48 protein-coding genes and 3 pseudogenes (1 of these 51 only partly in view) are annotated in these 57,119 nt (G+C 66.8%); 24 read left to right on the top strand and 27 right to left on the bottom strand.

Going from position 1 to position 57,119, the window contains the following annotated elements; genetic code table 11:
* Positions 1-47: 47 nt before the first annotated feature.
* Positions 48-977 carry a LysR family transcriptional regulator gene (locus ACSQ89_RS35925; RefSeq protein WP_436295080.1) on the top strand — a complete coding sequence of 310 codons (930 nt, stop codon included), beginning with the start codon at positions 48-50 and terminating at the stop codon, positions 975-977.
* A 4-nt stretch (positions 978-981) separates the two neighbouring features.
* On the opposite strand, the gene ACSQ89_RS35930 is transcribed toward ACSQ89_RS35925, so the two are convergent.
* From ACSQ89_RS35930 to ACSQ89_RS35945, 4 genes are read right to left on the bottom strand one after another with little or no spacing between them, the layout of a single operon-like run.
* On the bottom strand, positions 982-2,328 hold the full coding sequence (locus ACSQ89_RS35930; RefSeq protein WP_436295081.1) for a class-II fumarase/aspartase family protein: 1,347 nt from the start codon (positions 2,326-2,328) through the stop codon (positions 982-984).
* 38 nt (positions 2,329-2,366) lie between these two features.
* A complete protein-coding gene (locus ACSQ89_RS35935; protein ID WP_436295151.1) occupies positions 2,367-3,194 on the bottom strand; it encodes an HpcH/HpaI aldolase/citrate lyase family protein in 828 nt (275 codons plus the stop codon).
* A 10-nt stretch (positions 3,195-3,204) separates the two neighbouring features.
* Entirely contained in the window at positions 3,205-4,395 is a 1,191-nt protein-coding gene (locus tag ACSQ89_RS35940) for a CaiB/BaiF CoA transferase family protein (RefSeq protein WP_436295082.1), read from the bottom strand.
* A gap of 37 nt (positions 4,396-4,432) precedes the next feature.
* A complete protein-coding gene (locus ACSQ89_RS35945) occupies positions 4,433-5,293 on the bottom strand; it encodes an FAS1-like dehydratase domain-containing protein (protein WP_436296952.1) in 861 nt (286 codons plus the stop codon).
* A gap of 59 nt (positions 5,294-5,352) precedes the next feature.
* Here ACSQ89_RS35945 and ACSQ89_RS35950 point away from each other — a divergent pair, with 59 nt between their 5' ends.
* Positions 5,353-5,700 (top strand): TonB-dependent receptor domain-containing protein, encoded by a 348-nt coding sequence (locus tag ACSQ89_RS35950; protein WP_436295084.1) that lies wholly within the window; start codon positions 5,353-5,355, stop codon positions 5,698-5,700.
* Between the two features lie 134 nt (positions 5,701-5,834).
* Here the strand turns inward: ACSQ89_RS35950 and ACSQ89_RS35955 are convergent, their stop codons facing one another.
* From ACSQ89_RS35955 to ACSQ89_RS36015, 13 genes are all read right to left on the bottom strand, one after another.
* Positions 5,835-6,512: a response regulator gene (locus ACSQ89_RS35955; protein WP_436295085.1), complete on the bottom strand. Its 678-nt coding sequence runs from the start codon at positions 6,510-6,512 to the stop codon at positions 5,835-5,837.
* Between the two features lie 97 nt (positions 6,513-6,609).
* A complete protein-coding gene (locus ACSQ89_RS35960; RefSeq protein ID WP_436295086.1) occupies positions 6,610-7,944 on the bottom strand; it encodes an NAD(P)/FAD-dependent oxidoreductase in 1,335 nt (444 codons plus the stop codon).
* Between the two features lie 123 nt (positions 7,945-8,067).
* A complete protein-coding gene (locus ACSQ89_RS35965; protein ID WP_436295087.1) occupies positions 8,068-9,546 on the bottom strand; it encodes an NAD-dependent succinate-semialdehyde dehydrogenase in 1,479 nt (492 codons plus the stop codon).
* A 19-nt stretch (positions 9,547-9,565) separates the two neighbouring features.
* Positions 9,566-10,654 (bottom strand): tartrate dehydrogenase, encoded by a 1,089-nt coding sequence (locus ACSQ89_RS35970; RefSeq protein WP_436295088.1) that lies wholly within the window; start codon positions 10,652-10,654, stop codon positions 9,566-9,568.
* 11 nt (positions 10,655-10,665) lie between these two features.
* Complete coding sequence (locus tag ACSQ89_RS35975) at positions 10,666-12,294, bottom strand: ABC transporter ATP-binding protein (protein ID WP_436295089.1); 1,629 nt, start codon at positions 12,292-12,294, stop codon at positions 10,666-10,668.
* Between the two features lie 117 nt (positions 12,295-12,411).
* The gene (locus ACSQ89_RS35980; protein WP_436296953.1) at positions 12,412-13,317 is read right to left on the bottom strand and encodes an ABC transporter permease; all 906 of its coding nucleotides are present in this window, start codon (positions 13,315-13,317) and stop codon (positions 12,412-12,414) included.
* Positions 13,318-13,327: 10 nt separating this feature from the next.
* Positions 13,328-14,284 (bottom strand): ABC transporter permease, encoded by a 957-nt coding sequence (locus ACSQ89_RS35985; protein WP_436296954.1) that lies wholly within the window; start codon positions 14,282-14,284, stop codon positions 13,328-13,330.
* Between the two features lie 40 nt (positions 14,285-14,324).
* On the bottom strand, positions 14,325-15,950 hold the full coding sequence (locus ACSQ89_RS35990; RefSeq protein WP_436296955.1) for an ABC transporter substrate-binding protein: 1,626 nt from the start codon (positions 15,948-15,950) through the stop codon (positions 14,325-14,327).
* A gap of 39 nt (positions 15,951-15,989) precedes the next feature.
* Entirely contained in the window at positions 15,990-17,282 is a 1,293-nt protein-coding gene (locus ACSQ89_RS35995) for an NAD(P)/FAD-dependent oxidoreductase (protein WP_436295092.1), read from the bottom strand.
* 22 nt (positions 17,283-17,304) lie between these two features.
* Positions 17,305-17,970: a haloacid dehalogenase type II gene (locus ACSQ89_RS36000; RefSeq protein ID WP_436295093.1), complete on the bottom strand. Its 666-nt coding sequence runs from the start codon at positions 17,968-17,970 to the stop codon at positions 17,305-17,307.
* A gap of 238 nt (positions 17,971-18,208) precedes the next feature.
* A complete protein-coding gene (locus ACSQ89_RS36005) occupies positions 18,209-18,565 on the bottom strand; it encodes a cupin domain-containing protein (RefSeq protein WP_436295094.1) in 357 nt (118 codons plus the stop codon).
* Positions 18,566-18,725: 160 nt separating this feature from the next.
* Positions 18,726-18,857, bottom strand: a complete 132-nt coding sequence (locus ACSQ89_RS36010) for an aldehyde dehydrogenase family protein (protein WP_436295095.1) — start codon at positions 18,855-18,857, stop codon at positions 18,726-18,728.
* 51 nt (positions 18,858-18,908) lie between these two features.
* Positions 18,909-19,112 (bottom strand): hypothetical protein, encoded by a 204-nt coding sequence (locus ACSQ89_RS36015; RefSeq protein ID WP_436295096.1) that lies wholly within the window; start codon positions 19,110-19,112, stop codon positions 18,909-18,911.
* A 190-nt stretch (positions 19,113-19,302) separates the two neighbouring features.
* Here ACSQ89_RS36015 and ACSQ89_RS36020 point away from each other — a divergent pair, with 190 nt between their 5' ends.
* From ACSQ89_RS36020 to ACSQ89_RS36115, 20 genes and pseudogenes are all read left to right on the top strand, one after another.
* Entirely contained in the window at positions 19,303-20,181 is an 879-nt protein-coding gene (locus tag ACSQ89_RS36020; RefSeq protein WP_436295097.1) for a GNAT family N-acetyltransferase, read from the top strand.
* Between the two features lie 5 nt (positions 20,182-20,186).
* On the top strand, positions 20,187-21,122 hold the full coding sequence (locus tag ACSQ89_RS36025; RefSeq protein ID WP_436295098.1) for a 2-hydroxyacid dehydrogenase: 936 nt from the start codon (positions 20,187-20,189) through the stop codon (positions 21,120-21,122).
* A 4-nt stretch (positions 21,123-21,126) separates the two neighbouring features.
* Entirely contained in the window at positions 21,127-22,290 is a 1,164-nt protein-coding gene (locus tag ACSQ89_RS36030; RefSeq protein WP_436295099.1) for an aminotransferase class V-fold PLP-dependent enzyme, read from the top strand.
* A gap of 80 nt (positions 22,291-22,370) precedes the next feature.
* Positions 22,371-22,730: a DUF2946 family protein gene (locus ACSQ89_RS36035; protein WP_436295100.1), complete on the top strand. Its 360-nt coding sequence runs from the start codon at positions 22,371-22,373 to the stop codon at positions 22,728-22,730.
* Between the two features lie 139 nt (positions 22,731-22,869).
* Positions 22,870-25,026 (top strand): TonB-dependent siderophore receptor, encoded by a 2,157-nt coding sequence (locus ACSQ89_RS36040; RefSeq protein WP_436295101.1) that lies wholly within the window; start codon positions 22,870-22,872, stop codon positions 25,024-25,026.
* 19 nt (positions 25,027-25,045) lie between these two features.
* The gene (locus tag ACSQ89_RS36045) at positions 25,046-25,810 is read left to right on the top strand and encodes an ABC transporter ATP-binding protein (protein ID WP_436295102.1); all 765 of its coding nucleotides are present in this window, start codon (positions 25,046-25,048) and stop codon (positions 25,808-25,810) included.
* Complete coding sequence (locus ACSQ89_RS36050; protein WP_436295103.1) at positions 25,807-27,234, top strand: ABC transporter permease; 1,428 nt, start codon at positions 25,807-25,809, stop codon at positions 27,232-27,234. Before ACSQ89_RS36045 ends, ACSQ89_RS36050 begins: the two co-directional genes overlap by 4 nt.
* The gene (locus tag ACSQ89_RS36055; RefSeq protein ID WP_436295104.1) at positions 27,231-28,589 is read left to right on the top strand and encodes a DUF3526 domain-containing protein; all 1,359 of its coding nucleotides are present in this window, start codon (positions 27,231-27,233) and stop codon (positions 28,587-28,589) included. Before ACSQ89_RS36050 ends, ACSQ89_RS36055 begins: the two co-directional genes overlap by 4 nt.
* Before the next feature lie 149 nt (positions 28,590-28,738).
* Positions 28,739-30,142, top strand: coding sequence for an aspartate aminotransferase family protein (locus ACSQ89_RS36060; protein ID WP_436295105.1), 1,404 nt, complete (start codon positions 28,739-28,741; stop codon positions 30,140-30,142).
* A 76-nt stretch (positions 30,143-30,218) separates the two neighbouring features.
* A complete protein-coding gene (locus tag ACSQ89_RS36065) occupies positions 30,219-30,713 on the top strand; it encodes an Lrp/AsnC family transcriptional regulator (protein ID WP_436295106.1) in 495 nt (164 codons plus the stop codon).
* A gap of 496 nt (positions 30,714-31,209) precedes the next feature.
* Complete coding sequence (locus tag ACSQ89_RS36070) at positions 31,210-32,691, top strand: aldehyde dehydrogenase family protein (RefSeq protein WP_436297278.1); 1,482 nt, start codon at positions 31,210-31,212, stop codon at positions 32,689-32,691.
* Between the two features lie 42 nt (positions 32,692-32,733).
* On the top strand, positions 32,734-33,267 hold the full coding sequence (locus ACSQ89_RS36075) for a cupin domain-containing protein (protein ID WP_436296956.1): 534 nt from the start codon (positions 32,734-32,736) through the stop codon (positions 33,265-33,267).
* Positions 33,268-33,287: 20 nt separating this feature from the next.
* The gene (locus tag ACSQ89_RS36080; RefSeq protein ID WP_436295108.1) at positions 33,288-34,613 is read left to right on the top strand and encodes an NAD(P)/FAD-dependent oxidoreductase; all 1,326 of its coding nucleotides are present in this window, start codon (positions 33,288-33,290) and stop codon (positions 34,611-34,613) included.
* 40 nt (positions 34,614-34,653) lie between these two features.
* Positions 34,654-35,796, top strand: coding sequence for an NAD(P)/FAD-dependent oxidoreductase (locus tag ACSQ89_RS36085; RefSeq protein ID WP_436295109.1), 1,143 nt, complete (start codon positions 34,654-34,656; stop codon positions 35,794-35,796).
* Positions 35,786-36,093: pseudogene (locus tag ACSQ89_RS36090) on the top strand ((2Fe-2S)-binding protein). The gene ACSQ89_RS36085 and the pseudogene ACSQ89_RS36090 overlap by 11 nt, the downstream one beginning before the upstream one ends.
* Entirely contained in the window at positions 36,083-37,459 is a 1,377-nt protein-coding gene (locus tag ACSQ89_RS36095; RefSeq protein ID WP_436295110.1) for an NAD(P)/FAD-dependent oxidoreductase, read from the top strand. The pseudogene ACSQ89_RS36090 and the gene ACSQ89_RS36095 overlap by 11 nt, the downstream one beginning before the upstream one ends.
* A gap of 33 nt (positions 37,460-37,492) precedes the next feature.
* Positions 37,493-37,846 (top strand): RidA family protein, encoded by a 354-nt coding sequence (locus ACSQ89_RS36100; protein ID WP_436295111.1) that lies wholly within the window; start codon positions 37,493-37,495, stop codon positions 37,844-37,846.
* Between the two features lie 25 nt (positions 37,847-37,871).
* Positions 37,872-38,534 carry an aspartate/glutamate racemase family protein gene (locus ACSQ89_RS36105; RefSeq protein WP_436296957.1) on the top strand — a complete coding sequence of 221 codons (663 nt, stop codon included), beginning with the start codon at positions 37,872-37,874 and terminating at the stop codon, positions 38,532-38,534.
* A gap of 349 nt (positions 38,535-38,883) precedes the next feature.
* Positions 38,884-40,152 carry a 3-oxo-tetronate kinase gene (otnK, locus tag ACSQ89_RS36110; protein WP_436296958.1) on the top strand — a complete coding sequence of 423 codons (1,269 nt, stop codon included), beginning with the start codon at positions 38,884-38,886 and terminating at the stop codon, positions 40,150-40,152.
* Positions 40,149-40,439: pseudogene (locus ACSQ89_RS36115) on the top strand (class II aldolase/adducin family protein); the annotation flags it as partial. The gene otnK and the pseudogene ACSQ89_RS36115, both read left to right, overlap by 4 nt.
* 542 nt (positions 40,440-40,981) lie before the next feature.
* On the opposite strand, the gene ACSQ89_RS36120 reads toward ACSQ89_RS36115, so the two are convergent.
* From ACSQ89_RS36120 to ACSQ89_RS36160, 9 genes are all read right to left on the bottom strand, one after another.
* Positions 40,982-42,334 (bottom strand): hypothetical protein, encoded by a 1,353-nt coding sequence (locus ACSQ89_RS36120; RefSeq protein WP_436296959.1) that lies wholly within the window; start codon positions 42,332-42,334, stop codon positions 40,982-40,984.
* Between the two features lie 2 nt (positions 42,335-42,336).
* Positions 42,337-44,418 (bottom strand): LamG-like jellyroll fold domain-containing protein, encoded by a 2,082-nt coding sequence (locus tag ACSQ89_RS36125; protein WP_436296960.1) that lies wholly within the window; start codon positions 44,416-44,418, stop codon positions 42,337-42,339.
* A 571-nt stretch (positions 44,419-44,989) separates the two neighbouring features.
* Positions 44,990-46,543: a carboxylesterase family protein gene (locus ACSQ89_RS36130; RefSeq protein WP_436297279.1), complete on the bottom strand. Its 1,554-nt coding sequence runs from the start codon at positions 46,541-46,543 to the stop codon at positions 44,990-44,992.
* Positions 46,544-46,812: 269 nt separating this feature from the next.
* Entirely contained in the window at positions 46,813-47,736 is a 924-nt protein-coding gene (locus ACSQ89_RS36135; protein ID WP_436296961.1) for a LysR substrate-binding domain-containing protein, read from the bottom strand.
* 365 nt (positions 47,737-48,101) lie between these two features.
* Positions 48,102-48,347: a hypothetical protein gene (locus ACSQ89_RS36140; protein ID WP_436296962.1), complete on the bottom strand. Its 246-nt coding sequence runs from the start codon at positions 48,345-48,347 to the stop codon at positions 48,102-48,104.
* A gap of 317 nt (positions 48,348-48,664) precedes the next feature.
* Positions 48,665-49,996, bottom strand: coding sequence for an MmgE/PrpD family protein (locus tag ACSQ89_RS36145; RefSeq protein WP_436297280.1), 1,332 nt, complete (start codon positions 49,994-49,996; stop codon positions 48,665-48,667).
* Between the two features lie 13 nt (positions 49,997-50,009).
* The gene (locus ACSQ89_RS36150; RefSeq protein ID WP_436296963.1) at positions 50,010-52,103 is read right to left on the bottom strand and encodes an acetate--CoA ligase family protein; all 2,094 of its coding nucleotides are present in this window, start codon (positions 52,101-52,103) and stop codon (positions 50,010-50,012) included.
* A complete protein-coding gene (locus tag ACSQ89_RS36155) occupies positions 52,100-52,903 on the bottom strand; it encodes an enoyl-CoA hydratase/isomerase family protein (protein WP_436296964.1) in 804 nt (267 codons plus the stop codon). Before ACSQ89_RS36155 ends, ACSQ89_RS36150 begins: the two co-directional genes overlap by 4 nt.
* A 13-nt stretch (positions 52,904-52,916) precedes the next feature.
* Positions 52,917-53,915, bottom strand: coding sequence for a tripartite tricarboxylate transporter substrate binding protein (locus tag ACSQ89_RS36160; RefSeq protein ID WP_436297281.1), 999 nt, complete (start codon positions 53,913-53,915; stop codon positions 52,917-52,919).
* 169 nt (positions 53,916-54,084) lie between these two features.
* Here ACSQ89_RS36160 and ACSQ89_RS36165 point away from each other — a divergent pair, with 169 nt between their 5' ends.
* Positions 54,085-54,876, top strand: a complete 792-nt coding sequence (locus ACSQ89_RS36165) for an IclR family transcriptional regulator (protein ID WP_436296965.1) — start codon at positions 54,085-54,087, stop codon at positions 54,874-54,876.
* Positions 54,877-55,041: 165 nt separating this feature from the next.
* Here the strand turns inward: ACSQ89_RS36165 and ACSQ89_RS36170 are convergent.
* Positions 55,042-55,404: pseudogene (locus ACSQ89_RS36170) on the bottom strand (transposase); the annotation flags it as partial.
* A gap of 987 nt (positions 55,405-56,391) precedes the next feature.
* On the opposite strand from ACSQ89_RS36170, the gene istA reads away from it, so the two are divergent.
* A protein-coding gene (istA, locus tag ACSQ89_RS36175) for an IS21 family transposase (protein ID WP_436296159.1) crosses the window boundary here: on the top strand, positions 56,392-57,119 show its start. 778 nt of this gene lie beyond the right edge of the window; 728 of the gene's 1,506 nt are visible here — the first part of the coding sequence; the start codon lies at positions 56,392-56,394; the stop codon falls past the right edge of the window.

The raw sequence follows: 57,119 nt of genomic DNA on the forward strand, positions 1-57,119 counted from the left end.
ATTGATGCACACTGTCGATCAGTCAAACATGTTTGCGGTACGAGACGATGGCGATCAACTTCAACCTCAACGACCTGCAGGCGTTCCGCGCCGTCGCCGAACTGAGCAGCTTTCGCAAGGCGGCCGAAGCGCTGCACGTATCGCAGCCCGCGTTCAGCAGGCGCATCGAGAAGCTGGAAGAAGCGCTCGGGGTACGGCTGCTGGAGCGGACCACGCGGCGGGTGAGCTTGACCGCGGTCGGGCGCGACTTCGACCGGAAGGTGCAGCAGCTGCTTGACGATCTGGACCTCACGCTGCTGGGCATCCGCGGCGTGGCGGCAACGCGCATGGGCGAGGTCACCATCGCTTGCGTGCCATCGACGGTCTACTACTTCGTGTCGCAGGTGATCTCGCGCTATCACGAGCGCTATCCGAAGGTTCGGGTCAAGGTCTTCGATGCGAGCGCCAACGAGGTGCTGGCCGCCGTGTCGCGCGGCGAGGCGGATTTCGGGCTGAACTTCATTGGGGGCCAGGAACCCGACATTGAGTTCAAGCCGCTGATGGAGGAGCGCTTCGTCGCCGCATGCCGGCGCGACCATGCTCTCGCGGGCAAGCGGAAGGTGAGCTGGACGGAACTGGCGCAGTACGACTACATCTCGGTGAGCAAGGCATCCGGAAACCGGCTGTTGCTGGACCAAGCGCTATCAGGTCTGCCAGGGCGCCCGCAGGCGATCTACGAGGCGCAGCACGTCACGACGATGCTGGGCCTGGTCGAAGCCGGGCTCGGAGTCGCAGCAGTTCCGTCGATCGCCATGCCCGGCCCCGATCATCCGCTGCTGGTCAGCGTGCCGTTGGTCGAGCCGGTCGTCAGTCGCAGGGTGGGCCTGATCCGGCGCAAGGGCCGCACCCTCTCTCCGGCCGCCCTGCAGTTCTTCGAGTTTTTCTCTGAAATGAAGGGCAGGCGCGTCCAGGCCGGGAGAAAGCGCACCTCGGCTTGAAGGCTCAGCGACGCGCCGTCAGTACCCGATCGACCATCACGCCGGCCTGGCCAAGGTTGTTGACGGGGTCGCACATCGCGTCGAGCTGGGCGCGCGTGACATGCTTGCTGATCTCCGGGTGATCTGACAGGATCTCGATGAGCGGGCGATTCTTGCTAATCGCTTCGCGGCACAGGTCATACACAAGATCGTGAGCGTACTCGCGGCCGATGTACGGCCCCAGTCCCATCATCACGGCTTCAGACATCACCAAGCCGTTTGTGAGGTCGATGTTGGCGCGCATGCGGGTGGCGTCGACTTCGAGGCCCTTGAGGATGAATTTGGTCTGCTTCAGCGCCCCGGACATCAGGCAGAAGATTTCCGGCAAGGACACCCACTCGATTTCCCAAGGTCCGGTGGAGCGCTCGTGGTCGGCCACCATCGCATCCATGAGCGCAGCGACATGCTGGCGCGCCACGGAAATGTTGGCATGGATGTAGAGGCACGAGATCGGGTTGCGCTTTTGCGGCATGGTCGACGACGAACCGCGGCCAGGTGCAAATGGCTCGAACACCTCGGCGACTTCGGTCTGCATCATCAGCTTGACGTCCATCGCGATCTTGCCGAGCGAGCCGCCCACCAGTCCAAGGAAGGCGCCCACCTCCGCGATGGTGTCGCGCACGGTGTGCCAGGAGATCAGCGGCTGGGCAAGGCCAAGTTCCTTCATCAGTCCGGCCTGTGTTTCCATCGCGCCCTTCTCCAGCGACGACAGCGTGCCCGACGCGCCGCCGAACTCCCCCATCAGCACCCGCGGCTTGAGCTGCTGCAGACGCTCGCGGTGACGGTCGATACCGGCCAGGATGCTTGCCATCTTGTAGCCAAAGGTGATCGGTGTGGCCTGCTGCAGATTGGAGCGGCCGATCACCGGCGTATCGCGGTACCTTTTTGCCAGCGAGGCCAGCGCGTCGCCTATCTCGTCCAGGTCCTGCTCGACCAATGCGAGGCCTTCACGCATCTGCAGCACCGCTGCCGTATCGGTGATGTCCTGAGTGGTAGCGCCCCAGTGGCAATACTCGCCCAGCTTGTCGCGGCAGTTGGCGTTGATCTGGTTGACGACCGCAATGATTGGATAGCCGATCTGCTCGGTCTTGGCCTTGAGCTTCACCCAGTCGATCTGGGATAGCTCGCAGTTGCGGACGATCTCGTCTGCCGCATCCTTGGGGATGATACCGAGCTCGCCCTGCACCTTGGCCAGCGCGCGTTCGATGTCGAGGTACTTGGCGGTCCGGTTCTCGTCAGACCACACGTCGCGCATGCGCGCGTCGCTGAACATGTCGCCAAAGATGCGCGAGTCGATGATGGTGGAGGCCATGGTGTGGGATCTTTCTGGGCTGGATGTTGAGGGTAGGTTTATTCGCGGGCCAGGGCCAGCGTGCGTTGTGCCTGCAGCACCACAGGTCGATCGACCATGCGGCCATCGAGCCGCGCAGCGCCCGGGGACGCGGCATCGGCTGCCAGCACTCGCTGTGCCCACTCCAGTGCTTCTGCGGGGGGTCTTAGCGCGGTGTGAATGGGCTCCACCTGGCTCGGATGAATGCACAGTTTGGCGCCAAAGCCCACAGCACGCGCCGAAGCCAGGTCGGCCAGAAGGCGCTTGCGATCGTCCAGCCGGGGCGTGACCCCGGCAACCGGCGCCGGCAGGCCTGCCACGCGCGAGGCAATCGCGATGCGGCTGGCCGCGTAGGCGAGACCCGAGGCGTCGTTGTCAATCTCGATGTCCAGGTCCAATGCGAAGTCCAACGTGCCGAACACCAGGCGCGACACGCCCGCGGCGGCGACGGAGTCGACTCCGGCCACTCCGCGCGCACTTTCGATCAGCGCGAGAACGCTGGCTCCGGGCAGCGCGGCGAGCGTGGCCGCGACCTGCTGTGCAGACTCGGCCTTGGGCAGCAGAACGCTGCAGGCCCCGACCTTGCGCAGCGCCGTCAGGTCGTCATCGAACCACGGCGACGCGGCATCGTTGATGCGCACCACCGTGCGCGACCGGTCGCCCGCGGATGCGGAACGGAACCAGTCTGCGATCGCCTGGCGGGCAAGCGCCTTGTCGTCGGCTGCGACCGCGTCTTCAAGGTCCAGGATGACGGCATCCGCGCCGCTTGCCAGTGCCTTGCCGAAGCGTTCCGGCCGCGTGCCCGGAACGAAGAGGTAGGTGCGAGGAATATTGGAAGCAACGGACATGATGCCCACCTCAGACAGCCTTGGACGCGCGCAGCGCCTCGATCTCGGCCGCGCCGTAGCCCAGCTCGGCAAGGATTGCGTCGGTGTGCTGGCCGAGTGCCGGCACGGGGTCCATGCGCGGCCCCACGTCCCAGGTGCCGGGCGGCAGCATGGCGGGGAGCGGGCCGTTCGGCGAGCCGACTTCGGTCCAGCGCCCGCGCGCCTTCAGTTGCGGGTGGGCCCAGACATCATTCATGGTGTTGACCTGGGCATTGGCGATTTGCGCGAGTTCGAGCCGTTCGACCACCTGTGCCCTGGTCAGGGATGAGAAGGCTTCCACAATGATTCTGCGCAGCGCGTCGCGCTCGGCCACCCTCTTGAAGTTGGCTGTGAAGCGAGGATCGGCAGTCAGCGCCGGTCGCTGCAGCACCGTCTCGCAGAAACTGGCCCACTCGCGTTCATTCTGAAGGCCCAGCATCACCATGTTGCCGTCACCCGTGGGGAACGGGCCATAGGGGTAGATCGTTGCATGACTGGCGCCGGTTCGCGGTGGTGGTGCGGCGCCTTCGAAGGCGTAGTAGAGCGGATAGCTGGTCCATTCGGCGAGCGACTCCAGCATGGAGATGTCGATGCGCTGCCCCTTGCCGGTCTGGCCGCGTTGCAACAGCGCCGCGAGAATGCTGCTGTACGCGTACATGCCCGCGGCGATGTCGGCGATCGATGGACCGGCCTTGCACGGCTCATCGGGCGTGCCAGTGACCGAGACGAACCCCGCTTCGCTCTGAATAAGAAGATCGTAGGCCTTCTTGTCACGGTACGGACCGGGGTTGATCGGGTCGTCGCCATAGCCTGAGATGTCGCACACGATCAACCCCGGCTTTGCGGCGGACAGCATTTCATACCCGAGGCCGAGGCGCGCAGCGGCACCGGGCGCGAGGTTCTGTACGACGACATCTGCCTTCTCCAGCACCAGGCGTTCCAGAATCGTGGCCGCCTCGGGATGCTTGACGTCGAGCGTCAGGCTCTCCTTGGAGCGGTTGGTCCAGACAAAGTGCGACGCCAGTCCGTGCACGCGCTCGTCATAGCCTCGGGCGAAATCGCCCGATCCCGGCCGTTCGATCTTGATGACGCGTGCGCCGAGGTCAGCGAGTTGGCGCGTGGCGAAAGGCGCCGCGATCGCGTGCTCCAGCGTGACGACCGTGAGGCCCTTGAGTGGCTGCATGTGTTGCTCTATCCGAAGGTAGGTGGGTTGATGGAGATCAGCGCAGGACCGCAGTCGCGTCCATCGTGAGCCAGCCTTCGTGATCGGAGGCCCAGAGCCGGATGGTCTTTCCGTCGGCTTCAGGTTGTCCCTGGAGATGGAACGGATGCAGGTCGAATGTCGGGCGCACCGCCTTGAATCGAAAGCTGGCCACATCGGCTTGCGGCATCTGGCGCCGAAGGAGATCCATAAGCAGCGTTGCAATCAGCGGTCCATGCACGATCAGGCCGGGATAGCCCTCGACGTTGGTGACGTACTGCCTGTCATAGTGAATGCGATGGCCGTTGAAGGTGAGTGCCGAGTAGCGAAACAGCAGCACGTCATCCGGCACGATGGAGCGCCTCCATTGGGCTTCCGCAGGCGCGGCTTGTGGCGGTGGGGCGACGTCGTTCGGACCCTGAGCCTCGCGGTAGACGATGTCGTGGAATTCGACGAGCGCTGGTTCGCTGCTGTCGTTGCAGCGCACCTCGTGCCTGACCTTGACGAAGACAAGCGTGCCGGTGCGGCCCTCTTTGACGGTCACGTCGTCGATGGTCGAGGTTCGCGCGACCCGGTCACCGACTCGTATGGGCGAGCGAAACTCGAACTGGCTGCCGGCCCACATGCGGCGAGGCAGTGGCACCGGAGGAAGGAAGCCGCCGCGCTTGGCGTGCCCATCGGCGCCGATTTCCGACTGTCGATGCATCGGCAGGAAATACAACCAATGCCAAAGGTACGGCAAAGTGGTGCCGGTCTCGACGGGCACCGAAGGGTGATCCAGCGTGGCGGTCAGCGCGATGACGGGCGTCGGGTTAACAGCGTCCTGAATGGTCTCGCTGCGTCCGATCCAGGCACGAAGTTCTTCAGCTTGAAGAGTCACTCACTTGTCTCCAGTTGCGGCTCCTGTATCTGAGGAACCTTGCGAACGAGTCTCGCGCCTTGGCAGGACAAAGTGAATTGCAAGATTCAGAACGATTGATGCATCGGGCGCATAAACGATATGCTCGCGCAGGATCGGCCCGCGGCAATATCGGCATTGACAAGAACGGCCAGGCATTCGATCCGCAGTACTCCACTGCGCTCGAGGCCGGCTTGAAGCTGCAAACGCGGGATCAGCGCCTGGGCGCCAATCTGGCGGTGTTCGACATCAAGAAGACGAACGTACTGACAGCAAGCGACACACCGGGATTCTCCGTTGCGGCAGGCGAAGTCATGGAACAAGCGATTTCGTTCAAGCGTCGGCCTATTCCCCCCGCGGCGAGTTCCTTGAACGGACACATCAATTGAGCCTCGATCGACATCAAGGCCGCCGGCATCAAGCTCGATTGAAGCTGACGTACCAATCTGGAAGTGAGGTATTACCCTCGCACTCGGTTTTCGGGCGCAACCGATGCGATGAACTCCGACCTGCGCCGGGCAACTCAGACCGAAATCTTCTCCAGGTAATAGCAGCCGAGCCCGCGAACCGTTGCGACGCGCACCGGCCCCTTCTCTATCTTCTTGCGCAGGCGATGGATGTACACCTCGATCGCATTGAGGCTCACCTCCTCGCCCCATTCGCACAGGCGCTCCACCAACTGGTCCTTGCTGACCGGCCGCCCTGCGCGCTGCAGGAGCACCTCGAGCAGGCTCAGCTCCCGGCCCGACAAGTCCACCATCTTGCCGTCGAGCGTTGTCAATCGGCTGGCCTGATCGTAGACCAGCGGGCCATGCCTGATCGCGTTGCCGGAGATGCCCATGCCGCGTCGCGAGAGCGCGCGTACGCGCGCCTTGAGCTCCTCCAAGCTAAAGGGCTTGGCCATGCAGTCGTCGGCGCCGTTGTCCAGGCTCCTGACGCGCTCCTCCACGCTGTCTGCCCCGGTGAGTACAAGCACCGGTAGGTGCGACCCGCGGGCACGCAGGCGCCTGAGGATCTCGAGGCCGTCCATGGCGGGAAGGCCGAGATCGAGGATCAGCAGGTCGAACTCGCCATGGGTGATGAGGCTCGTATCTGCCTCCGAGCCGTTGGTCACGTGATCAACCACGGCGCCCGACGCACGCAGGGTGCGCAGGATCGAGTCGGCCAGCACCTGATCGCCGTCCGCGACAAGAATTTTCATGGTGATCTCTTACGTTGATCCCCTGACCACCGCTCACGGAGTCGCACGAGCCGCCAACGATTGACAGGCTGCGTCTTCGGTTCTCTCATGCAACGCCTCAATGCAGCTTGACGTGCGGCTCGGTGCGCCGCGTGATGAGCCGGGCCAGCGTGTCGAGCGAGACCTTGACCACGCCGTGCAGCGCGAGTTCGTGCATCTTGTAGAGCGACACGTACATCAGCCGTGCGAAGGCGCCTTCGATCATCAGGCTGCCGCCGATCAGGCCGCCCATCATGTTGCCCACAGTGCTGAACTCGCCGAGTGACACGAGCGAGCCGAAGTCGCGGTAGCGGTAGGGCTTGAGCGCCTTTCCGCCCAGGCGCCGGCGGATCTGCGCCGCGACGTGCGAGGCCTGCTGGTGCGCCGCCTGCGCGCGCGGCGGCACCAGGCCGCCCTTGCCGCCGTTGGCCTCGGGCCACTCGCAGGCCGCGCAGTCGCCGATGGCGAAGATGTCGCCATCGCGCGTGGTCTGCAGGGTCGGCAGCACCGCGAGCTGGTTGCTGCGGTTGGTCTCCAGCCCCGCGATGTCCTTCATCAAGTCGGCCGCCTTCACGCCCGCGGCCCACACCACCAGCTCGGCCGGCAGCGTGCGGCCGTCGGCCAGGCGCACGCCCTCGGGCAGCACCTCGGCCACCTTGGCCGAGGTGTGGACGTCCACGCCCAGCTTGCGCAGCAGCGCCTCGGTGGCGGCCGACATGCGCGGCGGCAGTGCGGGCAGGACGCGGTCGGCAGCCTCGATCACGCTGACCTGGATGTCCTTCTCGGCGTCCACGCGATCGAGCCCGTAGGCCACGACCTCGCGCGTGGTGCGATGCAGCTCGGCTGCCAGCTCCACGCCGGTGGCGCCCGCGCCGATGATCGCCACGTGCAGCTGCTCGGGCCGCAGCGGCGCGGCCTGCGCGTGCGCACGGATGCAGGCGTTGACCATGCGCTGGTGAAAGCGCTGCGCATCCGCCTTCGACTCGAGCCGCAGCGCATGCTCGCGCACGCCGGGCGTGCCGAAGTCGTTGCTGAGGCTGCCGATGGCGACCACCAGTGTGTCGTAGCCGAAGGCGCGCGCGGGCGTGACCAGCCGGCCCTCGTCGTCCAGGTAGGGTGCGACATGCACCTCGCGCCGCTCGCGGTCGATGCCGGTCAGCTCGCCGAGCCGGAAGCGGAAACGATGCCAGTGCGCCTGCGCAAGGTAGTCGACCTCGTGTGCGCTCAGGTCCATGCTGCCCGCGGCGATCTCGTGCAGCTTGGGCTTCCACACGTGGGTGCGGTGCTTGTCGACGAGCGTGATGTCCGCCATGCCGCGCTTGCCCAGCGTATCGCCGAGACGCGTGGCCAGCTCCAGACCGCCGGCACCGCCGCCCACGATGACGACTCGGTGCTTGGACAAGGGGCTGTTCATGGTTGACTGCTCGTACAGGCGCGGGGGCACTTCAATGCGGCCGGGCCACGATGACCGATCGGTTCGCCGGGCACGGCCACCTTGTGGAGGCGCGCCAGCATTCCAGGCCGAGGCCCAGCGCTGCTACAGCTGCCCCTGGCACACGTACTTGATGTGCAGGTAGTCGTCGAGCCCGTGCACTGAGCCTTCGCGTCCGTAACCTGAGGCCTTGACGCCGCCGAAAGGGGCGGCCTCCGCGGCGAGCGCGCCTTCGTTGATACCGACGATGCCTGTCTCCAGCGCCTCGGCCACGCGCCAGATGCGGCGCACGTCGGTCGAGTAGAAGTAGGCCGCGAGCCCGAAGGGCGTGTCGTTGGCCGCCGCGATCACCTCGGCTTCGCTGTCGAAGCGCGTGATCGGCACCACCGGCCCAAAGGTCTCCTCGCAGCTGCATTCCATGGTCGCGTCGGCGTTCACCAGCACGGTGGGCGCAAAGTAGTTGGGTCCGTCGCAGCGCGCGGAGCGCAGCCGCTTGCCGCCGACCACGACGCGCGCGCCTCTCTCGACGGCATCGCGCACATGGCGTTCGATCTTGTCGACCGCACGCGCATTGATCATCGGACCGATCTGCGAGCCCGTGTCGCTCGCCGGGCCGACCTGGAGTGCGCCGACGCGCCCAGCCAGTTTATCGACGAAGGCGTCGTGCACCCTCGCCTGCACGAACACGCGGTTCGGGGAGACGCAGGTCTGGCCGCCGTTGCGGAACTTGGCCGCCATCAGGCCTTCGACCGCGGCATCGATGTCGGCATCTTCGAAGACGATGAAGGGCGCGTTGCCGCCGAGCTCGAGCGAGAGCTTCTTCAGCGTGTCGGCCGAGGCGCGCGCCAGATGCTTGCCCACGGGCGTCGAGCCGGTGAAGCTGATCTTGCGCACGCGCGCATCGGCCAGCCACACGTCCACCACCTCGGGCGTGCGCTCGCGCGAGGCGGTGACGATGTTGAGCACCCCCGCCGGCACCCCGGCCTCCTGGGCCAGCTTGACCAGGGCCAGCGATGTCAGCGGCGTGTCCTCGGCCGGCTTGCACACCACGGTGCAACCGGCGGCGAGCGCGGGGGCGATCTTGCGCGCGATCATGGCGGCCGGGAAGTTCCACGGCGTGATGGTGGCGACCACGCCGACCGGTTCCTTCAGCGCGAACATGCGCCGGCCTGGCACCGGCGCAGGGATCACCTCGCCGTTGGCGCGCGTGGCTTCCTCGGCAAACCACTCGATGTAGCTTGCGGCGTAGGCCACCTCGCCGCGGCCCTCGGCCAGCGGCTTGCCCTGTTCGCGCGAGATCAGCCGGCCCAGGTCCTCCTGGTGCGCCAACACCAGGTCGTTCCAGCGCTTGAGGATGCGGGCGCGCTCCTTGGCCGGCACGGCGCGCCAGGCCGGGAAGGCGGCGTGCGCGGCATCGACCGCGGCGCGTGCGTCGGCGGCCGTGCCGTCGGGCACGCTGGCGAAGACGGTGTCGGTGGCAGGGTCGGTGACGTCCAGGCGGCGCGTGTCGCTCGCCTCGCGCCATTCGGCGCCGATCAGCTGGCGCCCGGGCATCAGGTCCTGGCGTTCAAGGTTCAGTGTCATGGTGTTTGTCATGGGGGTTTCAGGCTGCGGCGACGCGCTCGGCAATCGCCATGCCGAGTTCGGTGGTGGATGCCGTGCCGCCGAGGTCGCGCGTGCGCGGGCCCTCGCGCAGCACCGCCTCGATGGCGGCGAGGATCGCGTCGTGCGCGGCGCGGCCGGCGCCCTGGCCTTGGGTGAGGAAGTCCAGCATCAGCGCCCCCGACCAGATCATGGCGATCGGGTTGGCGATGTTCTGGCCGTAGATGTCGGGCGCCGAGCCGTGCACGGGCTCGAACAGCGAGGGGAACCTGCGATCCGGGTTGAGGTTGGCCGAGGGTGCCAGGCCGATGGTGCCGGTGGTCGCGGGGCCGAGGTCGGAGAGGATGTCGCCGAACAGGTTGCTTGCCACCACCACGTCGAAGCGCGTGGGCTGCAGCACGAAGCGCGCCGACAGGATGTCGATGTGCTGCTTGTCGACCTGCACCTCGGGATAGTCGCGGCCGACGGCGTCGGCGCGGCCGTCCCACCAGGGCATGCTGATGGCGATGCCGTTGCTCTTGGTGGCCACCGTCAGGTGCTTTCTCTTGCGCGCCTGGGCGAGTTCGTAGGCGTACCTCAGCACGCGGTCGGTGCCGTGGCGCGAGAACACCGATTCCTGGATCACGATCTCGCGCTCGGTGCCCTCGTACATCACGCCGCCGAGCGAGGTGTATTCGCCCTCGGTGTTCTCGCGCACCACGAGGTAGTCGATGTCGCCGGGCTGGCGGCCGGCCAGCGGGCAGGGCACGCCTTCGAACAGGCGCACCGGGCGCAGGTTGATGTACTGGTCGAATTCGCGGCGGAACTTCAGAAGCGACCCCCACAGCGAGACGTGGTCGGGCACGGTCGCGGGCCAGCCGACGGCGCCGAAGTACAGCGCGTCCACGCCCTTCAGTTGTTCCTTCCAGTCGTCCGGCATCATCTGGCCGTGCGCGGCGTGGTAGTCGCAGCTGGCCCAGTCGATGGTGCGGCAGTCGAGCTCGAAGCCGAAGCGCGCCGCTGCGGCCTGCACCACGCGCAGGCCTTCGGGCATCACTTCCTTGCCGATGCCGTCGCCGGCGATCAGCGCGATGCGGAAGGTGGGTGTCATCTCGGTTTTCCTCATGATGCTGCCGCGGCCTTGCGGTCCATGTCGTCGAGCCAGCCCTGGCGCAGCTCGGGCACCGAACGGGCGAGTAGTTCGTAGTAGGGGTGGTGCGGCCCGCGCTCGTAGTCGCAGCGCGCCACCTGCGCGAGCTTGCGGCCGTGCTGCATGACGACGATCTCGTCGCACACCGCGCGCACCGTGTGCAGGTCGTGGCTGATGAAGAGATAGGAGACACCGAGCTCGCGACGCAGCTCGGCCAGCAGGTCGAGCACCGCCGCGGCGACCACGGTGTCCAGCGCCGAGGTCACTTCGTCGCAGAGGATCAGGTCCGGATCGGCCGCGAGCGCGCGTGCGAGGTTCACGCGCTGCTTCTGCCCGCCCGAGAGGCCGCCCGGCAGGCGCCCGGCCACCGAATGCGGCAGCTTCACGAGATCCAGCAGTTCGCGGATGCGGCGCTGGAGCGGCGCGCCGCGCAGGCCCTTGTAGAACTCGAGCGGGCGCGCCAGGATGCGCTCGATGGTCTGCGAGGGATTGAGCGCGGTGTCGGCCATCTGGAACACGATCTGGATGCGGCGCAGCTCGTCGCGGTCGCGCTGCTGCAGCGTCGGCTTGAGCTCGCGGCCGCGGAACAGCACGCTGCCATGGCTGGGCTTCAAGAGGCCGGCCACGGCCCGCGCCAGCGTGGTCTTGCCCGAGCCCGACTCGCCGATCACGCCGATCGCCTGACCGCGGTGGAGCTTCAGATCGATGTCCTGCAGGATCGGCTTGGCCGGACGCCCCTGCGCATCCACCGGGCCGTAGCCGGCCGAGAGCTGCTGCACATGGAGCAGCAGCTCGGGGTCGTCGTTGGCTGCCTTGCCCGATTCGCGCGTTGCCGGCCGGGCGGCGGCCAGCAGGCACTTCGTGTAGTCGTCCACCGGTGCCGAGAGGATCTGCCCGGTCGCGTTCAGCTCACGCATTTTTCCGTCGCGCAGCACCAGGATGTGGTCCGCCATCTGCGCCACTACGGCCAGGTCGTGACTCACGTACACCGCGGTGGCGCGGCGCTCGCGCACCACGCGGCGGAAGGCGTGCAGCACCTCGATCTGAGTCGTCACGTCGAGCGCGGTGGTCGGCTCGTCGAGGATCACGAGCTCGGGGTCGCCGATCAGCGCCATCGCGGCCATCAGCCGCTGCAACTGGCCGCCGGAGACCTGGTGCGGGTAGCGCGCGCCGATGGTTTCCGGATCGGGCAGCGCCAGCTCGCGGAAGAGCTGCACCGCCTTCGCCTCCGCCTCGGCCCGCTTGCACAGGCCGTGGATGACGGTCGGCTCGACCACCTGGTCCATGATCGTGCGCGAGGGATTGAAGGAGGCGGCCGCGCTCTGCGCAATGTAGGAGACCGTGCGGCCGCGCAGCGCGCGCTGTTGCGCCGCATCGAGCGCCAGCACGTCGGTGTCGCCGATCTGCACCCGGCCGGCCGAGATGCGGCAGCCGTGGCGCGCATAGCCCATCAGCGCCAGCGCGGTGGTGGTCTTGCCGGAGCCCGACTCGCCGATCAGCGCCAGCACCTCGCCGGGCTGCACGGAGAAGCTCAGGTTGTCGACCAGCGTAGTCGCGCCGGCGCAGATGCTCAAGTTGTTGACGATCAGGGGTGCGCCCATGTCAGTGGCTCCTGTTTGCGCCGGGAACACCGCGGAACCGGCTTTGCCGGGCCGATGGTGTTGCCCCCGGCGAGGGGGTTGGCGGCCACACGAAGTGGGCAAGCCTGGGGGTGGGCTTCATCGTGTTCCTCTTTCGCGGGCAGTGCGGCCCGGCAGGTTGTCGATGACGAGGTTGACCGCGATGGTCAGGCTCGCGATGGCCAGCGCCGGCACGATCACCGAGGCGCCGCCCATGGCCAGCGCGCCGATGTTCTCGCGCACCAGCGAGCCCCAGTCGGCCGCCGGCGGCTGGATGCCCAGGCCGAGGAAGCTCAGGCTCGCCAGCAGCAGCACGACGTAGACGAAGCGCAGGCCCAGGTCGGCCAGCATCGGCCCGACGATGTTGGGCAGGATCTCGCGCAGCATGATGTAGAGCGTGCCCTCGCCGCGCGTGCGCGCCACGGTCACGTAGTCGAGCGCATTGATGTTGACGGCCAGCGAGCGCGCCATGCGGTAGGCGCCCGGCACGTAGATGATGCCCGCCGTGACGACCAGCATCGGCACCGAGGAGCCGAAGCCCGCCACCATGATCAGCGCGAACATCTTGCTCGGGATCGCGGTCAGCGTGTCCAGGCCGCGGCTGAGCACCGCGTCGATCCAGCGGCCGCTGGCGGCGGCCAGCAGCGCCAGCGTGGTGCCGGTGCCGCTGGCCAGCAGCGTGGCAAACAGCGCGACGCCGATCGTGTAGCGCGCCCCCTCGATGATGAGTGCCAGCATGTCGCGGCCGAGGTAGTCGGTGCCCAGCCAGTGCTTCGCGCTGATCGGCGCGAAGACGTTCGAGGTGCCCATGGCCGCCGTGCTGTGCGAGAGCAGCCAGGGGCCGAGCAGCGCTGCGAGCAGCCAGAACAGCAGCACCGCGAGGCCAAGCAGGCCGGAGGGGCCGAAGCCGCCGAGCCGGCGCAGCGGGCTGCTTCGCCGCTCGGGTGGCGGGGCCGCGACGGAAGCCGTGGCGTTCACGGCCGAGGTGGAGGTAGACGTTTCCATGGAGCTGGCCTCAACGGTGCCGCAGCCGCGGGTTGGCGAGGATGCCGCAGATGTCGGCCGTCGTCACCAGGATCAGGTAGGCGCAGCAGAAGATCATGGCGCAGGTCTGCACCAGCGGCATGTCGCGCTGCGACACGCCGTCGACCATCAGCTTGGCGATGCCCGGGTAGTTGAAGATGGTCTCGACGATGATCACGCCGCCGAGCAGGTAAGACAGGCTCAGCGCCACCGCGTTGGCGATCGGGCCCACCGCGTTGGGCAGCGCATGCGCCAGCACCATGCGCATCGGCGAGGCGCCCTTGAGCCGCACCATCTCGATGTAGGGCGCCTCGAGCTGGTCGATCACCGCGGCACGCGTCATGCGCATCATCTGCGCCACGATCACGCAGCACAGCACCAGCACCGGCATCGCGAAGGCGCGCAGCAACTGGCCCAGCGACTCGATGTCGTTGACGAAGGAGAGCGCCGGCAGCCAGCGCAGCTTGACCGCGAAGACCAGCACCGCGAGGGTTGCGACCAGGAACTCCGGCACCGACACCACGCCCACCGCCGTCGTCGATGCCGCGCGGTCGAACCAGGAGCCGCGCCACACTGCCGAGGCGATGCCGAGCGCGAGCGCGATGGGCACCGAGAACAGCGCCGTGACGGCGGCCAGCAGCAGCGAGTTGGGCAGCCGGCTGGCGACCAGCTCGGCCACCGGCATCTGCGTCGTGGCCGAGCGGCCGGGGTCGCCCGTCACCATACCGAGCAGCCACTTCGCGTAGCGTTGGGGCGCCGGCACGTCCAGGCCCATCTGCGCGCGCAGCGCGGCGACCGCCTCGGGCGTGGCGTCCTGGCCGAGCTGTTCCTGCGCGGCATCGCCGGGCAGCACCGCGGTGATCGAGAAGACGATCACCGACACCGCCAGCAACGACAGCAGCGCCAGCGCGATGCGCTGGGCGAGAAGCTTCAGGATTACATGGTTCATCTCGGTGCTCCGTGGGGCGAGGCGAACGGCTGGGGAGGCGTCATGCCTCCAGCCATACGTTCTCGGCGAAGTTGTAGCCCATCAGGCCGCCCAGAGGGATGGGCGACAGGCCCTTGAGCTTGGACGTATGGCCGTCGATGCTCGCCAGGAACAGCGGGATGCCGATGCCGGCGTCCTGGTGGATCATGGTCTGCATGTCGGCGTACATCTGCTTGCGCTTGGCCAGGTCGGTCTCGGCGCGCGAAGCCAAGAGCAGCTGGTCGAACTTCTCGTTCTTCCAGCGCGATTCGTTCCAGGCGGCGCCCGACTGGAAGAACTGCGTGAGCAGCACGTCGGCGCTCGGGCGCGGGTTGACGTTGCCGAAGCCCACGTGGCTGTTGAGCCAGTGGTTCGACCAGTAGCCGTCGGCCGGCATGCGCTTGAGGTCGAGCTCCAGCCCGGCGCGCTGCGCGGTCTGCTGCAGCATCAGCGCGATTTCCACCGAGTACAGCGCCGCGGGCGATGCCACCACCGGCACCTTGCCCGTGATACCGGACTTCTGCAGATGGAACTTGGCCTTGTCGAGGTCGAAGGGCCGCTGCGGCAGGCCGGCGAAGTAGAAGCGGTTGGTCGGGTCGATCGGCTGGTCGTTGGCGACTACCGCATAGTCGAGCGCGATGGTCTTCTTCATCTGCTCGCGGTCGAACAGGTGCTTCATCCCGAGCACGAAGTCCGGGTTGGCACCGGGGCCCACGTCCTTGCGCATCACGAGGTCGGAGTACTGGCCGGACTGGGTGACGAAGATCCCGAAGCCGGGCGTACTCTTCACGCGCTCCACCGAGCGCGGATTGACCGAGCCCACCAGGTCCATGCCGCCGGACAAGAGCGCATTGACACGCGCGCTCTCGTCGCCGATGCCCACGAACTCGATCTCGTCGAGGTAGGGCTTGCCGGGCTTCCAGTAGGCGTCGTTGCGCACCATCAGCGAGCGCACGCCGGGCTTGAACTCCTTGAGCTTGTAGGGCCCGGTGCCGATGCCGGCATTGAAGTCGGTGGTGCCCTCCTTGACGATGTGGAAGTGGAAGGTGCCCAGGATCACCGGCAGGTCGGCGTTGGGCGCGCTGAGCACAAAGGTCACCTCGTTCGGGCCGGTCGCCTTGACGCTCTCTATCTGGTCGGCAAGGATCTTGGCCTTGGAGGCGGTGGCCGGGTCCTTGTGGCGCATGATCGAGAACACCACATCGGCCGGCGAGAGCGCCTTGCCGTCGTGGAAGCTCACGCCCTTGCGCAAGGTGAAGACCCAGGTCTTCGCGTCCTTGGTGGTGAACGATTCGGCCAGCGCGGGCTGCGGCGTCAGGCTGCCGTCCAGCGAGGTCAGGCCGTTGTAGATCATGTTGCCGCGCGAGTAGTCGGTCTGGTTCGACTGCTTGGCCGGGTCGAGCGTGTCGGTGGCGGCGGCGGTCGCGCCGGCCACTCGGATGCGCCCGCCCTTCCTGGGCGTCTGCGCATGGGCGGACATCGCCGCGCCCGCGATGCCGCCGGCCAGTGTGGCCTGCATACCGCCGGCCATCAGCATCGCGAGGATGTCGCGCCGCGAGGCGCCGCGCTTGAGCGACTCCATCACGCGAAGGCTTTCGCCGGGACCGACGAGGTTGTCGAAGCTCTTGTTGCTGCTGCTGTCGCTCATGGTGGGGTACTCCTCTGGTTGTCGATGAAGAAAAGGCGCTCAGGCCAACCTGTCCTTGAGCGTGTAGTAGAGGCCGATCGCCGGCAGGAACCACGGCGGGCCGAAGTGGCCGGGAATGGCGGGCCAGTCGCGGCCCTGCCAGGGGTTGGCGAGCGCGTCGCCGCCCATCACGGCGGCCATGCGCTCGCCCATGTGGACCGACATCTGCGTGCCGTGGCCGCTGTAGCCCATCGCGTAGTAGAGGCCGTTGCGCTCGCCGGCGTGGGGCAGGCGGTCCTGCGTCATGTCGACCAGGCCGCCCCAGCAGTAGTCGAGCCGAACGCTGCCGAGCTGCGGAAAGGTTTCGGCCAGCCCGGCACGCAGGATCTCGCCGCTCGCGGCATCCGTCTGCGGGCTGGAGACCGCGAAGCGCGCGCGCCCGCCGAACACCAGCCGGTGGTCGGCGGTGAGCCGGAAGTAGTGGTGGATGTTCGCCACCGTGACGTAGGTGCGCCGCTTGGCGAGCAGGGCCTGCGCGCGCTCGGCGCCGAGCGGCTCGGTGACCACGATGAAACTGCCGATCGGCACGATGCGGCGGCGCAGCCAGCCGAAGCTGCCATAGCCGCCGTGGCGCGTGGCGCCCGTGGCCAGCAGCACCTGCTGTGCGCTGACGGTGCCGCGCTCGGTGTGCAGCCGGTGCGCATGGCCTTGGCCCAGGCGCTCGAGGCGGCGCACGCTGGTGCCGGTGTGGATCTGCGCGCCGCTGCGCTCGGCCGCCGCGGCCAGGCCCTGGGCGAAGCGGCCCATGTGCATCTGGCCGCTGCGCTTGTAGAGCAGGCCGCCGTGGAAGCGCTCGCTCTGCACCTCGGCGTGCACGCGCGCCGCATCGAGGATCTCGACATCGGTGTCGACGCGGTCGGCGACCAGGCGCTCGGCGCTGCGTTGGAGCGCTGCCATCTGGCCGGGCCGCGTCGCAAGCTTGAGCTTGCCGTGGCGCAGGAAGTCGCAATCGATGTCTTCGTCGCGCACCAGCCGCGCCACCGTGTCCACCGCATCGTCGTAGGCGCGGTACCAGGCGCGGGCCCGCTCGACGCCGACCTTGGCAGCGACTTCGGCGTAGTCCACGGCCAGCCCGTTGTTGACATGCCCGCCATTGCGGCCCGAGGCTTCGGCCGCCACGCGCTCGCCGGCCTCCAGCACCGCCACGGTGGCGCCGCGCTTCGCGAGCGCCAGCGCCGCCGACAGGCCGGTGAAGCCGCCGCCGACGATCGCGACATCCACCTGCGCCGGCAGCTCGCACGAGCGCGGCACGAAGGCGGGCGCCGAATCGGTCCAGTAGGAGTCGAGCTTCATGGCGTGGTGCACTTGCAGAATTTCAGAGGCCGACGACGCCCGGCAGGCCGCCGATGTCCTTGATCTCGACGTAGCGGTAAGCCGGATTGCCCGGGCCGTGGCCGCGGTTGACGAACACCTTGTTGACGATGCCGAGGTCGTCCGCCGACATCAGGTCGTAGCGCAGGCTGGAGGACACGTGCAGCACGTCTTCGGGGTTGCAGCCCAGCGAGTCGAGCATGTACTCGAAGGCCTTGAGGCGCGGCTTGTAGGCCTGGGCCTGCTGCGCGGTGTAGACGCGATGGAAGGGCGCGCCGAGCATGGCCACGTTCTTCTGGATCTGGCTGTCCGAGGCGTTCGACAGGATCACCAGCGGGATCTCCTTGGCGATCTTGGCGAGGCCGGCGGGCACATCCTCATGAGGAGTCCAGGTCGGCACCGCGTCGTAGTACTTCTGCGCTTCGTGGTCGAAGTACTGGATCTTCCACTTCTTGCAAAGCCGGCGCACCGCGTTCTTCAGCACCACCTCGTAGGGCTGCCAGTCGCCGAGCACCTCGTCGAAGCGGTAGGCGGTGAAGTCGGCGATGAACTGCTCCATCTGCTCGGCCGGAATGCGGTCAGCAAAGATGTCGCGCGTAAGTTCGCCCATGCGAAAGCGCGTGAGGGTGCCGTAGCAGTCGAAGGTGATGTACTTGGGACGGATGCTCATGGTCTCTATTCCTTAAATGACAGATGTAAATGCGACAAGCTCATGACGAAGCGATTGCAGCACGCAGCGGCGTCGAGGTTGTAGGGAAATGGGGGCGCCCGGCGCACGAAAGCTGCGGTTTGGAGGGGGTGCGGCGGCATGCCATGCGGTCTGCCCCTTGCGTGTGCAGCCGCGCACCTCGGTGCGTTGCTGCGCAGGCGATGGGCACGCTCTTGAAGCGGGAGCGGCTGCGCCATGCTCAGGCCATGATCCACACCTTGCGCACAGTCTCCAGGGTGCGCCAGGTGCCGGTGTAGCCGGGCTTCATGATGAAGCAGTCCCCGGCCTTGTAGGTCACTGGGGGCTGTCCGTCCTCGGTGAGCTCGACCACGCCGGACAGGATCAGGCAGAACTCCCAGGTCTCGCCCTTGATGGAGCGGTTGACGCCGGGTGTCGACTCCCACACGCCAGCACGCACCTTGTCGTCCTTGGCGCTGTCGACGTCCCAGTTGCGGCACACGATGTCGCCTTCGATGACGCGTTCGGCCGGCGGCCGGTATTCGCGAGGTTCTCCGAGCTGGTCGAAGTTGAAGTTGATGAGCAGATTTTTTGACATGAAGAGTGGACTCTCAGGAGGGTGGAACACGACCCTGATGCTATGTTTGGGTGTCCCCGCGTGGGTGCCGAAGCCGATGCCGAAAACGGTGACAAATGCGCGATTGGCTGCCGGCAAAGCGCAATCTGCTTTGCGCGGGCAATGCGTGAGACTGCCGCGATCAGTTGGAGAAGTCGTTGCCTGCCGCCAATGCCGGGCCGATCTTGGTGACGGCCTGCGTGATCGGGAAGTTCCAGGGTGCGACGGTCGCAACGACCGTAGGGCTCACCGCCGAGTATTTAGGCGCGTGCACGAGGCGCTCTCGTCGCCCGATACGAAGTCTGGAATGCGACTTGCGCGTTGCTCACCGCGCGGTCGACGATGACTGCAGCAGCGATCGGCCCTCGGCGTAGACCATCCCATCGGACGGGCAACGAACCTCCAGCACCTCACCCTCGCCATCGCCATCGCCATCGACCAGCACACCCCCGATGAAGTGTCCGTTCGGAAAGGAGGTCCTGTTGGGATCGAAATCAAGCATGTTCAAGTCCGGGTCGAAGCTTTGCATGGCGATCGATCCTAGGGAGATTGACTCAGCATTTGTATGCGTAAGCAGGCCCTCCGCCGCAGCGAATTGCAAAACAGGCGCGCTTTGCAGGCGAAGCTTGCGAGTTGCGAAAGAGCGCGAATTCGGTCTGGCGAAAGGCGCGGATGTCGTCCAAGATGAGCTGCCCTATTGCTCGCACGAAGACCTGCCGATGCCCGCCCAGACACTGAACGCACCCGCTCTCGACGGCGTGGTGCTGAGACCGATGACCGCTGCCGACCTGCCGGTCGCGCACGCGTTGACTGCCGAGCTGCGCTGGCCGCACCGCCCCTCGGATTGGGCGCAGGTCTTCGCCCATGCCGCGGGCATCGTTGCCGAGCGCGACGGGGAACTGGTCGGCACCGCCCTACGCTGGCGCTGGGGCGAGCGTCACGCCACCATCGGCCTCGTGATCGTGTCGCCGGCCTGCCAGGGGCGCCGCCTCGGCCACCGGCTGATGAGCGCGCTGCTCGAAGAGCTCGAGGATTGCACGGTGCTGCTGCATGCCACCGCCGAAGGCCGAGGTCTTTACGAGCGCCTGGGCTTTGTGCGCACTGGCGAGCTGCGGCAGCACCAGGGCGTGGCCCACCCGGCGCCGCTGGTCGCGCTGCCCACGGGCTGGCGCCTGCGGCCCGCCGGCCAGAGCGAGGCGGCATCGCTGCAGGCGCTCGACGCGGCGGCGCGCGGCATGCCGCGCGATGCGCTGATCGCGGACCTGCTCGCCGCGTCCGATGCCTGCGTGGTGCTCGACCATGACAACGCGCCGCGCGGCTTTGCGATGCTGCGGCGCTTCGGGCGCGGGCACGCGATCGGTCCGGTGGTGGCGCCCGATGCCGAAGGCGCGAAGGCGCTGATCGCGCACCTCGCCGGGATGAACGCTGGAAACTTCACGCGCATCGACATCGACTTCGCCAGTGGCCTGGCCGAATGGCTGGAGAGCATCGGCCTGCTGCGCGTGGATGCGCCGACGACGATGGTGCGCGGCGCGCCGCTCGCCAAGGCGCCGGATGGTCCCGCGCTGTTCGCGATCGTCACGCAGGCCGTGGGCTGAGTTCGATGGGCACGGCCACCTTTCTCTACAAGTCCGATCCGGTGCGCGGCCGCCAGTGGGCCGAGGTGTTCGGGCGCCGCGCGCCCGGGATCGACTTCCGCATCTGGCCCGACATCGGCGACCCGGCGCAAGTGCGTTTCCTAGCGGCCTGGGAGCCGCCGCCGAATCTGGCCGAGCGCTTCCCTAACCTGGAGGTGCTGTTCTCTTCCGGCGCCGGTGTCGACCAGTTCGACTTCGCGGCGCTGCCGCCGGACTTGCCGGTGGTGCGCATGGTGGAGCCCGGCATCGTGCAGGGCATGGTCGAGTATGTGACGTATGCGGTGCTCGGCCTGCATCGCGACATGCCGCGGTACCGGCGCCAGCAGCAGGAGGGCCAGTGGCGCCCGCTGCCCGTGCGGCCCGCGGGCGAGCGGCGCGTGGGCGTGCTCGGTCTCGGCTCGCTCGGCCAGGCGGTGCTGGCGCAGCTCGTCGGCCTGGGCTTCGATTGCGCGGGCTGGAGCCGTTCGCGGCATGCGCTCGAGGGCGTGGAATGCCATGCCGGCGCCGATGAGCTGCCGGCCTTTCTCGCGCGCACCGACATCCTCGTGTGCCTGCTGCCGTTGACCGAGTCGACGCGCGGCTTTCTCGACGCGCGCCTGTTCTCGATGCTGCCCGAAGGCACGGGCCTGGTGCATGTCGGCCGCGGGCCGCAACTCGTTGATGCCGACCTGCTGGCCGCGCTGGCCAGCGGCCGGATCGGCGATGCCGTGCTCGACGTGACCGAGCCCGAGCCGCTGCCGCCGGAGCATGCTTTCTGGCGCCATCCGAACATCCAGCTCACACCGCACATCGCGAGCGTGACCCAGCCCTTGAGCGCGGCCGAGGTGGTGCTGGACAACCTGCGCCGCTTCGAGGACGGCGAACCGATGCTCGGCCTGGTCGATCGCGCGCGGGGGTACTGAGGAGATGCAGGAAGCTCAACGCGGCAACGAGCAGCGCTGGGAGCAGGTGCGCGCGTGCTATCCGGCGCAGGAACCGCTGCTCAACCTGAACAACGCGGCCGTCAGCCCGCCACCACGAGCCGTCGAGCAGGCGGCGATCGAGGCCCTTCGCCTGGTCAGCCGCAACCCGGACGTCAACATGTGGACCCGGCTCGATGCGAATCTGCCTTCGATCAAGGACGCGCTGGCTGCCTTGGTCGATTGCGATCCGGCCGAGATCGCGCTCAACCGGAACTCGACGGAGGGACTCAGCACGGTCATCTTTGGCGTGACCCTGCAAGCTGGCGACGAAGTGGTGGTCTCCGAGTGGGACTACCCGAGTGCCCTCGGCGGCTGGCGGCAGCGCGCCGCACGGGAAGGTATCCGGGTCGTGACCGCGCGCTTCGATCCGCTCGCCGATGACGACGCCATCGTGAGCGCCTACTCGAATGCGTTGACGCCGCGAACGCGCGTGATGCAGCTGACGCACATGCTGCATTGGACGGGGCGTGTGCTGCCCGCCGAGCGCCTGTGTGGGCTGGCGCGCGAAAGTGGCGTGGTGTCCTTGGTCGACGGTGCGCAGACCTTCGCGCAAATGCCCGTCAGCTTCCGAACGCTCGGCTGCGACTTCTTCGTCACCAGCCTCCACAAGTGGCTGGGTGCTCCCGTTGGCAACGGCATGCTGATCGCGCGCCGCGACCGCATTGCGTCCACTTGGCCTTTGATGGCGCCGTTCGAAGACGCGCCGGATCGCATCGACAAATTCGACCACTGGAACCTGGGGACCTACAACTCCGCCCTGCAGGCGGGCATCGCCCCCGCCATCGAGATGCATCGCGAAACAGGTGTCCATGCCATGCACGCTCGCTTGCGCGAGTTGACCCGCTATTGGGTCGGACTGGCCAGCGGCATTCGAGGGTTCAGGCTGCACACGCCGGTCGACGACGAGCGGCTCGCAGCGGTCAGCCTGTTCTCGATTGCCGGCGTCGACATGAGGCATGTCGAGCGGGAGCTGCGCGAAAGGCACCAGGTGCACGTGAAGTACCGCCGCATAGGGCCGATCGAGGGCTTGCGAGTCTCGCCGCATGTCTACACCCGGAAATCCGAGCTGCAGCGCTTCGTGGAGGCGCTGGACCGCGTGCTCGGCTAGCACGGCATCAGACGCAGGCGCTTTCTCGCCGCAGAGGAATCCGGGTCCCAACAGTATGATTCCGGCCCCAAGCCCCTGCCATGCTTCTGCGCCACCTACTGATCCGACTGCTGTTGCTGGCCGTGTTCTTCAACACGGTCATCGGCATGCCTGCGCACGAAGCAGAGCATCTGCAGCAGACCGCGGCTGCGGTGACGACACTGTCGGCCCAGCTGGCGGACGAAGACGCCGATGCCTCGGAGCATGGCAACGAGGCTCATGGCGTGTGCGCGTGGTGCCTCGCCTATGCGCATCTGGGCATCGCATCCACATCATTGCCGGCCGTGCATGCATTGACCGCGCAAGCCGGCCTTCCGCGGCCGCATGCACCGGGGACATTCGTCCCCAGCCCCGGCCGTTGGCCCTTCGCCTCGCGCGACCCGCCTCACGCCGTCTCCTGAAGTCCGCCGTTGTGGCGGTGCCTTCGCTCGCTCCGCAGTCCCGTCGCCCGGCGTGAAGTCACGCGCCACGGGCGGCGCGTGTCCGGCCCTTGCCGGGCTCGCCGCTGCGCCCCCCCTTTTTGCCTTGCCGAGTCTCCTCATGATTTCCATTCAACGCCCTGGGGCGAGTGCGCCCTTTCCTCTCGCCCTCGCGGTCGCAGCATTGTTCACCCACCCTGCGATCGCCCAGTCTTCCGGAGCCGGCCCTGAGGCCGCCCAGCTGTCCACGGTCGAAGTGGTCGGCCGCACCGAGTCAGGCGCCTACCACGCCGACGAAGCGGCCGGCGCCAAGACCGACTTGCCGCTACGCGAGCTGCCCCAGTCGGTACGCATCGTCACGCGCCAGGCCATCGACGATCTCGGCGCGACCAAGCTCGACGACGTGCTCGACTACGTCGGCGGCGTCTCGCGCCAGAACAATTTCGGCGGCCTCTGGGACAACATCGCCATCCGCGGCCTGCCGGGCAACGAGAACACCGGCATGGCGACGCTGCTGAACGGCTTCTCCTCGAACCGCGGCTTCAACGCCCCGCGCGATCTGGCAGGCGTCGAACGCATCGAGTTCCTCAAAGGGACGGCGGCCGCTCTCTACGGCAGCAGCGAGCCTGGCGGAACGCTCAACATCGTGTCCAAGCGGCCGCTCTGGAAGGCGGCCCATTCCGTTGAAGGCTATCTCGGCAGCTACGGCCTCAAGCGCGGCGCGTTCGACAGCACCGGCCCGATCGGCGAGAACTTCGCCTACCGGCTCAACGTCGCAGTGGAAGACCGCGACAGCTTCCGCGACCACGTGAGCGCCGAGCGAGGCGTGATCGCGCCGGCTTTCACGTGGAAGCTCGGCCGCGACACTGTGCTGGAGTATTCGGGGGAGTTCCTGCGGCACGCCACGCCGCTGGACCGCGGCGTGGTCGCGGTCGACAACCGCCTGGGCGCCATTCCGCGCAGCCGCTTCCTGGGCGAGCCCGCCGACGGCAACGTGACGGTGGAGAGCCAGACCCATCAGCTCATCCTGTCGCACGAATGGAATGCCACTTGGCGCAGCCGGCTGGGCCTGTCCTACCGCGAGACCTCGGTGAACGGCTTCTCGACCGAGGCGACGGCCCTGCGCGCCGACAACGCGACGCTCACGCGCCAGCGGCGCTTCCGCGACTTCGACTCGGACGACATCGCCTTGCAGGCCGAGCTGCAGGGCAACGTGAAGACCGGCGCCATCGAGCACGAGCTGCTGTTCGGCCTGGAGAGCTTCCGCTTCAGCATGGACTCGCTCATGCTGCGGGCCAATCCGACGACGGCTCGGCCCTATGCAATCAACATCTACAACCCGGTCTATGGCCAAGCCCAACCGGTGCCGGGGCGCAACACCGACACGCTGGAACACCAGCGCAACACCGCGCTCTACGTGCAGGACGCGATCAAGCTCGCGCCCGAATGGCGCCTGGTCGCCGGCGCGCGCGTGGACAACTACCGCCAGTCGCTCGAGAACCGCATCACCGGCACCACCGCCCGCCAGGATCCGTCGTCGACCTCGCCGCGCATCGGCTTCGCCTGGCTGCCGGCGCCGCAATGGACCGTCTACGCGAACGCCGGCCGCTCGTTCCGCCCCAACGTGGGTTCCGACTTCGCGGCCCAGGGCTTCGAGCCGGAAACCGGCCGCGCTCTCGAGCTCGGCACCAAGTGGGAAAGCGCAGACCGGCGCATGGGCGCGACCGCCGCGCTGTTCGACATCCGCAAGCGCAATGTATTGACCGCCGACCCGGCCAACACCGGCTATTCGGTCGCCGCCGGCGAGATCCGCAGCCGCGGCCTCGAATTCGACTTCGCCGGCCAGCTGACGACGAACTGGCGCCTCAATGCCAGCCTGGTGCTCAACGACGTGGAGATCGCGAAGGACAACACGCTGGAAGTCGGCGGCCGCCTGCTCAACGTCCCCCGTGTCAACGGCAGCGTGCTCGCGGTCTACGAGAACGCGTTCGCCAACGGGCAGCGCTATGGCATCGGCGGCGGCGTCACGCACGTGGGCAAGCGGCTGGGCCAGGCCCGCACGCAGGCCGAAGCCGATGCCGCGACGCCCGCCTTCGATCTGCCGAGCTACACCACCGCCAAGCTGGTCGCCTACTGGCGCATCAACCCCAGCCTGCGCGCGACGCTGGACGTCGACAACCTGTTCGACACCACCTACTACAGCAGCTCTTACAGCCGCCTCTGGGTGACGCCGGGCACGGCGCGCACCATCACCATCGGCTTGCAAGCCAAGTTCTGAACGCGAGCGAATGCAGACCATGCCCTTGACCGACCTTCCACCGCCGCGCGCTGTGACCGCGCCCCATCCTGCCCTCGAAGCCGCCGGTGTGGTCGCCGGCTACGGTGCCCACACCATCCTGCACGGGTTGGACCTCAGGGTCGAAGCCGGTGAAATCTATGCGCTGCTGGGTGCCAACGGCGCCGGCAAGACCACCACGCTGAGCCTGTTCCTGGGCTTCGTGGAGCCCGGGCGCGGTCGCGTGCGCGTGAACGGCACCGACCCTGTGGCCGACCCGACGGCGGCGCGGCGCCAGCTCGCATACATCCCCGAGAACGTGGCGCTCTACGAGCATCTGAGTGCGCGCGAGAACGTGGCCTACCTGCTCGACCTCGCGGGACAGCGCGCCAGTGTGCAGGCGATCGACGAGGCCCTCGCATGCGCCGGCCTGGAAGCTGCGGCGCACGGGCGGCGCGTATCGGGGTTTTCCAAAGGCATGCGCCAGAAGGTGTCGATCGCGCTGGCGCTGGCGCGCAAGGTGCCGGCGCTGCTGCTCGACGAGCCCACCTCCGGCCTCGACCCGCAGGCCACGGCCGAATTCAACCGCCTGCTGGGGCTGCTGCGTGCACAGGGGGTGGCCATCCTCATGGTCACGCACGACCTGCTCAGTGCCGCCGACGCGGCGGATCGCATCGGCTTCATCGACGGTGGACGGCTGGTCGAAGAAGTCGCAGCGTCGGGCCCGGAGCGTTTCGATGTGCGCGCACTGCACCGGCGCTACGCCGGCCAGGAGGCGCAGCAATGAGCGCCGTGCTGCGCATCGCGCGCGAGGAGTGGCGCCTGCTGCGGCGCGACCGCGTTGCCGTGCTCGGGTTGACCTTGCTGCTGCTGCTGACGGCCGTGGCCGCATTCACTGCTTGGGAACAGCGCCGCACCACGGACGCCGAGCGCGCGCGTCACCAGACGCAGGTGGACCACGAGTTCGAGGCCCAGCCCGACCGGCACCCGCACCGCATGGTGCACTACGGGCACTTCGTGTTCCGGCCGCTGAATCCGCTGGCGGCTTTCGATTCCGGGGTGGATGCCTACACGGGCCACACGCTCTTCCTCGAGGGACATCGGCAGAACAGCGCCAACTTCGGCGATGTGCGGCAATCTTCGCTGCTGCTGCGCTTCGGCCAGCTCACGCCGGCCTTCGTGCTGCAGGTGCTGGCACCGCTGCTGCTCATCTTCGTGGGCCATGCGGTCCTGGCGCGCGAGCGCGAGTCGGGCACGCTGCGCATCCTGCTGGCCCAGGGCATTCGAGCGCGAGAAATCGTGGCGGGCAAGCTGCTGGCCCTGAGCGGCGTGGCCGCGCTGGTGCTGTTGCCGGCGCTGCTGGTGCTGACCTGGATCGGCGCGGCGACATCGGCCCCAGGGAGCTTGGTCGTCGCGTTGGCGGTGGGCTACGGGCTGTGGCTGCTGATCTGGGCCGTCAGCATCGTCGGCCTCTCAGCATGGTTCGCGCGCGGGCGCGACGCTCTTGTGGCATTGCTGGCGGTCTGGGCGGTCAGCGTCGTGCTCGTGCCGCGCCTGGCGCCCGAACTCGCGGCCTTGGCCCTGGCGCTGCCCATGCGCTTCGAGACCGACATCGCGGTGGCGCGCGACCTGGCGGCACTGGGCGACAGCCACGACCCCGACGACCCCTACTTCGCCGGCTTCAGGAAGCAGGTGCTCGCGCAGTACGGCGTCTCGAAAGTGGAAGACCTTCCCGTCAACTACAAAGGCCTGCTGGGCATGGAGGGCGAGCGGCTGACCAGCGCGCTCTTCGAGCGCTATGCCAACGCCAGCTTCGAGCGCCAAAACGCACAGTTGCGCCGGGTCGACCGCTTTGCGGTGCTGAGCCCGGTGATCGCGTTGCGCCGCCTCTCGATGGCGGCCGCAGGCACCGACCTGCAGAACTACCGTCGCTTCGTCGAGCAGGCCGAGCACCATCGCTATCGGCTGGTGCAGGAACTCAACCGGCTGCAGGCCGAGAAGCTCAGCTTCGCTGGCGACCGGTCCAGCCGCGACAGTCGCATCAGCCACGCACACTGGCACGATTTCGCCGACTTTCGCTACGAAGCCGCACCGCCCATCGACGCGCTGCGCCGTGCGGCGCCAGCCGCAGGTGTGCTGCTGCTCTGGCTGGCGATGCTCGCGGGTCTGTTGGGACTGGCAGCGCAACGCCTGGGAAGGATCACGCGATGAGCTGGCTCGCCCATGAATGGCGCCTCCTGGCGCGCTCGAGACTCGCTGTGACTGCGCTGGCATTGCTGCTGGTTCTGTCGGCCGTGGCCGTCATTTGCGGCGCCCGCGAAGTCGCGCGCCAGCAGCAGACGATTGCGCGTCTGGCCGAGCTACAGCAACATGATCTGGCTGCGCATGCGCGCAAGTACACCCACGGCGGCGATCCCGGCTCCGCCGCCTATTACAGCTTCCATGGCACCTGGGATGCACCGTCTGCCACGGCCTTCCTTGCGCTCGGGCTGCGCGATGCCGCACCCTATGTGCTGCGCGTGCGCGCACTGGCGCTACAGGCTCAACTGCACGAAGGAGAGAGTTTCAATCCCGAGCTGGCACTGGCCGGACGCTTCGACTTCGGTTTCGTGCTGGTGTACCTGGCGCCTCTGTTCGTGATCGCCTTGTTGTACGACCTCGTTTCGGGCGAACGCCGGTCGGGCCGGCTGGGTACGCTACTGGCGATGTCCGGCGCCGGTCGGCGCCTGTGGCTGCGCCGTGCAGGGCTGCGCGTGGCGCTGGTATTCGCTTGCCTCGTGCTGCCGGTGCTGGGCGCAGGGCTGAGCAGCGGCACCGCAACGACAGCCCTGGCCACGGCACTCCTGGTCACGGCGGCCTACCTGGCGTTCTGGGGCGGCTTGGCGCTGATCGTGGCGACACGAAGCGGAAGCTCTGCCGCCAACGCAACGGCGCTCATGGGCTGCTGGGCGGTGTTGACCCTGGTCCTGCCCACCATCGCCAACGCCGCGCTTGCGCGCGCCGTCCCGGTGCACCAGGGCGTGGAGCTGATGCTGGCGCAGCGCCAGGCCGTGCATGGCGCGTGGGACCTGCCACCAGAGGCCACGATGGAGAAATTCTTCCGCACGCATCCCGAATGGAAGCACACCGCGCCGCTGCCTTCGGGCTTTCACTGGAAGTGGTACTACGCCTTTCAGCAGCTCGGCGACGAGAGCGTGGCGCCGCAGGTGGCGGCTTATCGCGAAGCCTTGCTCGCGCGCCAGGAGTGGACCGCACGCCTGGGTTGGCTGCTGCCGGGCGTCGGTGTGCAGGCCGCGCTGCATCGCCAGGCCGATACCGATCTGCAGGCGCAGCTCGCGTATCAGGATCGCATCGCAGATTTCCACGCGCGGTTGCGGACCTACTACTACCCGTTCTTGTTCGACGACGTGCGCTTCGGTCTCCGCGACTTCGCCGCCCAGCCGCGCTTCGGCCCGTCGGCCAGGTCCGCGGAGACACCTGCGGGTCAATTGCCGGGACTCGTGCTGATGGGCATATGGGCCTTGGTGCTGGGCGTGGCCGCCACCGGTCGAGTGCGACCGATGTGAACGCCCGTGACGTATGCGCGACGGCACGATCTGCTGTAGCGACTCGCACAACCGCAGCCTGCTTTGCGCAAGGCCCTCAATGCAGCACCCGCGCGAGGGGCACGCGGCCTAAGCTTTTGGACATCCAAAGGCCCGACCTCAGCCCCACCATGACACACCCCACCGCATTACCCCACCAAGCCGCGCTCGACGCCATCGACCGCGCGCACCTGATCCATCCCGTCTCGCCCTGGCGCGTGCACGAGCAGCGCGGGCCCACCGTGCTCGCCTCGGGCCGCGGCGCGTGGCTCACCGATGCCAGCGGCCACGAACTGCTCGACGCCTTCGCAGGCCTCTGGTGCGTGAACGTGGGCTACGGACAGGAGAGCGTGGTGCAGGCTGCGGCCGAGCAGATGCGCCGCCTTCCCTATGCGACCGGCTACTTCCACTTCAGCAGCGAGCCGGCCATTCGCCTGGCAGAGAAGCTGGTGCAGATCACGCCCGCATCGCTGACCCGCGTGTACCTGACGCTCGGCGGCTCCGAGGCGATCGATGCCGCGGTGCGCTTCATCGTGCAGTACCACAACGCGATCGGCAAGCCGTCGAAGAAGCAGTTCATCGCGCTGGAGCGCGGCTACCACGGCTCCTCGTCCACCGGCGCCGGCCTGACCGCACTGCCGGCTTTCCACCGCGGCTTCGACCTTCCGCTGCCCACGCAGCACTACATCCCGTCGCCCTACGCGTATCGCCATGCGGACGGCGCCGACCCGCAGGCGCTGATCGCAGCATCGGTTGCCGCATTGCGCGCCAAGGTGGCCGAGCTGGGCGCGGACAACGTAGCCGCCTTCTTCTGCGAGCCGATCCAGGGCTCGGGCGGCGTCATCGTGCCGCCCAAGGGCTGGCTGAAGGCGATGCGCGAGGCCACGCGCGAGCTCGGCATTCTCTTCGTCGTCGACGAGGTCATCACCGGCTTCGGCCGCACCGGCCCCATGTTCGCGTGCGAGGCCGAGGGCGTGGAGCCCGACCTGATGACCATGGCCAAGGGCCTGACCGCCGGCTACGCGCCGATGGGCGCGACGATGATGTCGGAGCAGGTCTATGCGGGCATTGCCGACGGCGTGCCGGCGGGCGCGTCGGTCGGCCACGGCGCCACGTACTCCGCGCACCCGGTCAGCGCCGCGGTCGCGCTGGAGGTGTTGCGCCTGTACGAGGAAGGCGGCGTGCTCGCCAACGGCCAGCGCGGCGCGGCCCATTTCGGGGCCGGGCTCGACGCGCTCTGCGCGCACCCGCTGGTGGGCGATGCGCGCCACCGCGGTCTGCTGGGTGCGTTGGAGCTGGTGAGCGACAAGGCGAGCAAGCGCGGCTTCGATGCATCGCTCGGCCTCGCCGACCGCATCTTCGCCATCGGCTACAGGAACGGCCTGGTGTTCCGCTCCTTCGGCGACCACATCCTCGGTTTTGCGCCTGCACTCACCTTCACCGAAGACGAGTTCGCCCAGATGTTCACGCGCTTGAAGAAGACGCTGGACGAGGTGCTGGCCGCGCCCGACGTTCGCGCCGCATTGGCCGCCTGAGCGAAAGCCCGCGCGCCGCCCCGCAACCCATCGAGACAGACGCAGAATCGGGCTCTCTTCGTTTTTCGGCACCGCCATGTCAGAAGCTTTCAAGATCGACCGACTCGATCTGCGCATCCTGGCGCAGCTGCAAAAGAACGGGCGCATGACCAACGTGGACCTGGCCGATGCAGTGGGCCTGTCGTCCAGCCCCTGCCTGATGCGCGTGAAGCGGCTGGAGCAGGCAGGCTACATCGCCGGCTACGGCGCGCACCTGCGGCTGGAAAAGCTCGGCGACACGCTCACCGTGTTCACCGAGGTCACGCTGCAGGACCACCACCGCGAGGACTTCGCACCTTTCGAGGCCGCGATCCGCGAGGTCGACGAGGTGCTCGAGTGCCACCTGGTGAGCGGCGGCTACGACTACCTGCTGCGCTTCCTGACGCGAGGCGTGAACCACTACCAGGAAGTGATCGAGGAACTGCTCGAACGCAACATCGGCATCGCGAAGTACTTCAGCTACATCGTGATCAAGTCGCCCTTCATCAAGACGCATTGTCCGATCGAACGGCTGTTTCCCCACCCGCGCTGAGAGGCGCGCCTTCGTTCCGTCCATACCCGCCACTGCGCTGACGGGCGACTGGCGCAGCCGCGGTTGACGGGCGACTACCACACGTACTTGTTCAAAGAAATGCGCTTCGGTCCCGGCGACTTCGCCAGCCGAACGCTTCAGCCGGTCCACCCGGTCGGCGGAGACACCTGCGGGTCAAGCGCTGGGACTGGTGCTGATTGCGTACTGGCTTGGTGCTGGGCGCGGGCGCAACCGGTCGAGTGCGTCCGATGTGAACGCCTCTGACGTATGCACGACGGCAGCATCTGCTTTGGCGAGTCGCACAACCGCAGTCTGCGTTGTGCAAGACCCTCATTGAAGCACCGGCGCGAGGGGTGTGCAGCCTAAACTTTTGGACATCCAAAGGCCCGACCTCAGCCCCATCATGACGCACCCCACCGCATTAACAAGCCTCCGTGGCCACGCCTTTACGGATGGCAATGAACAACCCTCACGTCTTTTCCAGAAGGCCGACTCCATGAACTCCTCCATCATCGAGCACCTCAGGAGCGCTGGCCGCCTGGATCGCATGTTCATTGACGGCGAGTGGGTCGTGCCTCAGGGGCAAGCTCGAGCCTCTGTCATCGATCCGTCGACGGAGGAGCCTGTCGCAGAGATCGCGCTGGGCAGTGCAAGAGATGTCGCTGCGGCCGTGGCTGCGGCGCGGGGCGCCTTCGCGACCTGGTCCGTGAGTTCCGCCCAGAGCAGGGCCTTGCTTCTCGATCGCGTCCACTCCCTGATCCTCGAGCGCGCAGAAATGTTCGCTCAGGCGATCTCGTTGGAGATGGGCTCTGCCATCGGCGTTGCGCGCAGCACGCAGGTGCCGTCTGCGGCGCAGCACATCCGCGTGGCCCGGGACAATCTGGCCAGCTATCCGTTCCTCACCCATCGCGGAGACATGGCCATCATGCGCGAGGCCATCGGCGTGTGCGGCCTGATCACACCCTGGAACTGGCCGCTCTACCAGATCACCGCCAAGGTCGGACCCGCCCTGGCAGCGGGATGTACGGTCGTTTTGAAGCCCAGCGAGCTGTCGCCCCTGAGCGCCTTGCTCTTTGCCGAGGTGATTCACGACGCTGGCATCCCGCCGGGTGTGTTCAACCTGGTGAACGGCAATGGGCCGGAGGTCGGCGCGGCCTTGGCCACGCATCCCGACGTGGACATGATCTCGATCACCGGTTCGACGAGGGCCGGCGTGCTGGTTGCCCAAGCGGCCGCCGCCACGGTGAAGCGCGTGGCCCAGGAACTCGGCGGGAAATCGCCCAACGTGATCCTGCCGGATGCGGACCTGGCGCGTGCTGTGCCAGCAGGCGTGGCGGCCGCCTTCCGCAACGTCGGCCAATCCTGCAGCGCTCCGACGCGCATGATCGTGCCCCGCGAGCGCCTCCAGGAGGTTGAGCGGCTCGCGCTCGAAGCGGCAGCCAGCCTCGTCGTGGGCGATCCGCGTTCGAATCAGACCACGCACGGCCCGGTGGCGAATCGCGCGCAGTTCAATCGGGTGCAGGAAATGATCGGCATCGGAATCGCCGAAGGCGCGCGGCTCGTTTGTGGCGGCCTCGGGCGGCCAGAGGCTTTGAGCCGCGGCTTCTACTGCCGTCCGACCATCTTCACCGCGGTGCAGCCTCGGATGCAAATCGCGCAGGAGGAAATCTTCGGGCCCGTGCTCGCGTTGATCCCCTACGACAGCGTGGACGAGGCCGTGGAGATCGCCAATGGCACTGTCTACGGCCTGGGCGCCCATGTGCAAGGGAAGGATCTCGGCGCCGCGCGCGCCGTCGCGGCGCGCATCCGGTCCGGGCAGGTGCACATCAACTATCCGGCCTGGAACCCCCATGCCCCCTTCGGCGGCTACAAGCGCTCGGGAAATGGCCGCGAATACGGCATAGAAGGTTTCGAGGAGTACCTGGAAACCAAGGCCGTTCTTGGCTTCCAGGATGCCTCGGCACCCAGTGCCATTTGACAGACTTTCAGTGAAAACATCGCGCATCGCGCAGGAGCAATCATGACCGTGGCCTTAGTGCTGCATCGCGCCGACGGCGCACCCGTTTCAACCTCCTTCCGCAGGACGGCGTTCGGCAAGGACGACCCCTTTCCGCGGCATCGGGAGATCGCGTGGGAAGGACCGGGTTCGATGAGCGCAGGCCGAATCAGCTTCATCGGTGAGCTCGAAGTCCCGAGCTTTCCCCACACCGAGACCATCGTCGTCATGGCCGGAGAGCTCAGCCTGACGGCGGCCGGCGCGACACCGCTCGTGCTCCGCCCCGGTGAAGGGGCCGTCATCGCCCGCGGCACGGCAGTTCGCATACTGGCCCGATCGCGCACGCTGTTCGTGTTCTGCGCCGCAGCGGCAGAGGGGCCGAACAACCCCGGCATCACGCCGCTGCGCGCCGGCAGCGTGCGGTTCGCAGCCCCTGATGGAAGCGTCCTGTCGGTGGGAACGGGCGATGCGCTGTTCGTACCCCAGGGCGCACCGATCGGGTGGGAAAGCAGTGATCGCGTGGCGAAGTTCTACGTGGTCCAAAGCGTCCAGGCTTGAATCGACGAGCGAGATTCATCATGTCCCCTCCGCTGCACCATATCAACACTTCCCCCAAGCTGCCGGCCTCCGCTGACGTCGTCGTGATCGGCGGCGGCATCATCGGTGTCTTTACCGCCTACTACCTGGCCAAGCGCGGCGTTTCAGTCGCCTTGGTCGAAAAGGGCAGGATCGGCGCCGAGCAGTCGAGCCGCAACTGGGGCTGGTGCCGGCAGCAGAACCGCGACGCGCGCGAACTGCCCATGGCGAGCAAGAGCCTCGATCTCTGGGAACGATTTGCCGCCGAAAGCGGTGAAGACACGGGTTTTCATCGCTGCGGGCTCTTGTATCTCAGCAACGACGAGGCCGAGCTGTCCCGTTGGTCCAGCTGGCGTGATTTTGCGAAGACCGCCGGCGTGACGACCTACATGCTCAACAGCCGGCAGGCCGCGCAGCGCGGGCAAGCGACTGGCCGCGCCTGGAAAGGCGGCGTCTTCTCGCCCACCGATGGCACCGCCGATCCTGCCAAGGCTGCGCCGGCCGTGGCAGCCGCGCTCATCAAGCTCGGAGGCAGCGTTCATCAGAATTGCGCGGCCCGCGGCATCGAGACGGAAGGCGGACGGGTCAGCGGCGTCATCACGGAAGCCGGGGTCATCAAGACCAGGACCGCCGTGCTCGCCGGTGGCGCCTGGGCCTCCTCGTTCTGCCGGCAGCTCGGCATCCGTTTTCCCCAGGCCTCGATCCGCCAATCCATCCTGAGCGTGTCCCCTGTGGAGCATCGCTTGCCACCTGCCGTGGTGAGCGCGAACGTGTCCGCCACGCGCCGCAACGACGGACGCTACGCACTGGCCATCAGCGGCCGCGCGCGCGTGGATCCGACAGGGCAGTTCTTACGCTTCGCTCCGCAATTCGTGCCCATGTTCGCCAAGCGCTGGCGCAACCTTCGTCCGGGCGGCCTGGAAGGCATACGTGGTGGCCATGAAACGCTCGCGCGCTGGCGGCTCGATGCGCCCACGCCCATGGAGCGGGTGCGCATCCTCGATCCGAAGCCCGATTTACGCACGATCAGGGAGACCCACCGCCGCGCCGTCGAACTCCTGCCACAACTGCGCGAAGCAAAGATCACGCACGCCTGGGCTGGCTATATCGATAGCACGCCGGATGGTGTTCCCGGCATCGGCGAAGTGCCGTCCATCCCGGGCTTCATCCTGGCTGCGGGCTTTTCGGGACACGGCTTTGGCATTGGCCCCGGTGCCGGCCACCTCATCGCGGACCTTGCCAGCGGTGCCGAACCGATCGTGGATCCCATACCGTACCGGCCCGAGCGGTTCAGCGGCTCAGCATGGGGCAAGGTCGCTGATTTCTAGGCCGCGCACAGCATCGCGGTAACGGGCACCAAAGGCATGCATGTCTTCGAGCGATGTGATCGTGATTGGCGGCGGCTTGGTCGGCACGGCAGTGGCCTACGGGCTGGGCCAGCTCGGCAAGAACATCACGGTCCTGGATGAAGGCGACGATGTGTTTCGCGCTTCCCGCGGAAACTTCGGCTTGATCTGGGTTCACGGCAAGGGCCGCGGCGTTCCCGACTATGCCCGCTGGACCAGGGAGTCCGCGCGGCTGTGGCCCGCGCTCGCCGCGCAACTTCACGGCGAAACCGGCATCGATGTCCAGGCCAGGCAGAACGGCGCCTTCAACCTGTGCTTTTCCGAGGCCGAACTCGCGGCGCGCAGCGAGCGGCTTGCCGCCGTGCGCGATGAAGTAGGCGGCGAATATCCCTACGAGATCCTGGACCGCGCGGCCCTGCTGCAGCGATTGCCCCACGTCGGACCGAAGGTGGTCGGCGCCAGCTACTCGCCGATGGACGGCCATGTCAATCCGCTCAAGCTGCTGCGCGCCCTGCACACCGCGTGCATCCAGCGGGGCGTGATGCTGAAGACAGGCCATGGGGTGGAGCGCATCACGCACGCAGACGGCCTGTTCACGGCGCACATCCGGGGGCAGCAGTTTCGCGCGCCCAAGCTCGTACTGGCCGCGGGACTCGGCAACGCGCGCCTGGCCGGTCAAGTCGGCCTCCACGCGCCGGTGCGGCCGAATCGCGGGCAATTGATCGTCACCGAGCGCACCGAAAAGCTCTTCGACTATCCCACGGGGCATATCCGGCAGACCGACGAGGGCGGCATCCAGATCGGGGAGTCCATGGAAGACGCGGGCTTCGACGACAGCACAACGACCAGCACCTTGGCCGAGCTCGCGCGCCGCGCCGTCGCCAGTTTTCCCATGCTCGGCCAGCTCAATGTGGTCCGGGTATGGGGCGCGTTGCGGGTGATGACGCCCGACGGCTATCCGATCTACCAGGAATCGAAATCCTGCCCAGGCGCCTACGTCGTCACTTGCCACAGCGGCGTGACCCTGGCCGCGGCCCACGCCTTTCGCATCGCCCCGTGGATCGACGGCGCAGCCGCGCCCGAGGAGCTGGACGCCTTTCGAGGCGATCGCTTTCCCGCCGCAGACCATCCGACACAGGCCTTGGATCACCACCATGCCCACTGAACCGCTCTTTCACCCAATCTCGGCGGCCACCGAGCCCTCCATCGATGTCGAGTTCGACGGTCGCCGCCTTGCGGTGCTGGGCCAGCGCTCGGTGGCTGCCCCTTGCTGGCGGCCGGTGTGTCGCGCTTTCGCTCCACGCCCGTGTCGGGTGCGCCACGTGCTCCCTACTGCATGATGGGCGTTTGTTTCGAATGCCTGCTGGAAATCGATGGCGTGGCCAATCGCCAGGCGTGCCTCGTGCCGGTTCAGCCCGGCATGAAGATCCGCTCGCAGGAAGGCGCCCGCCATGCAGCTTGACGCGGTAGACGTGGCGGTGATCGGCGCGGGCCCGGCGGGTCTCGCAGCGGCTGCCAGCGTGGCCGAACTGGGGCTGTCGGTCGCATTGCTCGACGAGCAGTCGCATCCCGGCGGACAGATCTACCGCGACGTCACTCGCGTTCAGGCCGATCGGCTGCAGGTGCTCGGGAACGACTACGCCGCAGGCCGAGCGCTGGTGGAGCGCTTCACGCAATCGACGGCGCGGCACGTGGGCGGCGCGTCCATCTGGAACATCACCCGTGATCGCGTCATTCACTACTTGAAGGATGGGCGATCCCAATCCATGACAGCCGGCCAGGTCATCCTGTGCACCGGTGCGATGGAGCGGCCATTTCCGATTCCGGGCTGGACGCTGCCCGGCGTGATGACGGCCGGGGCGGCGCAAATCCTTCTCAAGAGCGCCGGCGTGGCGCCATCGCAGCCGGTCGTGCTTGCGGGCTGCGGACCGTTGCTGTACCTGCTGGCCTGGCAGTACTTGCGGGCCGGTGTGCGCATCGGCGCGATCGTCGACACGACGCAGCGCGGCGACTACCTGCGGGCCCTGCGCCATCTCGGCGGCGCCATCGCGGGATGGCGCGACGTGAGGAAAGGGCTGGGCCTGATCCGTAGCATCCGCGACGCGGGCATCCCCTACCACCGCGCCGCCACCGATCTCGCCGTGGAAGGGAGCGCACGGGCAGAGGCCCTGCGCTTTCGTATCGGAACCACGTCGCACCGCGTGCAGACCGACCTGGTCCTGCTGCACCAGGGCGTGGTGCCGAACAACCAGATCACGGCGTCGCTGCGCCTGGCGCACCGTTGGGACGACCAGCAGCTGAGCTGGGTGCCGGCGGCCGACGCCTGGGGCCGCCTCGAGCTGGCCGGCTTCCTGATCGCCGGCGACGGGCGGGGCATCGCCGGCGGGGTGGCAGCGGCCTTGCAAGGGCAGCTCGCCGGCGTGGCCGCGGCGCACGACGCCGGGCGCGTGTCCGACCTCGAACGCGACCGCCAGGCCGAGCCGCTGCGCTCGGCGCTTCGTCGCCAGCTGCACATCCGGCCTTTCCTCGATACGCTTTACCGTCCCAAGATGCAGCATCGCGTGCCGGCCGACGACGTGATCGCCTGCCGCTGCGAGGAAGTCTCGGCCGGCGAACTGCGCCGATCGGTTGCCCTCGGCTGCCAGGGGCCAAGCCAGGCCAAAGCCTTCACGCGCTGCGGCATGGGCCCCTGCCAGGGCCGCCTTTGCGGCCTGACGGTCACAGAGGTCATCGCGCATGAGCGCGGCGTCTCTCCGGCCGAGGTCGGCCACCATCGAATCCGCGCTCCCATCAAGCCGATCACGCTCGAAGAGCTGGCCGCACTTTGATTCTATTTTTTTCAACGCCTTGAGATCGCACCAATGACTGACATCACCCGCATCGAACCCACCCATCGCCTCAGCCGCCTGGTCGTGCACAACGGCGTCGCCTATATGACGGGCGTCACCGCGCAGGATGGCACGTTGGACATCCAGGGCCAGACCCGCCAGGTGCTCGAGAAGATCGACGGCCACCTCGCCAAGGCCGGAACCGACAAGACGCGCATGCTGTCGGTGCAGATCTGGTTGAAGGACATCGAGCGCGATTTCGCGGGCATGAACGAGGTGTGGGACGCATGGGTGCCCAAAGGCGCCGGCCCGGCACGCGCCACCGGCGAGTCCAAGCTGGGACACCCCGACTTGCTGGTGGAGATTCTGGTCACCGCCGCTGTCTGAGCCGTTGACCACCCGAAGTGCTTCCATGATCCGGCGCATTGCCTTCATCCATACGGTCGCGATGCTGGTCGAGCGTTTCCGTCCGCGCTTCCAGTCGGAACTGCCAGACGCAGACTGCTTTCACATGCTGGACGAAAGTGTCCTGCAGGACCTGATCCGGCAAGGTCCTTCCAGCGGCATCACGCGCCGCATCGTCACACTCTCACAAGCGGCGGCCGATGCGGGCGCCGAGCTGATCGTTTTCACGTGCTCGTCGACCTCGCCTGCCATCGATATCGCGCGCCAGACGGTGAGTGTGCCGATCCTCAAGATCGACGATCCCCTCTACGCCCGCGTGGCAAGCGCGCCAGGCCGCGTCGGTCTGATCTGCACGACCTCGTCGACGGTCGCACCGAGCCGGGCACTGCTGACTGCGCACGCCCAGAGCGCGGGCCGGGATATCCCGGCGGAGAGCGTCCTGTGCGCGGCGGCATTCGACGCCTTGGCCACTAACCGGCGTGACCTGCACGATCGCCTCGTGTGCGAGGCTGCGGCAGAGTTGGCGCCACGCGTCGATCGCATCGTCCTGGCGCAGGCCTCGTTGGCGCACCTGGGCGAACCGCTCGCCGACCAACTGGGGCTGCCGGTCTTCGCGAGCCCGGAACTGTTGGTGCAGGAGGTGGTCGCCCGAGTACGGGATTCGGCCTGATGCTTGCCCGCCATGACCGAAGCCGCCGCCCCCTCACGCTCGAGGTCTTGAAGGCGGCGGCAGAGAGCGCGCGCGCCCAGGGAGTTTCAGTCCTTGCGCTCACGGACAGCGTCCTGTCGCCATCTGCCCGCCACACGCAGGTCATCCTTGAAGGTGCGCGACGCGGAGCTCGCCGGCTTCCGCACGGTGGCGGTGTCCTTGGCCTTATGCCATGGCCTGGCCGTAGGCCTGGTCATGGAAGAGGAATCCAGGACTCGGCGCGGCACGCGGCGAACGGCACGATAGTCATCGCCTGGCTGCGATCCTTCTCGGGCAGCAAACTGTCCTTCGCTCGCAACAAGGAATAGCCATGACCATCCTGCTCGGCTGCATCGCCGACGACTTCACCGGCGCGACCGATCTCGCCAACAACCTGGTGCGCGCCGGCATGCGCGTGGTGCAGACCATCGGCGTGCCGGGAGAGCCGCTGACCGCCGAAGTCGATGCGGTGGTGGTGGCGCTCAAGTCGCGCACCATCGCGCCGGCCGATGCGGTGGCGCAATCGCTCGACGCGCTGCGCTGGCTGCAGGCGCAGGGCGCGCAGCAGATCTATTTCAAGTACTGCTCCACCTTCGACAGCACGCCCGAAGGCAACATCGGGCCGGTGACCGAGGCGCTGATGGATGCGCTGGACTGCGATTTCACCATCGCCACGCCGGCCTTCCCCGACAACAAGCGCACCGTCTTCAAGGGCTACCTGTTCGCGGGCGAGGTGCTGCTCAACGAGAGCGGCATGCAGAACCATCCGCTCACGCCGATGACCGATGCCAACCTGGTGCGCGTGTTGCAGGCGCAGACGCGGCGCAAGGTGGGGCTGATCGATCATGTGGCCGTGGCGCAGGGACCGGCCGCGATCGGCGAGCGCATCGCACAGCTGCGCGCCGATGGCGTGGGCATCGCGATCGTCGATGCGGTCTCGAACGACGACCTGCTGCGCCTGGGCCCGGCGCTGGCAGAGATGCCGCTGGTCACGGCCGGCTCGGGCGTCGCGATCGGATTGCCGGGCAACTTCGGCATCGCGCCTTCGTCCGCCGCGAGCGCGCTGCCCGCGGCCTCAGGGCAGCAGGCCGTGGTGTCGGGCAGCTGCTCGCTCGCCACCAACCGGCAGGTGCAGCACTTCATCGCCTCGGGCCGGCCCGCGCTGGGGATCGATCCGTTGCGCATCGCGGCAGGTGTCGACGTCGTGGCCGAGGCTCTGGCCTGGGCTGCGCCGCTCGTCGAATCCGGCCCGGTGCTGGTCTATTCCACGGCCGAGTCCGGCGCCGTGAAATCGGTGCAGGGTCGGCTCGGCGTCGAGGAAGCCGGCGCGATGGTGGAGCGCGCCATCGCCGCGATCGCGCGCGGGCTGGTCGCGCAAGGCGTGCGCCAGCTGGTGGTGGCGGGCGGTGAAACATCGGGTGCCTGCGTGCAGGCGCTCGGCATCGCGCAACTGCAGATCGGCGCGCAGATCGACCCCGGCGTCCCGTGGTGTCATGCGGTGTCCGAAGCGGCCGGCGGCGCGGGCCTGCATATCGCGCTCAAGTCCGGCAACTTCGGCACCGACGACTTCTTTTCGAAAGCCTTTACAGTCATCGGATGATCGAGAGCCAATCGCGCGAAGAGATCTGCCGCATCGGCCGCAGCCTGTTCGAGCGCGGCCATGTGCATGCCACGGCAGGCAACATCAGCGTGCGGCTCGACGACGGCTTCCTGATCACGCCCACCGATGCCTGCCTCGGCTTTCTCGACCCGGCGAAGCTCGCACGGCTCGATGCCGGGCTGAACCAGACCAGCGGCGATCGCGCGAGCAAGACCATCGCGCTGCATGCGCGCATCCATGCCGCAGCCACGCGCTTCGATGCCGGAACGCGCTGCGTGATCCACACCCCGAGAGCATCCATATCGACGCGTCCGGCGGCATCGCGTGGAAATGCGTACGCGCGTTTGGCATGGAATAGTGACTGGAAGCGAAGCTCGTAGTCGAAACGCGGGGTTGCGGCATCAGATGAAGCGTTTCATGGCGATCTCCTTTTGCGTGCATTGATGTTCGCCCGCGCAGCCCGTTTGAACTAGCCCCTTCGTGCGCTCGCTATCCGCAAACTGCCAGTACTTGCGTTGGAGCCATAGAAGGGGGCTCATCGATGACCATGCCGTGCAGCAGCTCTCAGGCGCTTCACTTCATCAAGGAGGCGGTTGTCATGCCGCCATGAACCTGCCGCTGGATCAAGAGATGCGGGTGGAGTGACGTGGAGAAGGTCCAGAAACAGCGAAGCCCAATACCGTGGAAGCCCGTCCCCGTCCCACGGGCGAAACTACGCGCCTGGCGCTAGAGCTTTCACCAGCGCGGTGTTGCCGCTTCCGCCAACTGGGGCAATCCGATCATCTTCAGGTGATCAATGTGGGAGGGAACAGAGGTTGCTGGCGGTGCGCTACTTCAAGGTCGCGCCCCCTCGTGCGAGGTACTGACCCGACAGGCGGGAGAATTGCCCACCATCGGTGCTGATCGAGGTTTGATGGGCCCCCCCTGAGCTGAAGACGATCGCGAAAGTGTGGGTGTCACCGTACTCCTGGGTGTTGCGCAGCATGTAGTCGACATGGTTGTTGCGATAGTGCAGGTCGGTGCCACCGGGCGTGGCGGACGGCACGCCCATCGGCGTCTGCCACCACAGGATCGGCAGTCCATTGCCCAGGGCTGCGCGATAGTCCGAAATCTGCCTCTGGGACTCGTGGAAGTTCGGGCTGGTGATGTTGCTTTCGTCCCAATAGAAGGGACCGCTTCGCCCCGTGCATTCCGCGGGAGGCGATGGGACTTCCCTGCAGCCCGCGTCGCGGTCGCTCGTCTGGGCGACGATGAAGTCTGCCTGATGTGCCCCGACCGCCCGCATCTGCGCGCCGACCGCGGCAGCGGTGCCGCTCCAGAATGCGGGCGGGAACCCCACCAGCGCCTTGGGCGCGATCTGCCTGCCCATCTGCACCAGGCATTGGCCGAGGCCCCCGGCGGTGTTCGGCAAGCCGCCGCATTCGGGCTGGCTGTTCACGACGGCCGCCATTTGCGTCGCATCGCGATTCGGCGCTTGCGCCGCAACGAACCCCCAGAAGTCCGGCTCCAGATTGATCAGAACGGGCGTACCGAGGGCTGCAATGCGCTGGTACATCAGCCGGACCTGCGCCCAGTAGTTGTTCATGAAAGTCGCGTTGGCGATGCCGCTCAAATTGCCCTCGCCGTTCGCAGTCATCTGGTACAGCGTGAACATCGGAATCGCGCCGTAAGCCTGGATGGCCTGCGCGGTGTACGTGACGTACGCCCCGTCGGGACTGTTCCAGCTGGGCCAGGCGCCTGCGCCAACGCCCACGAGGTAGGTGTCCACGATGTCCGGACGAATGCCCTGGCTTTGCATCTGCGCGAGGGTATTGCCCGCGCCGAGTCCGACCAGCACCCGAGCGGGCTTGCCGAGCTTGGCCACCAACGCGGCGGTCGCCGCGACGGGCGAAGCGCCTTCACCTGTGCCACCGGTGCCACTTGTGCCACCGCCGCTTTGGCTATCGCCACCCTGGCTGACGCCATTACCGCCCTGGCTGCCACTGCTGCCGGCCAAGCCACCGCCTTGAGTACCGCCGCCTCCGCCACTGCCGCCACCGCAGGCAAACAGGAGCACCGAAAGCATCAGTGCAGAAACGCATCGTTGGGAAAACATCATCATGAAAAAGGCGCTTTTGAGATTGAAAGAAGACCAGCCGCCGCACACGTCCCGAACTTCGATTCTGGGGATCCGTCGCTTCAAACCTAAACCAACGCTGCGATCTCAGCCGCGCTCAAGGCCCCGTGGTAGACCCGGAAATCGTCCACGCGCCCCGGCAGCGTCGGATCTGCGGTGAACTGGGAGCGCCCGAGCCAGTTCTGCGTGGTCTCCCCGAGGTCGAAGGGCGCCAGCGTCATCTGCGTGTTGGTGCCCACTGCGATGCCGTCGACGTACAGCGTGCCGAGCGTGCCGGACAGGGTCACCGCCACATGCACCCAGCGGCCGGTCGGCAGCGCCGCAACGCCCTCGATCAGCTGCTCGTTGTAGCCGTGAACCGTGGAGATCGCAAAGCGCACCGTGCCGACATTGCTGCGCGGCGTCAGCATCATGTAGCGGCGCGGGCCGGAGCCGAAGTCGAAGACGCGCGACCATGTGGCGGCGCTGTCCAGGTACACCTTCGCCGCAATCGTGAAGTCGGCGAGGTCCTTCACCAGGCCCGCGGCGAGCGTGGCGTGGCCGTTGGCACCGTCGTCAGTCTTCTTCTGCAGCAGCAGCTCGGACTTGATCGCCGCCCGCACCTCGTTCGATGCCGCGCTCTCCCCTGCCGCATTCACGGCAACGATTGCGTAGTGGTACACGGCGCCGGGGATGACGGTGTTGTCCGTGAATGTCAGCGTGTCGGTGATGCCCGAGGTGATCGTGGTGTAGGGGCCGCCCGCGCTGCCCGCGCGCTTGACCGTGTAGCTCTGCGCGTCGGTGCAGCCCCACCACGACAGCAGCACCTGCGGCCCGCGCACCCGCGCCGTGAGGCCGCTCGGGCGACCGCGCGTCGCGATCGGGTCACGCGTGAAAGTCAGGGTTCCGAAACCGAGTTGATCGCCGTTGCTGCCGTCCCGCTCGGGGCGCAGCTGGGCCGCCTGCAGCGCCGCATAGGGCGTCGCGATGCCGAGGCGGTTGGCGTAGTGATTGTGCACGCTCTCCCAGACCACGCGCTGGTGCCCTTGCGCGCCCGTCGACAGCACGGACTGCGTGCCTTGCCTGTTGATGTTGGTGAGGAAGGGCACCGTGTAGAAGGCGCTGGCCGCATCGCGCAGATTGGACTTCGCCACGTACTCGGCGCCGGCGAGGAAGCGGTTGTTCTCATAGCCGTAGATGTCGTCGCCCTGGTTCCACGCCATCTCGCAGAACGCACCTGCGAGGCCGATGCCCAGCGTGCAGTGGCCCTGGTCGCGGCCGCTCTCCTGCCATTGGCCCAGATAGCCCGGATGCACGTGGTAGACCGCCTGCAGGCCCGCCCCGTTGCCTTGACCGGTCTTGTAGTAGCCGAGGGCCTCGTCGTAGATGTCCTGCCGGTCGCACAGCACGCCGATGGCCAGCATCGATGCCAGCGCGCACTGGTCCCAGTTGGCCCAGTAGTTGGTGATGACGGCACCGTTGTGGTTGACCAGGAAGTTGTGGTTGAGCGGATAGAACACCGTGAGCATCATGTTCTGGAAGCGCGCCAGGTCGCTCGCCGCCCAGCCCGCGTAGGAGCGCATGATCTCGGCCGCATTCGCGAACTGGTAGCCATAGATGCCGGCGGCCAGGAAGCGGTCGGCGTTGCCGTGGATCGCGGTCAGCGTGGACGACCATGCGTTCAGGAACACCACCGCGCGATCGGCGTAGCGCACGTCCCCGGAGACCTTCCAGCGCAATGCGAGCTGATAGGCGCGCGCGATGTCGATGAACATCTGGGCGAAGTTCGAATCTTCGCCGCCGCGGATCACGATGGCCAGCGGACGCGGGCTGGCGCCGAGCTGGGAGCGGCCGTTGGAGGTCAACGCGTTCCAGCCGCTCAGCCAGGGCTCTGCCCCGGCCGCGACCTTCAGGCGCATGCGCTCGAAATCGGCTTCGGTGTGCAGCAGGCCGGGATGCGTGAACTTTCGCGCTTGCGAGGCCGGGGTCGAGTTCGCGGCAGGCTCGGTCGCAGCGACTTCGGTGGACGAGGCCGTCGAAGTCGCCGCATTCTGTTGCGCGGTCCCGAGCGCGCCGGCGCCGCCGAAGCCGCTGCTTCCACCGTCTCCGCAGGCCGCGGTTCCCAAGGCTGCGAAGCTCACTGCGCCCATGCAGAAGAGGCGGCGATCCATCGAGATGGTGTTGTTGTCGTTCCCTGATGGATTCACTGTCGACCTGGCGTTGTTCTGTTGAAGGAGCGGTTCAGCAACATGCATGCCAGTCGTTCGCGGCGCAGCACCCGAACGGGTCCGCGCAGAGGATCCGTGTCCGGCACCTGACATCCAGCGTCATGCGAGACGCTCGATCAAGCGAAAAATGTCACACTCCGATGTGCTTTCGCGGCGCGCCAGGATCCATGAAGCTGAGGAGATACGAACTTCACCTTACAAGACGCCGCGTTCGCTTGAAACGCTCAGCCAAGCTGGAGAGCCACACCGCAGCGCAGCACACGAGCTCAAGGCAGGCTTTAGACGCTTGGTCCGCCGCGCTGGACCTGCTCGTGCAGCCTAACCTGTACCCTGCAATCGCCGCCGGATGTTCGGCCTCGCAAATGTCGGACAGCCGACACCAATGTCTCCGCGGCGCTCGGTCACCCAGCGCCGCAGGAGGTTGGCCCCACCCCCTCAAGGCAAGTTCTCCCGAAAAATCACCTGACTCCGCGTCCATTCCCCCGCCTCGGACGGTGCGCGTGGCGCGAAACTCTCAATAGCCCAGCACAGCATCCCAGACCGTCAATTGATTCAGCTTCGGCACCGCACCCAGCACGGTGTCGCCTGTTGCGCCTTCGCCCCAGCGCACGGCAGTGGCGGTCCCGGGCCGGTACAGCGGCCAGGCTTCACCGGTGCCGAGCCTGGGCTGCGCCTCGCTGGCGAACGACACCATGGCCGCCATGAATTGGTTGGACAGCTGCGCCTCTTGCGGTGCGACACCCAGCTTGTCGCGGTAGTAGTTCAGTCCGTAGGTTCCGAACAGCATGGGAACCTCAGCGCAGTGCGGCACGCCACGCCCGGGCGCCTTGACCGCATGCATGTAGGTACCAAGGCGAACCGGCACACCGGCCGTGGAAAGACGGGCTGCATAGCGCGTCCCGAAATTGCGCAGCAACTGGTCGCCGAAGATGTCCGTCCACAGCAGCGACGGCGTCGTCGGCCGCCCTTCCGCAACCGCGGCTTGAACATACACGTCGATGACCGTATTGGCAGCGTCGGTTCGGCCGCCGAGCTGGGCCGCCAGTGCGGCGCCCAGGGCTGGCAGCGTGGCGGGAGGTGTCGGCGTGAGCATGGTGTTGGTCGCCGGATCGTAGAGGTCCCACCAGAAAGCGCCTTCGTCGAGCGTGTAGTCGATAACGACAGGCAGGTCCGACGGCCAGTCGCGCCGGGTCCAGTCGCCCAGGTAGGTCTTGCCGTCGGCGACGGGCGCGAGCTTGTAGGGCGACGCGCCCGAGGTGAATCCTGCCGGCAGCGGCGCCGCATTCTGAGCCAGCTCCGCATCGTGCAATGCCTTTGCCGGCACGTCCCGTAGCCCGCGTGGCGTGGTACCGAACTTGGTCGCGAGCAACTCGGTGTAGGCCGCCGCATCCGACACGGTCAATGAGGCAGGCGGTGTCACGTTCGGCGGGCTGAGCAGCACGGCCTTGTGGAAGGTGCTGCGGTACGCAGGGTTCTGGGCCAGCATTGCCGTGTGCATGGCGCCGCCCGATTGGCCCACGACGCAGACGCGCCCGGGATCGCCGCCGAACGCGGCAATGTTGTCGCGCACCCATCGCAGCGCCGCGTCCATGTCCTGCAACTGCCAATTCGCCGTTGAGCCATTGCTCGCATCGACGAAGTCCGGATGGGACAGCAAGCCGAGAGCGCCCAACCGATAGTTGGCCGTCACCACGACGACGCCGCGCTGCGCAAGCAACTTGCCGTTCATGAGCGGCATGCCGGTTGCGCCGGTGCGGAAGCCACCACCGTGGAACCAGACGATCACCGGCAGGCGCTGAGCTCCTGATGGGCTCCAGACGTTGAGCGTCAAGCAGTCTTCGCTTTGAAGGTCTGGCGATGGATAGATCCAGGACACCATGCCTCCGACGGTCTGCAGGCTGGCTGCCCCGAAAGCAGCGGCGTCGACGATTCCGGTTGCAGGCTGGACTGGTCGCGGCGCCTGGAAGCGCAGTGGCCCTACAGGTGGCTGGGCATAGGAAATCCCCAACCACGAGGTGACGCCATCTTGCCGTTGTCCGCGAAAACTGCCGGACGCGGTTGCGGCCACGAGATTGTCATCGCCGCCGACACCGATGCCGCCGCCGACGCTGTCACCGCCACCGCCGCAGCCCACCAGGGGCGCGGCTGCCAGTGCGGCACTTGAGAGCAGGAAGCGCCGGCGTGTGGCCGCTGCGCGAAGAGCGTCTATTTGCATATGTCTCCTGTCGATGCACCGCCCGGGGGCGAACGGCTAGGGAGAATGCTAGGTATCGCGCGTACTTCGCATAAGGCCGCCACCGCAATGCAGCGTTCCAGAGGTGCAATGATGCAGGGTGGTCAGCGCATACCGCGTTCGAGCGAGGCCATGCCTTCTGCCAGCGCATCGATGAACCGGCGACCCGCCAGCGTGAGGCCGCGCCGCGAGGGATACAGCACGTAGATGCCCACCTGAGGCGCAGCCCAGTCAGGCGCGATCACGCGCAGGCGGCCTTCTTCGATGTCCTGGCGGCACAGCGCATGCGGTAGCTGTGCGACACCCACCCCTGCCAATGCCGCTTCGCGAATGAGCAGCAGGTTGTCGGTGCTGAATCGCACGTCCACGGCGATCTCATGCTGGCCATGACGGGTATGCTGCAGAGACCAGTGCGCAGGATCGGGGAAGAACGTCCATCCCACCGCCGGAAAGCAAGGAAAGTCCGTCGGTCCCGGATTCTCCGGGATTTCGTGCGCCAGACCCGGTGCGCTCACGATCACGTAGTGCGCATGCACGAGGCAACGTGCGACCAGGCTCGAATCGCGAAGTGGCTGAAGACTCGGCTGTATGGCGAGGTCTGCCGGCGCCATGAAGGGACGGCTCCTGCCATCGGTCGACTCGATCACGATTTTCACGCGGGGATACCGTGCCATGAACGCGATTGCGATGCGGCCGACCAAGGCCGAAGCCAGCGCCATCGGGCACAACACACGCAACATGCCCGAGGGTTCGCCGCGCGAATCGCTTGCTGCGGCCGCAGCGCCTTGCAACTGCGTACGAACGCTCACCGCGTCTTCGTAGGTTCGCCAGCCGACATCGGTCACCGTGAAACGCCGCGAGGTGCGCACGAGAAGATGGACGCCCAGGTTGTTTTCGAGCGCCGCGACCGAGCGGCTTAGCCGCGAGGGTGGAACCCCGAACCTGGCGCCTGCAGCATTGAATCCCCCGGCGTCCACGACAGCAGCGAATGCCATCAGGTCTTGGAACAGCTTCGACAGTTCATCCATGAGGACGGTAGCTTAAGGTGGTCACGAACGTCAGGTCCAGGGCGAACTGAGCACCACCTGCGAATGACTGGTATTGCCTTATTGTCCTTCGCAAGCATCGGCGATGCTCGACTGTCGTCCGGCGAGGATTGGCCGCGTTTCGCTGAAGGGACAGACTCGGCGATATCGATCGGACCATGGAGGGCAGTACTCTGACAGTGGGCTCGGCTCCCAAGCCTGCCCAATTGGACGTATGGGACGCACTGCTGGGCTACTAGGATCGCTTGAGACACGTCCTTCAAATGGGATACTCGATGTGGGCTTCGTCGCTCGTTCGCGGCGCAACTTCTTTCGACCGCGGGGAGTCGAGCTGCGCTGCGGAGCAGTTACTGAGCGGCTCGTGTGGGGTCGCGCGGACAGATGACCGGGAATGCGTAGTCGCGCCCCATCAGAGCCCGGGCAAGCAGGTAGGTGTTTCGCGCGCGGTCGCCGAGTGCATCGAGATCCACGCGCCCAGCGGCGTCGCAGGGAAAGGCCAGGCACTGCACGCTTTCGGTGATTGGAAGGAAGCGCAACTCACGACTGAAGCTCATGCAAGGCGCTGCGTTCACAGTGTGATGCTGGGATGCCATGATGTCTCTCCGTAGAGTTTTCTCGTTGACAAGAATAGACGCAGGTCCGCAGTGACTGGTGCTGTTGTGGGCGCTGCGGCGGCAGATCGTTGGGGATCGGAGGGCCTTTTCAACAGGAGATAGTCACAAATGTGCGAGGCGAATGCCGGAGCTTCAGAGGTCCATTTCAAGCTGGCCACGATGCTGCGTTTGGCGCCAGGATCCATGCCCACTCCCTGCCAAGGGAAGAACGCGCGAATTGATCCAGAAAGTGACATGGAGCGTCGCTTCAAATTCGACCTGGGATAGTTAGCGTTAGCTTTTCGAGTTAAAGGCCGTCAAGCGTGAGGCAGTGTCGCGCTCGCGTCCAATGCCCATATCTGCGCCAGCAGCGCCTGAGAACGGTCGCTTCCAATCACGGGCGACGCCAACTCCATATACTTTCCTTCGAGCTCGTCATCTGTCAGAGCCTGCTCGGGATCACCCTTGCGGTTGGGCTGCAGGTGGTCAAGACGACGCCCGTCGCGGGTCTCGATGACGACGCGTGCGGCGCGCTGCCCTGGAAAGGCCGCATCCAGTGCCGGATCGACCGCGACTTCGATGCGCTCCATCAGCGCGCGCGTGACCTGATCCTCCAGCCGAGCTGGCTCGTAGGCCGCCAGGCGCACGCTGCCGTGCGCCAATGCCGTTGCCACCACGTAAGTCAGGCTGAACCGCGCTTCGTTGGCCGTGGTCGGATGTGTGTAGCAGGCGATGTCGAGCGCAGGCCGGTATGTCGCCACGTGCACGCGCGCGATGTTGCCGGCTTCGAGACCGTAACGCTGCTTCAGCTCGAGCGCAGCGTCGATGGCGGCGAAGGTGTGACCGCAGCCGATGTGATTCTTGAAGGTCAGCCTGGTGATGTGGAAGTCCTGCCCCAATGTCGCACCTGCCTGTGACCAGTCCGGGCCGTTGCTCATGGCTTGGCCCAAACCGATCTCGCCGTCCAGCACGTCAAGCGAGCCGGTGACGCCGCGCCCCGCGAGCTGGGCCGCGAGAACGCCTGCTTCTGCGGCGCGGCCTGCATGCAGCGGCTTGGACATCGAGTCCATGCGGAATGCCTGCTGCAGGCCGGCCGTGAAAGTGGCAGCCGTCGCCAGGGCATGCGCGAAGGCCGGTTCGTCCAGCGACATCAAGCAGGCAGCTGCGGCCGCAGCGCCGAAACTGCCGACCGTTCCCGTGCTGTGCCAGTACTTGTAGTGCGGCCGGCCCATGACGACACCGATGCGCGTCGACACTTCGTATCCCAGAACGACACCCCGCAGGAACTCGAGCCCGTTGGCGCCAACGTTCTGACCGGCGGCCAAGGCCGCCGCCACGGTCGCGGCGCCCGGGTGGTACATGGCATCGCGGAAACTGTCATCCACTTCTGCGGCGTGAGCGGCTGTTCCGTTGATGAGCGCTGCCGCGCGCGCTGTCGCCGCGCGACCCCGGGCCAGCGAAGCTCGACCTCGGTCGAGGTCATCGGCCAAGGCTTCTTCGAGTTGCCGCACGGGCGCGGCACTCAGACCGGGAAACAGCGAGGCATACCAATCGATCACGGCGCGTTTGGCGTGATGAATGACCTCGGGTGGCAGCGGCTGTCGATGAAACTCGGCAGAGTAACGGGCGAAGACTTCCGTAGCGTGCATTTCAACTTCCAGCTCAGGCCAGCACGACCACGCCGTCAGCGGCACGCACACCCTGCCCCTGCGGCAGCACGAACACCGGGTTGATCTCGGCCTCGAGCAAGCGCTCACCGAGCTGGGCCGCCATCTTGGAGAAGGCAACGATGGCATTGACCAGCGCCTCGACATCGGCCTTGGGGCGGCCACGGAAGCCGTCCAGCAACGGCCAGGTCTTCAGCTCGCGCGCCATGGAGAGCGCATCCTCGCGGCTCAGACCACCTTGGGAGGGCAACAGCCGCAACGTGGTGTCCTTGAACAGCTCGGCAGTGATGCCGCCCGTACCCAGCAGGATGGCAGTGCCCAGCATGTCGTGGTGCATGCCCAGGATCAGCTCGGTGCCGCCGCCCACCATTTCCTGCACCAGGAAGCGCTGCGGCCGCACGCCTGCCTTGCTCTCGACCTCGGCGGCCATCGCCTGCAGGCGCGCCCCCACCGTCTCAGCCGTCAGGTTCACGGCAACGCCGCCGACATCGCTCTTGTGTGTGATCTCGGCCGAAAGAATCTTGAGCACGACCCGATCGCCCAGCTCGCGCGCCGCAGCTTCGGACTGGGCCGGCGTGGTCACCACCACCTCTCGCGCGCAGGGCACGCCGAAGTGGGTGAACAGCTGCTTGGCCTCGGCTTCATCCAGGGAGCCTGCCGGCAGTTCGTCGATGACCACATCGGCCTCGGGCGCGCTGGATGGCTTCGGCTCCTGCCAGCTGCCGACGTTCAGCATCGCGCCCAGCGCGGTGGTGCAGCTTTCGGCTGCGGCAAAGGCGGGTACCCCGCGCTGCGTCAGCAACGCAGCGACTTCGGGCGCGTGCGGGCTCACATAGGCGATCACCGGCTTGTCCGAATTGGGCAGGCAATCCTGGATGGCGCCTGCCATCAGCTCCGGCATGGCCAGGCTGGACGAGCCGACGATGATCGTCAGCGCGTCGTAGCTGGGGCTCTTGAGCAGGATGTTGATGGCGCCGCGCAGCAGGTCCGGCTGCAGACCGGCCAAGGTCACGTCGATGGGGTTGCGGTCGAGCACCGCGTGATCGCCGCTCTGCAGCGCGCGCAACGCCTCGGCCGTTGCAGCATCCGGCACCGGCGTCTCAAATCCGTGCATGCCAAGATCGTCCGATACCAACGTTCCGGCGCCACCCGTCGAGGTCAGGATGGCCACGCGCTTGCCGCGTAGCTTGCGACCCGTGGCCAATGCGACCGGAATGTCGAGAAGATCACCAAAGGTCTCGGCACGGATCACGCCGACTTGCTTGAACAGTGCGTCGTACATGCTGTCGGCGCCCGCCAACGCACCGGTGTGCGACACGGCGGCTTTGGCGCCGGCTTCGGAGCGACCGATCTTGAAGGCGACGACAGGCTTGCCCGCGCGAGCTGCCTTCAGGGCAGCTGCGCGAAACTTCCCGGGATTGCGCACGCTCTCCACGTAGAGGGCGATGACCTTGGTGTCCGCGTCGTCGGCCAGGTGATCGACAAAATCCGCCAGGTCCAGATCCACCTCGTTGCTGGTCGAGATCAACTTCGACAGGCCGATTCCACGTGCCGCGGCACGCGACAGCAGCGCACCGAGGATGCCCCCGCTTTGCGAAACCACGCCGATCCCGCCGACCGGGAAATGATCCATCTCGAGCGCGCCACTGGCGGAGAGCACGATGTTGTCGGTCAGGTTAACCAGTCCGATCGTGTTGGGGCCGAGGATGCGCATGCTGCCGGCCGCCTCGATGAGCTGCTGCTGGCGGCGCGCACCTTCCTCGCCGGTCTCGGTATACCCGCTGGCGAGAACGATCGCGGCGGCAGTTCCTTTCGCCGCGAGTTCCCGGACAGCCTGGTGCGCCCGCTCGGCACCCAGCAGCACGATGGCGACATCGGGCGTGCCTGGAATCGAGGCGATATCGGGATAGCAGGTCAGGCCATCGATCGAGCTGACACGCGGATTGACCGGAAAGATCTCGCCGGTGAAGCCGTGCTTGCGCAGATAGGCCACTGGCCGGCCGGCGGTCTTGGCGGCATCCGCCGAAGCGCCGATCACTGCGACGCTGCGAGGCTTGAGAAGCCTGGTGACGGAGTTCAGTTCGGTCATTTCGTCGTCTCCCTTTTTGCGTTGCTCTTGGCCAGGAAGGCCATCACCGATTCGCGATGCTCGGTACTGGTGTAGCAAATGCCCTGCGCCTGGCTGCCCTGGGCGAACACCTGATGCGCGGACATCTCGAAGCTCTGGTTGAGGATCGTCTTGCCCAATGCCAATGCGGTGGCCGACCCCTTGCTCATCTCGGCTGCCCAGCGCTGCGCGTCGGGAACGAGGGTCTCGGCATCCGACCGGCGATCGGCGATGCCAAGGCGCAGGGCTTCTTCAAGCTCGACTTTCCGGCCGCTGAAGATCAGTTCCTTGGCCTTCGACAGGCCCACCCGGCGCGGCAGGAAGTACATGCCGCCGCCATCGGGAACGATGCCGCGATGGATGTACGACCAGGTGAAGCTCGCCGCATCCGAAGCGATGATGAAGTCGCATGCCAGCGCCGTGTCGGCCCCCAGGCCGGAAGCAGCCCCGTTAACGGCAGCGATCGTCGGCTTGGGCATGGTGTGCAGCAGCGATTGGGTATGGTGCACACGTTGCTGGCGGCTCCACCCGTTGAATCCCACCTCGCCTGCAGGCGCCTGCATCCGCCGCTCCATGCCGGCGACATCCCCGCCGGCGCAGAAGCCCTTGCCGCGTCCGGTGAGCACCAAGGCACGGATTGCCTTGTCGTACGCCACATGTTCCAGCGCCGCGATGAACTGCGTGCGCATGTCGTCGCTCATGGCGTTGCGTTTGTCGGGACGGTTCAGCCACAGCGTGGCGATGCCGTCTGCGACTTCGAGCTCGATCAGTCGTTCGGTCATTTCAACGTCTCCGTCATTCGTTGGTAATGTTGTTTTCCTTGACCACCTTGCGCCAACGCGCTTCCTCACCCTTGGCGTACTTGTCGAAGTCCGCCGGCGAGCCGCCATTGATCACGAGGCCCTCCCCTTCCACGCGCTTGCGAAAGGCCTCCGTCTGGACTGCCTTTTTGGCGGCTGCGTTCAGGCGGGCGATGACATCGGCCGGAGTGCCTGCAGGCACATACAGGCCGTACCAGCTGTCGGCCACGTAGCCGGGCACACCGCTTTCCGCGATCGTGGGAACCTTGGCCAGAGCGTGGGAGGACGATCGCGTGGCCGTGGTCACTGCCAGCGCACGCAGCTTGCCGCTTTCGACGAAAGTCCCCACTGCAGCCGCAGTCGCGAACATGACATCCACCTGGCCACCCAGCAGATCGGTGATCGCGGGACCAGCGCCCCGGTAGGGGATGTGGGTGATGTTCGTCTTCGTCAGGTTCTTGAAGAGTTCACCCGCGAGGTGCGCCGACGTGCCCGCGCCTTGTGACGCGAACGACAGCTTGCCCGGGTTCGCCTTGGCTGCGTCGATGAGGTCCTTGACCGATTTGAGAGGGCTCTCCGCCCGCACCACCAGCACGTTCGGAGAAACCCCGATCAGCATGACCGGCGCGAAGGCTTTCTCGTAGTTGTAGGGGAGCTTGCTCTGGATGCTGGGGTTCACCACGTGGGCCACGGTGGCCATCACCATCGTGTAGCCATCGGGTGCGGACTTTGCCACTGCGTCCGTCCCGATGATCGTGCCCGCACCGGGCTTGTTGTCGATGATGACCGGCTGACCCAGTTCCTGGCCCATGGCGATGCCCATGGTTCGGGCGACCAGATCAGTGCCGCCGCCGGGTGCGAACGGCACGACTATCTTGACGGGCTTATCGGGGAAGGCTGCAAGTGCCGGCGTCGTGATGGCGGCCGCCGCCGCTGCGATCGAAAAAAGGACCAAGCCGATCCTGAGGCGTGCCAAGGGCAAGCGCTTTTGCATGGTTGTCTCCAAGTGGAAGTGGGATAAGCGAAGAGCTGAGATCGATGGCGGTTCGGGTCTTCTCATCGAGTGCCACGAGCTTAGGTCCGCGAAACGCTTTGCGCACCCCCCGATTTCCATTCCTTGGAATTACACTTCTGGCTTCGCATCAGCTCGGAATCCCTTGTTTATGTCAACCAGACGTCAACATTTCGAAGAGCCCACGCTGAACCGATCGCTCGAGCGGGGGATCGAGATCCTTCGGGCCTTCAGGCCGGGTGCCGACTTGCTGGGAAACGGCGAGATCTCGGAACGCACCGGGATTTCGCGCGCTACCGTCAGTCGCCTGACCCAGACGCTGGTTGAGGTCGGGATGCTCGAGCACGATCGGAACCTACGGGCCTACCGACTTGCCGCGCCCGTACTGAGCTTTGCCCACGCCATGCGCGGCGGCTCCCCTGTGTTGAGCGTGGTCGCGCCCCTGATGCGGACATTGGCGGAGAAACTTCGTATCAATGTCGGCTTGGCGGTTCCGGATCGAGACGAAATGGTCTACCTTGAATCGGTCCGCTACAACCGCCGGGTGTCGCTGCGCAACGTCGTCGCCGGACAGCGAGTGCCGATGGAACTCACGTCGCTTGGCCGGGCCTACCTTGCGGTCGCCGATGAGCCCAGCCGGCGCACTCTCATGGCGCAGTTCCGCGAACGACGCGGGAGCGGCTGGAACCAGATTCGCGACGAAATCAAGAGCGCAATCCGGAGCGTGACGGAGCGCGGCTTTTGCACGGCTTCCTGGCAACCGGAGGTGATCGCCCTCGCGACGCCGCTCGTGGTGGAAGGCCGCCCTGTCTACGTGCTCAACGTGAGCGTCACGACGAAGGGCAGCATTGCGGAGACCGAATCGATGCTTGGAGGCCCGCTGCTCGAGCTCTCAAGGAACGTGAAAGCCACCCTCGCCGCGCTGGAGGTTCGGAGAGCCTAGCACCTGCGCACAAGGTACTCTCTTCGCGGTCTTGAGATCGTCAACCCGCGCAAGGTGGTTGTAGCGACGCAGGAGATGTTGGAGCCGTCACCCGGCCAGCAAGCGTGGTGGCCTCCTTGTTTCGAAGACCACGCCCTGGTCCAAGGGACACCGCGCTAGGGCCTGTTAACACAAACGAAGCCCGTCGGCGATCATCGCAAAGCTGATGAAGCCAACGAACATCACGTCGAGTTTCTCGAAGCGAGAGAAGATACGGCGATAGCCCTTCAAGCGCCGGAACAGGCGCTCCACCTCGTTGCGGCGCTTGTACATCTCGCGGTCGTACTCCCAGGGCTCAATCCGAGTCTTCAGCGGCGGCACGACGGGGATAAAGCCCAGATCGAGCGCGAGCTGCCGCGTCTCGTTGCCCTCGTAGGCGCGGTCCATGAGCAGGTGCACCGGTCGATCGGGTGCCCCAAGGCGACTGAGCAACGCACGCCCTGCGGGCGCGTCGTGCGCCTGGCCCGGTGACAGCGAGAACGTTACGGCCTGCGGTCCATGAGCAGGTGCACCGGTCGATCGGGTGCCCCAAGGCGACTGAGCAACGCACGCCTGTGAACGCTGGTCGAGATCCGCTTGTATTCGACGGTGAGGTGGCGTTTTTGAGTCTGGCCATGTTCCGAGCTTCGGCTCGTTGACGCCGAACGAGCGCGCATGAGGTATTCGCCTGCATGGCCGCCCGAGGGCGGCCATGCAGGCGAAGGCGATTCTCTTGAGCAGGTCTTGATCCCGGGCGCCGTTGCCAGCCCGTGGGGCGGCGGCTGCACGCGCCGCCCGTGACACACGCGGGTACTGCGAGGTACAACGTCGACGATGCCGAAGTAGGCGGGTGCGGCAGCGGTCACTAATGCCTGGCAGCCTGGAGACCGCGCCGCGCCCTACACCGTGCCGATGAAGGTGGTGCTGCAGCAGTGTTGCACCCTGGGACGAGTCCGTCCAGCACCTTTGGCTGATCGCCGAGGATGGACATGGACCGTGCGGCCCGCCTGTTCCTGTGCGCGCGTTGCCGCGACCAGGTGCTGTTGTGTTCACACTGCGACCGCGGTCAGCAGTATTGCAGTCGGGCGTGCTCGAGCCTGAGTCGGCGTGAGCGGCGACGCGAGACTGCCGAGCGCTACCAGAGCAGTCGCAGCGGTCGCCTCAAGCATGCCGCGCGCTCCGCGTGCTGGCGGGAACGGCAACGTTCGCTGCGTCAGGCCGGCGCGGGCGACGCCATCGATAAAGAAGTGACGCACCAGGGTTGCCCGCACGCGGGGGCCGATGCTTCACTGCTTGCATGCGACCCACCCAGCGAACCACCCAGCGCGTGCGAGTTCACCGTCCTCACCGAATCGCCATCGGCCCACGACGCTGCGCGGGTGAGCGCCGGCGCGGTCCCCTTCGCTGCACTCGGATGCCGGCGTTGCGGTCACGAGCTGCGGCCCCATGTGCGCCTGGGCTCCCTGCGCACGAACGGCCTTCGACAGCGCGGCGGTCATGACCATCCCTCTTGATCTGGCCGCACGCATCGAGCGTCTGTTCACGGTCGAGCGCTGGCGCGTGGGGACCATCGCGCGCCAATTGCACGTGCACCGCGACACGGTGCGCCGTGTGCTGCGTGAACACGACGTGGCACCGCCAGGCGTGCCGCTGCGCCCGAGCCTCATCGATCCTTACCGGGCCTTCATCCGAGAGACGCTGGAGAAGTACCCGACGCTGACGGCCAGCCGGTTGCATGACATGGTGTGCGAGCGCGGCTATGCGGGGCAGGCCAGCCACTTCCGACACCTGGTGAGCACGATGCGTCCCCGGCCGTCGGCCGAAGCCTACCTGCGCCTGCGCACGCTGCCGGGTGAACAAATGCAATGTGACTGGGCTCACTTCGATCACTTGCAGATCGGCCGTGCGCGGCGCCCGCTCATGGGCTTCGTGATGGTGCTGAGCTACTCGCGGCGCATCTTCCTGCGCTTCTGCCTCAATGCCCAGATGGACAGCTTCCTGCGTGGCCACGTCGAGGCGTTTGATGCGCTAGGCGGGAGCGTCAGAACGGTCCTCTATGACAATCTCAAGAGCGTCGTGCTCGAACGCGTGGGCGATGCGATTCGCTTCAATCCCGAATTCCTGGCCTTCGCCAAACACTACCGCTTCGAGCCGCGTCCGGTGGCGGTCGCACGAGGAAATCAGAAGGGACGGGTTGAAAGGCAAATCGATTTCATCCGCAAATC

The organism is Variovorax sp. LjRoot175 (assembly GCF_964253805.1).
Classification (GTDB): Bacteria; Pseudomonadota; Gammaproteobacteria; order Burkholderiales; family Burkholderiaceae_C; genus Variovorax.

What these genes read in the sequence shown, in the direction of transcription:
- ACSQ89_RS36145 (WP_436297280.1), bottom strand. Translation starts at nt 49,996, where the DNA reads ATGCACGCTACGGAAGTCTTCGCCCGTTACTCTGCCGAGTTTCATCGA.
- ACSQ89_RS35990 (WP_436296955.1), bottom strand. Translation starts at nt 15,950, where the DNA reads ATGAGCGACAGCAGCAGCAACAAGAGCTTCGACAACCTCGTCGGTCCC.
- ACSQ89_RS36055 (WP_436295104.1), top strand. Translation starts at nt 27,231, where the DNA reads ATGAGCTGGCTCGCCCATGAATGGCGCCTCCTGGCGCGCTCGAGACTC.
- ACSQ89_RS35960 (WP_436295086.1), bottom strand. Translation starts at nt 7,944, where the DNA reads ATGAACAGCCCCTTGTCCAAGCACCGAGTCGTCATCGTGGGCGGCGGT.
- ACSQ89_RS36125 (WP_436296960.1), bottom strand. Translation starts at nt 44,418, where the DNA reads ATGGATCGCCGCCTCTTCTGCATGGGCGCAGTGAGCTTCGCAGCCTTG.
- ACSQ89_RS36045 (WP_436295102.1), top strand. Translation starts at nt 25,046, where the DNA reads ATGCCCTTGACCGACCTTCCACCGCCGCGCGCTGTGACCGCGCCCCAT.
- ACSQ89_RS35980 (WP_436296953.1), bottom strand. Translation starts at nt 13,317, where the DNA reads ATGGAAACGTCTACCTCCACCTCGGCCGTGAACGCCACGGCTTCCGTC.
- otnK (WP_436296958.1), top strand. Translation starts at nt 38,884, where the DNA reads ATGACCATCCTGCTCGGCTGCATCGCCGACGACTTCACCGGCGCGACC.
- ACSQ89_RS36165 (WP_436296965.1), top strand. Translation starts at nt 54,085, where the DNA reads ATGTCAACCAGACGTCAACATTTCGAAGAGCCCACGCTGAACCGATCG.
- ACSQ89_RS35925 (WP_436295080.1), top strand. Translation starts at nt 48, where the DNA reads ATGGCGATCAACTTCAACCTCAACGACCTGCAGGCGTTCCGCGCCGTC.
- ACSQ89_RS35930 (WP_436295081.1), bottom strand. Translation starts at nt 2,328, where the DNA reads ATGGCCTCCACCATCATCGACTCGCGCATCTTTGGCGACATGTTCAGC.
- ACSQ89_RS36005 (WP_436295094.1), bottom strand. Translation starts at nt 18,565, where the DNA reads ATGTCAAAAAATCTGCTCATCAACTTCAACTTCGACCAGCTCGGAGAA.
- ACSQ89_RS36035 (WP_436295100.1), top strand. Translation starts at nt 22,371, where the DNA reads ATGCTTCTGCGCCACCTACTGATCCGACTGCTGTTGCTGGCCGTGTTC.
- ACSQ89_RS35935 (WP_436295151.1), bottom strand. Translation starts at nt 3,194, where the DNA reads ATGTCCGTTGCTTCCAATATTCCTCGCACCTACCTCTTCGTTCCGGGC.
- ACSQ89_RS35985 (WP_436296954.1), bottom strand. Translation starts at nt 14,284, where the DNA reads ATGAACCATGTAATCCTGAAGCTTCTCGCCCAGCGCATCGCGCTGGCG.
- ACSQ89_RS36015 (WP_436295096.1), bottom strand. Translation starts at nt 19,112, where the DNA reads ATGCAAAGCTTCGACCCGGACTTGAACATGCTTGATTTCGATCCCAAC.
- ACSQ89_RS35970 (WP_436295088.1), bottom strand. Translation starts at nt 10,654, where the DNA reads ATGACACCCACCTTCCGCATCGCGCTGATCGCCGGCGACGGCATCGGC.
- ACSQ89_RS35940 (WP_436295082.1), bottom strand. Translation starts at nt 4,395, where the DNA reads ATGCAGCCACTCAAGGGCCTCACGGTCGTCACGCTGGAGCACGCGATC.
- ACSQ89_RS36140 (WP_436296962.1), bottom strand. Translation starts at nt 48,347, where the DNA reads ATGGCATCCCAGCATCACACTGTGAACGCAGCGCCTTGCATGAGCTTC.
- ACSQ89_RS35965 (WP_436295087.1), bottom strand. Translation starts at nt 9,546, where the DNA reads ATGACACTGAACCTTGAACGCCAGGACCTGATGCCCGGGCGCCAGCTG.
- ACSQ89_RS36105 (WP_436296957.1), top strand. Translation starts at nt 37,872, where the DNA reads ATGATCCGGCGCATTGCCTTCATCCATACGGTCGCGATGCTGGTCGAG.
- ACSQ89_RS35975 (WP_436295089.1), bottom strand. Translation starts at nt 12,294, where the DNA reads ATGGGCGCACCCCTGATCGTCAACAACTTGAGCATCTGCGCCGGCGCG.
- ACSQ89_RS36085 (WP_436295109.1), top strand. Translation starts at nt 34,654, where the DNA reads ATGTCTTCGAGCGATGTGATCGTGATTGGCGGCGGCTTGGTCGGCACG.
- ACSQ89_RS36095 (WP_436295110.1), top strand. Translation starts at nt 36,083, where the DNA reads ATGCAGCTTGACGCGGTAGACGTGGCGGTGATCGGCGCGGGCCCGGCG.
- ACSQ89_RS36040 (WP_436295101.1), top strand. Translation starts at nt 22,870, where the DNA reads ATGATTTCCATTCAACGCCCTGGGGCGAGTGCGCCCTTTCCTCTCGCC.
- ACSQ89_RS36070 (WP_436297278.1), top strand. Translation starts at nt 31,210, where the DNA reads ATGAACTCCTCCATCATCGAGCACCTCAGGAGCGCTGGCCGCCTGGAT.
- ACSQ89_RS36135 (WP_436296961.1), bottom strand. Translation starts at nt 47,736, where the DNA reads ATGGATGAACTGTCGAAGCTGTTCCAAGACCTGATGGCATTCGCTGCT.
- ACSQ89_RS36000 (WP_436295093.1), bottom strand. Translation starts at nt 17,970, where the DNA reads ATGAGCATCCGTCCCAAGTACATCACCTTCGACTGCTACGGCACCCTC.
- ACSQ89_RS36155 (WP_436296964.1), bottom strand. Translation starts at nt 52,903, where the DNA reads ATGACCGAACGACTGATCGAGCTCGAAGTCGCAGACGGCATCGCCACG.
- ACSQ89_RS36030 (WP_436295099.1), top strand. Translation starts at nt 21,127, where the DNA reads ATGCAGGAAGCTCAACGCGGCAACGAGCAGCGCTGGGAGCAGGTGCGC.
- ACSQ89_RS36150 (WP_436296963.1), bottom strand. Translation starts at nt 52,103, where the DNA reads ATGACCGAACTGAACTCCGTCACCAGGCTTCTCAAGCCTCGCAGCGTC.
- ACSQ89_RS36060 (WP_436295105.1), top strand. Translation starts at nt 28,739, where the DNA reads ATGACACACCCCACCGCATTACCCCACCAAGCCGCGCTCGACGCCATC.
- ACSQ89_RS36080 (WP_436295108.1), top strand. Translation starts at nt 33,288, where the DNA reads ATGTCCCCTCCGCTGCACCATATCAACACTTCCCCCAAGCTGCCGGCC.
- ACSQ89_RS36065 (WP_436295106.1), top strand. Translation starts at nt 30,219, where the DNA reads ATGTCAGAAGCTTTCAAGATCGACCGACTCGATCTGCGCATCCTGGCG.
- ACSQ89_RS36020 (WP_436295097.1), top strand. Translation starts at nt 19,303, where the DNA reads ATGCCCGCCCAGACACTGAACGCACCCGCTCTCGACGGCGTGGTGCTG.
- ACSQ89_RS35955 (WP_436295085.1), bottom strand. Translation starts at nt 6,512, where the DNA reads ATGAAAATTCTTGTCGCGGACGGCGATCAGGTGCTGGCCGACTCGATC.
- ACSQ89_RS36100 (WP_436295111.1), top strand. Translation starts at nt 37,493, where the DNA reads ATGACTGACATCACCCGCATCGAACCCACCCATCGCCTCAGCCGCCTG.
- ACSQ89_RS36160 (WP_436297281.1), bottom strand. Translation starts at nt 53,915, where the DNA reads ATGCAAAAGCGCTTGCCCTTGGCACGCCTCAGGATCGGCTTGGTCCTT.
- ACSQ89_RS36050 (WP_436295103.1), top strand. Translation starts at nt 25,807, where the DNA reads ATGAGCGCCGTGCTGCGCATCGCGCGCGAGGAGTGGCGCCTGCTGCGG.
- ACSQ89_RS36025 (WP_436295098.1), top strand. Translation starts at nt 20,187, where the DNA reads ATGGGCACGGCCACCTTTCTCTACAAGTCCGATCCGGTGCGCGGCCGC.
- ACSQ89_RS36075 (WP_436296956.1), top strand. Translation starts at nt 32,734, where the DNA reads ATGACCGTGGCCTTAGTGCTGCATCGCGCCGACGGCGCACCCGTTTCA.
- ACSQ89_RS35995 (WP_436295092.1), bottom strand. Translation starts at nt 17,282, where the DNA reads ATGAAGCTCGACTCCTACTGGACCGATTCGGCGCCCGCCTTCGTGCCG.